This window comes from Pseudomonas sp. NFACC51, assembly GCF_900103575.1.
Taxonomy (GTDB): Bacteria; Pseudomonadota; Gammaproteobacteria; order Pseudomonadales; family Pseudomonadaceae; genus Aquipseudomonas; species Aquipseudomonas fluorescens_Q.
Window position 1 is genome coordinate 136476 of the sequence record NZ_FMXH01000010.1, and the last position, 57671, is coordinate 194146.

42 protein-coding genes and 3 pseudogenes (2 of these 45 cut by a window edge) are annotated in these 57671 nt (G+C 59.3%); 23 read left to right on the forward strand and 22 right to left on the reverse strand.

The features are described 5' to 3' along the window. The 5 genes from BLT00_RS20325 to BLT00_RS20345 form a co-directional block, all read right to left on the reverse strand. Nucleotides 1-739: the 5' portion of an amidase gene (locus BLT00_RS20325; protein ID WP_256572782.1), read on the reverse strand. It extends 623 nt beyond the left edge of the window; the window shows 739 of its 1362 coding nt (coding positions 1-739); it begins with the start codon at nucleotides 737-739; its stop codon lies beyond the left edge, outside the window. 70 nt (nucleotides 740-809) lie between these two features. Further along, complete coding sequence (locus BLT00_RS20330) at nucleotides 810-1493, reverse strand: amino acid ABC transporter permease (protein WP_063323023.1); 684 nt, start codon at nucleotides 1491-1493, stop codon at nucleotides 810-812. Further along, entirely contained in the window at nucleotides 1490-2146 is a 657-nt protein-coding gene (locus BLT00_RS20335) for an amino acid ABC transporter permease (protein ID WP_092146178.1), read from the reverse strand. The genes BLT00_RS20330 and BLT00_RS20335 overlap by 4 nt, the downstream gene beginning before the upstream one ends. Next, nucleotides 2146-2934, reverse strand: coding sequence for an amino acid ABC transporter ATP-binding protein (locus tag BLT00_RS20340; RefSeq protein ID WP_092146180.1), 789 nt, complete (start codon nucleotides 2932-2934; stop codon nucleotides 2146-2148). The genes BLT00_RS20335 and BLT00_RS20340 overlap by 1 nt, the downstream gene beginning before the upstream one ends. Nucleotides 2935-3009: 75 nt before the next feature. Further along, complete coding sequence (locus BLT00_RS20345) at nucleotides 3010-3879, reverse strand: substrate-binding periplasmic protein (protein ID WP_063323026.1); 870 nt, start codon at nucleotides 3877-3879, stop codon at nucleotides 3010-3012. Between the two features lie 98 nt (nucleotides 3880-3977). Between BLT00_RS20345 and BLT00_RS20350 the strand changes: the two genes are divergently transcribed. Next, a complete protein-coding gene (locus BLT00_RS20350) occupies nucleotides 3978-5066 on the forward strand; it encodes a GlxA family transcriptional regulator (protein ID WP_092146182.1) in 1089 nt (362 codons plus the stop codon). Between the two features lie 30 nt (nucleotides 5067-5096). On the opposite strand, the gene BLT00_RS20355 is transcribed toward BLT00_RS20350, so the two are convergent. After that, nucleotides 5097-6035 (reverse strand): AraC family transcriptional regulator, encoded by a 939-nt coding sequence (locus tag BLT00_RS20355; protein WP_092146184.1) that lies wholly within the window; start codon nucleotides 6033-6035, stop codon nucleotides 5097-5099. A gap of 24 nt (nucleotides 6036-6059) precedes the next feature. Then, nucleotides 6060-6893: an oxidoreductase gene (locus tag BLT00_RS20360; RefSeq protein WP_092146186.1), complete on the reverse strand. Its 834-nt coding sequence runs from the start codon at nucleotides 6891-6893 to the stop codon at nucleotides 6060-6062. Nucleotides 6894-6921: 28 nt separating this feature from the next. On the opposite strand from BLT00_RS20360, the gene BLT00_RS32205 reads away from it, so the two are divergent. From BLT00_RS32205 to BLT00_RS20385, 6 genes are all read left to right on the forward strand, one after another. Continuing rightward, the gene (locus BLT00_RS32205) at nucleotides 6922-7047 is read left to right on the forward strand and encodes a hypothetical protein (protein ID WP_256572783.1); all 126 of its coding nucleotides are present in this window, start codon (nucleotides 6922-6924) and stop codon (nucleotides 7045-7047) included. A gap of 44 nt (nucleotides 7048-7091) precedes the next feature. Next, nucleotides 7092-7607, forward strand: coding sequence for a sigma-70 family RNA polymerase sigma factor (locus tag BLT00_RS20365; RefSeq protein WP_092146263.1), 516 nt, complete (start codon nucleotides 7092-7094; stop codon nucleotides 7605-7607). Then, entirely contained in the window at nucleotides 7594-8577 is a 984-nt protein-coding gene (locus BLT00_RS20370; protein ID WP_092146188.1) for a DUF4880 domain-containing protein, read from the forward strand. The genes BLT00_RS20365 and BLT00_RS20370 overlap by 14 nt, the downstream gene beginning before the upstream one ends. Nucleotides 8578-8700: 123 nt before the next feature. Then, nucleotides 8701-11073 (forward strand): TonB-dependent siderophore receptor, encoded by a 2373-nt coding sequence (locus BLT00_RS20375; RefSeq protein WP_092146190.1) that lies wholly within the window; start codon nucleotides 8701-8703, stop codon nucleotides 11071-11073. A 269-nt stretch (nucleotides 11074-11342) separates the two neighbouring features. Continuing rightward, nucleotides 11343-11621: a type II toxin-antitoxin system RelE/ParE family toxin gene (locus BLT00_RS20380; RefSeq protein ID WP_072340959.1), complete on the forward strand. Its 279-nt coding sequence runs from the start codon at nucleotides 11343-11345 to the stop codon at nucleotides 11619-11621. A gap of 8 nt (nucleotides 11622-11629) precedes the next feature. Further along, complete coding sequence (locus tag BLT00_RS20385; RefSeq protein WP_025211727.1) at nucleotides 11630-11935, forward strand: HigA family addiction module antitoxin; 306 nt, start codon at nucleotides 11630-11632, stop codon at nucleotides 11933-11935. A gap of 121 nt (nucleotides 11936-12056) precedes the next feature. Here the strand turns inward: BLT00_RS20385 and BLT00_RS20390 are convergent, their stop codons facing one another. Beyond that, nucleotides 12057-13538, reverse strand: coding sequence for a hypothetical protein (locus BLT00_RS20390; protein WP_092146192.1), 1482 nt, complete (start codon nucleotides 13536-13538; stop codon nucleotides 12057-12059). A gap of 487 nt (nucleotides 13539-14025) precedes the next feature. On the opposite strand from BLT00_RS20390, the gene BLT00_RS20395 reads away from it, so the two are divergent. Together BLT00_RS20395 and BLT00_RS20400 are read left to right on the forward strand one after the other, a co-directional pair. Beyond that, a complete protein-coding gene (locus tag BLT00_RS20395; protein WP_092146193.1) occupies nucleotides 14026-14298 on the forward strand; it encodes a hypothetical protein in 273 nt (90 codons plus the stop codon). Between the two features lie 173 nt (nucleotides 14299-14471). Beyond that, nucleotides 14472-15833, forward strand: coding sequence for a Fic family protein (locus BLT00_RS20400; protein ID WP_092146195.1), 1362 nt, complete (start codon nucleotides 14472-14474; stop codon nucleotides 15831-15833). Between the two features lie 34 nt (nucleotides 15834-15867). Here BLT00_RS20400 and BLT00_RS31315 read toward each other — a convergent pair. From BLT00_RS31315 to BLT00_RS20415, 4 genes and pseudogenes are all read right to left on the reverse strand, one after another. Beyond that, a pseudogene (locus BLT00_RS31315) lies at nucleotides 15868-16014 on the reverse strand (IS4 family transposase); the annotation flags it as partial. Between the two features lie 109 nt (nucleotides 16015-16123). Next, nucleotides 16124-16762, reverse strand: coding sequence for a DUF2625 domain-containing protein (locus BLT00_RS20405; protein WP_063323033.1), 639 nt, complete (start codon nucleotides 16760-16762; stop codon nucleotides 16124-16126). 249 nt (nucleotides 16763-17011) lie between these two features. Beyond that, a complete protein-coding gene (locus BLT00_RS20410; RefSeq protein WP_139199618.1) occupies nucleotides 17012-17527 on the reverse strand; it encodes a hypothetical protein in 516 nt (171 codons plus the stop codon). A 98-nt stretch (nucleotides 17528-17625) separates the two neighbouring features. Continuing rightward, complete coding sequence (locus tag BLT00_RS20415; protein ID WP_092146199.1) at nucleotides 17626-18111, reverse strand: hypothetical protein; 486 nt, start codon at nucleotides 18109-18111, stop codon at nucleotides 17626-17628. Nucleotides 18112-18318: 207 nt separating this feature from the next. On the opposite strand from BLT00_RS20415, the pseudogene BLT00_RS31320 reads away from it, so the two are divergent. Next, a pseudogene (locus tag BLT00_RS31320) lies at nucleotides 18319-18396 on the forward strand (IS66 family transposase zinc-finger binding domain-containing protein); the annotation flags it as partial. Nucleotides 18397-18500: 104 nt separating this feature from the next. Here BLT00_RS31320 and BLT00_RS31325 read toward each other — a convergent pair. From BLT00_RS31325 to BLT00_RS20440, 5 genes are all read right to left on the reverse strand, one after another. Next, complete coding sequence (locus BLT00_RS31325) at nucleotides 18501-18953, reverse strand: hypothetical protein (RefSeq protein WP_139199619.1); 453 nt, start codon at nucleotides 18951-18953, stop codon at nucleotides 18501-18503. Between the two features lie 3 nt (nucleotides 18954-18956). Further along, on the reverse strand, nucleotides 18957-26636 hold the full coding sequence (locus tag BLT00_RS20425; RefSeq protein ID WP_256572784.1) for a two-partner secretion domain-containing protein: 7680 nt from the start codon (nucleotides 26634-26636) through the stop codon (nucleotides 18957-18959). A 24-nt stretch (nucleotides 26637-26660) separates the two neighbouring features. Further along, nucleotides 26661-28367: a ShlB/FhaC/HecB family hemolysin secretion/activation protein gene (locus BLT00_RS20430; protein WP_092146203.1), complete on the reverse strand. Its 1707-nt coding sequence runs from the start codon at nucleotides 28365-28367 to the stop codon at nucleotides 26661-26663. 232 nt (nucleotides 28368-28599) lie between these two features. After that, complete coding sequence (locus BLT00_RS20435) at nucleotides 28600-29499, reverse strand: proline iminopeptidase-family hydrolase (protein ID WP_092146205.1); 900 nt, start codon at nucleotides 29497-29499, stop codon at nucleotides 28600-28602. 90 nt (nucleotides 29500-29589) lie between these two features. Beyond that, nucleotides 29590-30351 (reverse strand): LuxR family transcriptional regulator, encoded by a 762-nt coding sequence (locus tag BLT00_RS20440; RefSeq protein WP_063323040.1) that lies wholly within the window; start codon nucleotides 30349-30351, stop codon nucleotides 29590-29592. A 162-nt stretch (nucleotides 30352-30513) separates the two neighbouring features. Here BLT00_RS20440 and BLT00_RS20445 point away from each other — a divergent pair, with 162 nt between their 5' ends. The 6 genes from BLT00_RS20445 to BLT00_RS20470 are packed head-to-tail and all read left to right on the forward strand — an operon-like array spanning nucleotide 30514 to nucleotide 36700. Next, nucleotides 30514-31401, forward strand: coding sequence for a proline iminopeptidase-family hydrolase (locus BLT00_RS20445; RefSeq protein ID WP_063323041.1), 888 nt, complete (start codon nucleotides 30514-30516; stop codon nucleotides 31399-31401). A gap of 3 nt (nucleotides 31402-31404) precedes the next feature. Next, nucleotides 31405-32352: an ABC transporter permease gene (locus tag BLT00_RS20450; protein ID WP_072340935.1), complete on the forward strand. Its 948-nt coding sequence runs from the start codon at nucleotides 31405-31407 to the stop codon at nucleotides 32350-32352. Next, nucleotides 32349-33206 carry an ABC transporter permease gene (locus BLT00_RS20455; protein ID WP_092146207.1) on the forward strand — a complete coding sequence of 286 codons (858 nt, stop codon included), beginning with the start codon at nucleotides 32349-32351 and terminating at the stop codon, nucleotides 33204-33206. The genes BLT00_RS20450 and BLT00_RS20455 overlap by 4 nt, the downstream gene beginning before the upstream one ends. Beyond that, the gene (locus BLT00_RS20460) at nucleotides 33203-34189 is read left to right on the forward strand and encodes an ABC transporter ATP-binding protein (RefSeq protein WP_092146209.1); all 987 of its coding nucleotides are present in this window, start codon (nucleotides 33203-33205) and stop codon (nucleotides 34187-34189) included. Before BLT00_RS20455 ends, BLT00_RS20460 begins: the two co-directional genes overlap by 4 nt. Then, nucleotides 34186-35157 (forward strand): ABC transporter ATP-binding protein, encoded by a 972-nt coding sequence (locus BLT00_RS20465; RefSeq protein ID WP_092146211.1) that lies wholly within the window; start codon nucleotides 34186-34188, stop codon nucleotides 35155-35157. The genes BLT00_RS20460 and BLT00_RS20465 overlap by 4 nt, the downstream gene beginning before the upstream one ends. 28 nt (nucleotides 35158-35185) lie before the next feature. Further along, nucleotides 35186-36700, forward strand: coding sequence for an ABC transporter substrate-binding protein (locus BLT00_RS20470; protein WP_092146213.1), 1515 nt, complete (start codon nucleotides 35186-35188; stop codon nucleotides 36698-36700). A gap of 50 nt (nucleotides 36701-36750) precedes the next feature. Here the strand turns inward: BLT00_RS20470 and BLT00_RS20475 are convergent, their stop codons facing one another. After that, nucleotides 36751-37341 carry a hypothetical protein gene (locus BLT00_RS20475; RefSeq protein ID WP_092146215.1) on the reverse strand — a complete coding sequence of 197 codons (591 nt, stop codon included), beginning with the start codon at nucleotides 37339-37341 and terminating at the stop codon, nucleotides 36751-36753. Between the two features lie 356 nt (nucleotides 37342-37697). On the opposite strand from BLT00_RS20475, the gene katG reads away from it, so the two are divergent. Beyond that, nucleotides 37698-39962, forward strand: a complete 2265-nt coding sequence (gene katG, locus BLT00_RS20480) for a catalase/peroxidase HPI (protein WP_092146217.1) — start codon at nucleotides 37698-37700, stop codon at nucleotides 39960-39962. Nucleotides 39963-40114: 152 nt separating this feature from the next. On the opposite strand, the gene BLT00_RS20485 is transcribed toward katG, so the two are convergent. Continuing rightward, a complete protein-coding gene (locus tag BLT00_RS20485; protein ID WP_092146219.1) occupies nucleotides 40115-40963 on the reverse strand; it encodes a phosphatase PAP2 family protein in 849 nt (282 codons plus the stop codon). 24 nt (nucleotides 40964-40987) lie between these two features. After that, a complete protein-coding gene (locus tag BLT00_RS20490; protein ID WP_092146265.1) occupies nucleotides 40988-41659 on the reverse strand; it encodes a lipopolysaccharide core heptose(II)-phosphate phosphatase PmrG in 672 nt (223 codons plus the stop codon). Between the two features lie 394 nt (nucleotides 41660-42053). Between BLT00_RS20490 and BLT00_RS32580 the strand changes: the two are divergent. Together BLT00_RS32580 and BLT00_RS32585 are read left to right on the forward strand one after the other, a co-directional pair. Further along, nucleotides 42054-42932 (forward strand): annotated as a pseudogene (locus BLT00_RS32580) (methyl-accepting chemotaxis protein); the annotation flags it as partial. 201 nt (nucleotides 42933-43133) lie between these two features. Beyond that, nucleotides 43134-43838 carry a methyl-accepting chemotaxis protein gene (locus BLT00_RS32585; RefSeq protein WP_371856155.1) on the forward strand — a complete coding sequence of 235 codons (705 nt, stop codon included), beginning with the start codon at nucleotides 43134-43136 and terminating at the stop codon, nucleotides 43836-43838. A 55-nt stretch (nucleotides 43839-43893) separates the two neighbouring features. Here the strand turns inward: BLT00_RS32585 and BLT00_RS20500 are convergent, their stop codons facing one another. Both BLT00_RS20500 and BLT00_RS20505 read right to left on the reverse strand, forming a co-directional pair. Continuing rightward, nucleotides 43894-44313, reverse strand: a complete 420-nt coding sequence (locus BLT00_RS20500; RefSeq protein ID WP_092146223.1) for a type II toxin-antitoxin system VapC family toxin — start codon at nucleotides 44311-44313, stop codon at nucleotides 43894-43896. Beyond that, nucleotides 44310-44555, reverse strand: coding sequence for a FitA-like ribbon-helix-helix domain-containing protein (locus BLT00_RS20505; protein WP_092146225.1), 246 nt, complete (start codon nucleotides 44553-44555; stop codon nucleotides 44310-44312). Before BLT00_RS20505 ends, BLT00_RS20500 begins: the two co-directional genes overlap by 4 nt. 241 nt (nucleotides 44556-44796) lie before the next feature. Between BLT00_RS20505 and BLT00_RS20510 the strand changes: the two genes are divergently transcribed. The 4 genes in view from BLT00_RS20510 to BLT00_RS20525 are tightly spaced (at most 34 nt apart) and all read left to right on the forward strand, a layout consistent with a single transcriptional unit that may run on beyond the window. Next, on the forward strand, nucleotides 44797-47331 hold the full coding sequence (locus BLT00_RS20510) for a Tc toxin subunit A (protein WP_092146227.1): 2535 nt from the start codon (nucleotides 44797-44799) through the stop codon (nucleotides 47329-47331). A gap of 34 nt (nucleotides 47332-47365) precedes the next feature. Further along, nucleotides 47366-51961 (forward strand): Tc toxin subunit A-related protein, encoded by a 4596-nt coding sequence (locus tag BLT00_RS20515; protein ID WP_092146229.1) that lies wholly within the window; start codon nucleotides 47366-47368, stop codon nucleotides 51959-51961. Continuing rightward, nucleotides 51958-56445 (forward strand): SpvB/TcaC N-terminal domain-containing protein, encoded by a 4488-nt coding sequence (locus BLT00_RS20520; protein WP_092146231.1) that lies wholly within the window; start codon nucleotides 51958-51960, stop codon nucleotides 56443-56445. The genes BLT00_RS20515 and BLT00_RS20520 overlap by 4 nt, the downstream gene beginning before the upstream one ends. Further along, nucleotides 56442-57671: the beginning of an RHS repeat-associated core domain-containing protein gene (locus BLT00_RS20525; protein ID WP_092146234.1), read on the forward strand. It continues 1560 nt past the right edge of the window; the window shows 1230 of its 2790 coding nt (coding positions 1-1230); it begins with the start codon at nucleotides 56442-56444; the stop codon falls past the right edge of the window. The genes BLT00_RS20520 and BLT00_RS20525 overlap by 4 nt, the downstream gene beginning before the upstream one ends.

The window sequence follows — 57671 nt, forward strand, 5'->3', positions numbered from 1 at the left end:
CCCAGATACGCAGACCGGCCACCGGAAGATTCAAACCTGCTGCGGCGCTGAACACTGGCGACTTGGCCGAGACCGGGTCCAGCGGGTCCGGCCCCAGCAGCGCGTCAAGCATCCACGCGGTGTCTTCGACGGTGTGTGTGATGGGTCCCACCGAATCCAGCGATGGGCACAATTCAATCAAACCGTGACGGCTGACCAACCCACGCGTGGTTTTCAGGCCAACCAGACCACACATGCCTGCGGGAATCCGCACCGAGCCGCCGGTGTCGGTGCCCAATGCCGCGCTTGCCAACCCGCCGGCCACGGCCACCGCTGAACCACTGCTGGAACCCCCTGGCGCACGATGTACTTCACGGTCCCATGGGTTCCACGGCGTGCCCATCACGGCATTTGTGCCCCACCCTCCGAAAGCGAATTCGACGGTGTGGGTCTTGCCCATGATGATCGCCCCGGCGCGCTCCAACCGCTGGACTGCCGTGGCGGTGAGCCGAGAGATGCGCGGCGTCTGTGCCAGCGAACCACCGGTTATGGCCTTGCCGTCGATTTCGAACAAATCCTTGATCGCAATTGGAATGCCGTGCAACGGCCCCAGGTTCACACCCGCAGCCCGCTGCCGATCGGCGGCGATGGCAGCACCAAGGGCGCGCAGGGGATAGGCCTCGACATACGCATTGAGTTGACCGTTGAAGCGCTCGATCCGCTCCAATTGCGCGCCAACCAGGGACTCGCTCGTGAGCATTCCGGACTCCAGCGCTTGCCGCAACTGGCCAATACTCTGAGAAGCGGTTCGATCCATGATGTTCATGTGTTCAACCTCGAATGGTTTTGCGCCCGCGAGAAAATCGTGCTTCCAGCGCTCGCGACAACAGAGAAAGAGGGAAAGCGATGACGAAATAGAACAACCCCACCAGCAGGAAAATATGCATCGGCAAAAAGGATTCGGACGCGATGGCGCGGGCCGCCAGCATCAACTCATCGGTGGCGATCAAGGCGCACAGGGAGCTGTCCTTCAGAATCGACACGTAGGCATTGAGCAACGGCGGCAACATGCCGCGAATGGCTTGTGGAAAGATCACGGCGGTGAAGGCTTGCAATGGCGTCAGGCCGGTGGCGATGGCCGCCTCACGTTGGCCGCGATGCAAGGAGTCCAGTCCGCCGCGCAGGATTTCCGCGACGTAGGCCGAGCCCTGCAAGCCCAGGCCGATGGCCCCGGCCCAATAACCCGACAACGTCAGCCCGAGGCTGGGCAGGGTGAAATACAGCGCCAGCAGCAACGCCAGGAGCGGCACCGCACGCATCCCCTGAATGAAGAACACCGCCGCATGCTTGAGCCAGACGCTGTGGCTCTTCATCGCCCAGGCCAGTAACGCGCCCAACATCGCCGCCAGGGCGAAGCCTGTCAGGGACAGCTCGGCGCTGACCCGTGCGCCGAGTAGCAGGCGAGCACTCCAGTCGCTCCAGTATTCCGGGTATTGCTGGAAAAAACTGATCATCGCGCCGCCCCCAGATGACGTTCAAGTCGGATGAACCCCACGCCAATAGGCAGGATCATCGCCGCATAGATGCACATCACCGCCAGATAAATCAGCGAGGTCTGGAACGTGGAGGTCACAAGATTGCGGGCAAGGAACATGATTTCCGGCACGGCGATGGCCGAGGCGATGGACGTGTCCTTGATCAGTTGCGTGACATAGTTGGCATACGCCGGCAACGCAACGCGCAGGGCCTGGGGCAAGAGGATGTAGCGCAGAATCTGCATACGGTGCAGGCCGATAGCCTGCCCGGCTTCATGCTGGCCAACGTGCAGCGACTGCAAGCCGGCTCGGAAAGTATCGGCCAGCACTGCGCTGCCTACCAGGCTCAAACCGACGATGGCCGCCAGCCACGCGGGCAGATTGATTCCCAGATAGGACAGCCCAAAGTAGATCAGAAACAGGTGCGCCAGCGCCGGCACATTGCGCATCCATTCAATGAAACAGGCGATGGCGCCGTGTACCAGTCGCGATCGGCTGAACGTCAGTAAAACCGCCAGCACCAGACCGCCCACGCTCGCCAGCACTAAGGTGCAGAGGGCAATTTCCAATGCGCTCATTGCGCCTTTGAGGAGCCAGGGCAACAGCCCGAGGAAAGCTTCCAGGTTCGCCATCAAGCGCTCTCCACAGCCATGCGTCCAAGAAAACTGCGGGTACGTTCGTGACAAGGGTTATCGATCACTTGCCTCGATGGCCCCTGTTCGACAATGCGCCCGCCGTCCATGAAGATCACCCGATCCGCCACATCGCGGGCAAACCTCACTTCATGGGTGACCATGATCATGCTGCGGCCCTCTTCCGCCAGCTCGCGAATCACGGCCAACACTTCGCCCACCAACTCGGGATCCAACGCCGAGGTCGGTTCGTCGAACAGAATCACTTTTGGTTGCTGGGCCAAAGCCCGGGCGATGGCGACCCGCTGTTGCTGACCACCCGACAATTGCTCGGGATAAGACTCGGCCTTGTGCCGCAGATGGACTTTTTCCAGCATCGCGTCGGCCAACTCATACGCCTGCTTGCGCGGCATCCCCTGGGCCTTGATGGGGCCGAGCGCAACGTTGTCGCGCACGTTCAAGTGCGGCCACAGATAGAACAACTGGAACACCATGGCGATCTCGCGGCGCTGTGGCGCCATTTCCCGGTCGCTCATCAGCCGCGAACGCTGGCCATCCCTGACCTGACCGATCAACTCGTCTCCCAACCAGATCTCGCCACTGGTGGGTTTTTCCAGGTAATTGATGCAGCGCAGGCAGGTGGACTTTCCAGATCCGCTTGGGCCAATCAGTGACAGGGTTTCACCGGGTTTCAACTCCAGGCTGATGCCCTTGAGCACCTCCAGAGCGCCATAGTTCTTGTGGAGTTCGTGCACACGCAGCAACGCCGCACCGGATGGGTTCGACATGTTGGCTCACCTCTTATTGTTGTAGGTCTGGCGATGAGTCGTGCCGGTGTCTGGACCCGCCCCATCGCCTCACACTTACTTGCAGCCGGGTAGTGTCCAGTCCGCTGGACGATCGACGCCCAGGCGCAGGTCCTTGCCTTCGGGCATGAACCAGACATCCTGAGTCAGGCCGTAGCGAGCGCCGATCTTGCGCATCTCACAGTTTTTCCAGAGCGTCTGAATCTGTGCGTTGACCGCCGTCACCAGTTCCGGGCTGGCCTTGTTGAAGCCGAACACCACCTGGCCCAGGCCAGTCAGCAGTGGGAAATTCGGATCGTTGTCGACAAAGGCGTTGAAATGCAGGTGCCATTGCTCATTGCGGGAAATGGCGTATTGCATGACCGGTGGATCGCCGATCACCGCATCGATGCGTCCGGCGAGCAGATCGCGAACGGCCGCATCGGATGTGTCATAAAGGGCGACTTGCAGGCCATCGATCTTGCGCATCTCAGGGATGAACGAAAAGCCGGTGATGGTGCCGACTTTCTTGCCTTGCAAATCCTTGAGGCTGTTCCAGTTGGTCTTGTCCGTCTGGGTAATACCGTTCTTGAAGTAGTGAATAGGATCGCTCAAGGTCATGATTTTCGAGCGTTGCTCGGTCCAGCCCATGGTGCCTGCCATGACATCCACTCGCTTGGACTGCACCGATGCGATCGTCCCTGACCACTCCATTAATGCCGGTTTGACCTTAAGGCCCAGTTTTTCAGAAATTTGTTGAAGGATTTCACCGTCATAGCCGACCATCCGACTATCTTGATACCCTGTTCCTGGCATATCACCACTGAAGGCGATGGTCAGGCTTCCCGGCTCTACTGTCTCCAATGCGAACACCGGTGCCGCAGCCAACACGGACACCAGAAACCCGGCACAAATACCGGAAAAACGCTTAACTTTGGACGTCTTCATCGGATGCTCCTCGATAGTTTTCAGGGTGGCAGCGGAACGTTTCGCATGGGCCCATCGTAGTGGGAGCGGCGGTATAACCAGTTGGATGCTTTGCACGAATGATTGAACATTTGCGACATTCTGGCGGCGCAGAGAATGCGCCCCCTCAGGAAAGCCTCGTGGACGGGCTCGATCATGGGCAGGCGCGTCATCCACCCATGCGCCGCGGCACCGCCGAGTTGTCTATTGGCATCATGTTGTGGCCACGCTTCCCCTTGCTGTCACTGTCGGGGCTGACCGATGCGCTGCGGCATGCCGCCGATACGGGTGATCAAAGCCGCCCCATACGCTGCCAATGGAAAGTACTCGGCACGCCCGGGCAAAGAGTCATTTCCAGTAGCGGATTGGACGTACCGATCGACAGCGAGCTCACTGACCCGGAACGTTTCGACTACATCGTGGTGATTGGCGGATTGCTCGATTTCATCGAGGCGGTGCCGAAAACCTATCCCGCGTTCCTCCACCAGGCCGCCGCCGCACAAATGCCGTTGATCGGCCTGTGCACCGGCAGCTTCGTGCTCGCGCGACATGGCCTGATGGAGGGGCGAACGGCGTGTGTCCACGCCTATCATGGCGACGACTGGAAGCACCGGTTTCCCACGTTGCGCTTTGTCATCAATAGAGACTTTCTGATCGACCGGGACCGAATTACCTGCGCTGGCGGTGTTTCAGTTATCGAGTTAGCGCTTCATCTGATCGGCATGCATTGCGGGCCGGATCGTGCCGGCAAGGTTGTGCATCAGATGACGGTGGCAAAGAACACGTCCAACAGTTTCGTCGACCGACGCAAGGCTCTCGGATACGCCAGTTCATCCAATCGTCGGCTACATGAAGCCGTGATGTTGATGGAAAAACACATGGCCCACCCCCTCGATATCGAGGCCATTGCGCATCTGCTCGGCACCAGCAAACGACAGTTGGAACGCCTGTTCGTCGCTGAAACCAACAGCAGCCCAGCCCAGTTCTACCGCCAGGTCCGACTCAGGTTTGGCAGATGGCTGCTGGTGAGTTCCGATCGCCAGATTGGCGAGATCGCCTTTGAATGTGGCTTCGCGGATGCACCGCATTTTATTCGGCACTTCCAGAGCATGTTTGGCCTCTCCCCGGGAAAGTTACGCAAAGCCTTGATGCAACAAGAAGGGAAGTAACGCCGCACGGCTTCAACCGTGTCGTCAGCGCTAATGCGACGACACATAAATGGACGGCGTGGCAGGCGCCGGCAATGCATAGGTCGCCTTCATCCACTCCACCTCAGCCTGGGGCGTTCGCCCAAACAGGCGCTTGAACTCGCGGCCAAATTGCGAGGCGCTTTCGTAGCCCACGCTGAACGCCGCCGTCGAGGCGTTCATGGCGTTGCGCAGCATCAACAGTCGCGCCTGGTGCAGGCGCGTCGACTTCAGGTATTGCATGGGCGAGGCATCCGTCACGCTGCGAAAGTGCACGTGGAAGCTGGGCACGCTCATGTTGGCTTCGCGGGCGAGCGCCTCGACATCCAGGCGCTCCTGATAGCTGCTATGAATCTTGCGGATCGCGCGGGTGATCTGGCCGAAGTGGCCCTGGCGACCCAGCGCCGCGCGCATCGAGCCGCCCTGTTCGCCGGTGAGGATGCGGTAGTAGATTTCCCGCACCAACGACGGTCCGAGAATGGCCGCGTCACCCGGCGTGCTCATGGCTTCCAGAAAGCGCAGCGTCGAGGCGTACAACCCATCATCCATGGGCGAGGCGTACATGCCCTTGGGCGGGGCATCGCTCGGGCCGAGCGCTTCGTCGACCTGCAGTATCAACTCGCTTGCCAGTTGCAGGTCCAGGCGCATATACACCGCCAGCATGGGCTCCGCTTCGCTGGCGTCGGTTTCCATGGTGAACGGCACGGGAACGGACACCACCAGATAATGCCGGGCATCGTAGACGTAGAGGTCATTCCCCAGGTAGCCGCGCTTGCGCCCTTGGCACAGGATCACGATACCGGGGTCATACAGGACCGGCGTGCGGCTCAATGGCCGGTTCGAGCGCAGGAAACGTACGTCCTCCAGGGCGCTGAGGTTGTAGCCTTCCACCGGCGCCAGCCGCTCCATCAATGCCACCATGCGTGCGGTATGCGGATCAGCCTGGGTCATCCAATTCTCCTTTCCACGGGTCGCTCAGCCGTCGGTCGATCGGGTCAGCGCTTCCCATTGATCGATCTCGCTGGCGGCCCGACTGAGCTTATCGCGCACCAGGCTCAATGCATCGCTGCCCAGCAACAGATGGGCGGGCGGCGTCGGGCTGGCGATCACCTGCAACATCGCCCGCGCCGCCTTGTGCGGGTCGCCTAGTTGCTTGCCGCTTTTTTCCTGGCGCGCCTGGCGAACCGGGTCAAAGCTGGCGTCATAGTCGGCAATGCTGCGCGGGGTGCGCTGCATCGAGCGACCGGCCCAGTCCGTTCGAAACGAACCGGGCGCGACGGCTGTCACGAAGATATTGAAGGGTTGCAACTCCTTGCTCAGGGTATCGGAGATCCCTTCCAGAGCGAACTTGCTCGCGCAGTAATACGCAATGCCCGGCATCGTGATGGTGCCCCCCATCGACGTGATGTTGAGGATATGCCCGGCGCGGCGCTCGCGGAAATAGGGAACGAAGGCCTTGGTCACCGCCACTGCGCCAAACACGTTGACGTCGAACTGGCGCCGCAGCTCTTCCAGCGGCGATTCTTCAAAAATGCCCTCGTGGCCGTAGCCGGCATTGTTGACCAGCACGTCCACCGGGCCGTGGGCGGCTTGCGTGGCGGCGACCACGCTGTCGATTCGGGCGAAGTCGGTGACATCCAAAAGAACACCGTGGGCCCGGTCGGCAGACAATTGCTCGAAGGCCCGCAAGGCCGCCTCGCTGCGCACGGTGCCTATGACCCGGTGGCCAGCCGCCAGCGCTTCCTTGGCCAGGGCGTTGCCGAAACCACTGCTCACGCCGGTGATGAAGAGGGTTTTTATGCGGTGCATGGCGAACTCCTGTCGGTAGGTGTGCGCCATGGTAGCCACCGGCCTGCGGGCCACCTATGCCGGTTTGCCTCGCAGCCTTGCCTATTCCTATCAGGCAAAGAACACCGTGGCGAACGCCAGGGTCGGCAAATTTGCCCTGGCGTCCCGGGCCTGAATATAATGCGAGTCATTATCAATTATGTAGTTTCCGGGATGCTGATGCGCAGCAACGACACACTGGGTGATGCCAATCTCGCGCTGCTCTATCGCAGCCACCATTCCTGGCTGCACAGCTGGCTGAGCCGGCGCATCGGCTGTCACGAGAGCGCAGCGGACCTGGCGCAGGACACGTTCGTGCGTCTGCTCAAATCCCGTCAATCAGGCCCTTTGCGCGAGCCCCGAGCCTACCTGAGCAGCATCGCTCGCGGCCTGATGATCGATCGGTATCGCCGTCGCGAGCTCGAACGCGCCTACTTCGAGAGCCTCGCGCTGCTTCCTCCTCAAGCGGCACCCTCTGAAGAAGAACGCTTGCTGATTCTTGATAGCCTCGAACGGATCGACCGCCTGCTCGACCAGCTCAAACCGAGGGTTCGCGAGGCTTTTCTACTCGCCCAGCTCGACGGCCTGACCTGCCTGCAAATAGCCGAAAAATTGTGCGTTTCCCGTTCTACGGTTGAACGCGACTTGGCCAAGGCCCTGCAACACTGCTATCGCTTGCGTTATGCCGAACAGTAAGGCGCAAGCGCTGGATCCGGCGGTGGTCGACCAGGCGATCCACTGGCTGGTGCGCCTGCGCTTCAATCCTGCCGATGAGAAAACCCAGCGCACGTTCGAGCACTGGCTGCAGCAGCGTTCGGAACATCGGTTAGCGTGGCAGCGTGTGGAAGCGCTCGGCGATGACTTCGCCGGCGTGCCACCTGATTTGGCCCGGCACACCCTCAAAGGCGCCCGCTCAGGCATGCATCGACGCCAAAGCCTCAAGCTACTGGGTGCATTGGCCACCTTGGGTGGTGCGACCTGGCTGGGCCGCGACTACACACCGCTGCCGGCCATGCTGGCCCAGCAGCACAGCAGAACCGGCGAGCGGAAGCGCTTCCAACTCGATGATGGCAGCCTTATCCAGCTCAACAGCGACAGTGCGGTCGACAGCTATTTCAATGCTCAGCGGCGCCTGATCGTTCTGCGGCGCGGCGAAATCATCGTCAATACCGGCGCCGATGCGGGCTCGGCTCAACCGCGTCCTTTCTGGGTACAAACCCGCGACGGATTGATAAGCACTCTGAATGCCCGGTTCCTCGCGTATGAGCGTGACGACGGGACCCTCATCGCGGTGCAGCGCGGCGCAGTCAGCGTCTTTCCTGGATCCAGCCAAACCCTTACGGTCAACAACACCGTCCAGGCCGGCAATCAGCGGCTGTTCACCTCGGATGGCGTTCGTGAATTCAAGGATAACGGCCTGGATGTATGGAGCTGGAGTGACGGGGTGATCAGCGCACGCAATATGCGCCTCGGTGATTTCATCGGGGCCTTGTCGCGCTATCGCCCCGGCCTGTTGCGCTGCGCCGAAGAGGTCTCGGGCCTGCGGGTTTCCGGCACCTTTCAACTCGCCGACACCGACCAGGTACTGGCATTGGTTGCGCAGTCACTGCACCTGCGGATTGATTATCGAACCCAATATTGGGTGACGTTGAGCGCCGCCAGCTAAGTATTTTCTTCGCCGCCTATCAACATCAAATAAAAATGAGGTGATTTCTCATTCTCGTTCGGCATGTAAGAAAAGGCCGACCTACAGGCCGATCTGCCGATCCCCTTTCCACGGAGCGAGTTAATGAGTGCGTCCCCGGTTCCCCAGCGTCATCTACTGAATCGTGCCATCCACGGTGCGATCTTCGGCGTCATCGTCAGCAGCTATGCGCTACCCACCCTGGCACAGCCCTCGACCGTTGAGCAGACCCACCCGGTGCACCAGTGGAACATTCCCGCCGGCCCCCTGGCACCGGCGCTTGACCGCTTTGCCCGCGAGGCGGGTATCAGTCTTTCCTTCGATGCTTCAAGCGTAGCGAACCGCAATACCCGGGGCGTGAGCGGCACACTCGATACGTCCGAAGCCCTGTCGTCATTGTTGCAGGGGAGCGACATGGCGATACAGCAGCAAGGCCCGAACGCTTACCTGCTGACGCCGCAAACCAAGGCGGATGCCGAACTCGAGGAGTATCGCCTCGCGCCTATCCTCGTCAACGCCAAGGCCAGGGCCGATGGCACCGAAGACCCCAATTCGGTGGTCGCCCAGGAACTCTGGGTCGGCGGCAAGGTGGCCACCAGCATCCTCAACACGCCCGCCTCGGTGTCCGTGGTGACCGACAAGGAAATGAAGCAACGCAGCGTGAGCACGACCGAAGAACTGCTGCAATACACGCCAGGGGTCATTACCGACTATTACGGCACTGACGACCGCAACGATTACTTCCAGATCCGCGGCTTCCAGGCCACGACCTATCGGGACGGCCTGACCCTGGGGTCGATGCGCGGTGTGCGCGAAGAGCCTTTCGCCTATGAGCGCGTCGAGGTTATACGCGGCGCCAACTCGACGCTGTTCGGCCCGGCCGACCCGGGCGGCTCGGTGAACTTTGTCAGCAAGAAGCCGCGCTTCGACAAGTTCGGCCAGGGCTACGTCACCTACGGTTCTTTCGACCATGTCGAAACCGGCATCGATGTCGGGGACTCGCTGAACGAAAACAAAACCGTGGCCGGTCGCTTCACGGCAAAGATGCAAGACAGTGATCGCGAATACGACCACTCACGGGACGACAACAAGTTCTTGATGGGCGGCCTGACCTGGTCACCCACGGACTTCACCTCCGCCACCGTGATCGTGGATTACCTGAAAACCCAAAGCTCGCCCAACAGCGGCGGTTACCCGCTGGACAAGGAATACGACCGTGACAAGTTCTACGGCGAGCCCAGCTACAACTTCCACGATGTCGAACGTACCAACATCAGCGGCACCTTCAGCCATGATTTCGACAACGGCTTCGTGCTGCGCAGCAACCTGCGCTACAGCAAACTGACCGATGACTTCGGCTATGTATTCCTCAGCGACTCCCCTACCCGCACCGGCACTACCGTCCCGCGTTATATCTTCGGCACTGACAGCGACGCCGAGCAACTGAACGGCAACTTGATGCTGCAATACGATGCCCGCTTCGAAAACATCGACAGCAGTACGTTGGTGGGCGTGGAGTATGGTGATTCTTCCACCGAGGAACGCTCCGTCTATGCCACGACAGGCTCCATCGACCTGGCCAACCCGGTGTTCACGGGTGTGCCCAGCGGCGTAGCGCCTTATAGCAACGACAAGCTCGACACAAAAACCAAGGCCGTGTTCCTGCAACAGAACCTGTCCTTCTATGAGCGCTTTATCGTCACCGCCGGTGTGCGCAACGACTCGCTGGATCTGTCCAATACCGACATCAACAACGTAAAAGAGTCGGATAACTTCTCCGAAACGTCCTATCGCGGCGCACTGACCTATATCGTCAACGACGAAGTCTCCACCTACGTCAGCATGGTCGAGTCGGTCTCACCGCCAACGGTGGGTGTAGTGCCGAAGACAGGCACGCAATATGAAGTGGGGGTGAAATATGCGCCCATCGGTATGGACGCGCTGTTCTCGGCAGCCGTCTACGACCTGACCCAGGAAAACGTCAGCATTGCCGTCGTACTGCCCAGCGGTGTCATCGAGCAGCAAACCGTTGGCGAATCACGTGTGCGCGGCCTGGACCTGGAAGCCAAGGCTGAGCTGACCCCCAACCTGAGCCTGGTGGGTGGCTACTCCTACATGGAGTCCGAAGTGTTGCGCGGTACGTTGTACGACGGCAGCTCACTCAAAGGAAATGAGTTCGCCACGGCGCCAAAACACTCTGCGTCGCTGTGGAGCTATTACAACATCCCCGACACCGATGTCAGCGTTGGCCTGGGTGCACGTTATGTGGGTTCTTACTACTTTGACGCCGCCAACACCGGCACCAGCGATGGCACGACGCTCTTCGATGCGGCCTTCAACTACAAACTCTTCAAAGGCACTGACCTGGCGGTTAACGTCAGTAACCTGCTGGATGAGCAACATGTGGTTGGTTCAGGGACTGCGAACTACTACAACCCGGGCCGTGAAGTCACCGCTAAGTTGAGTTACAACTGGTAAAGAGTTGGCCGTTCATGATGGGGCGTCGGCTTGATGCGGGTCAGTCATCGAGCGGCGAAAACCGTCGGAGGGGTTCAAACCCTCCGACTTCAAAAAATTAATCATCGAAAATCATGCACTTAGAGAATATTCAACTGCCACTTTGTATCTGAATAGTTGGTTCTGAAGCGCAAGGGGCTGAGCCTGCTGACAGAAGGTCCCAACAACCAGTTGAGTATCCCAGCAAACGATGTAGACTCGCTTTAACGCATAACGTTAAGCATTAAGAGATGATAAGAAGCTTCAGATGCGCCGACACCCAAGCTCTTTTTGAAACCGGCAAAACCCGGCGCTGGGCAGCCATCCTTTCAGTGGCAGAACGAAAGCTGGGCATGCTCGATGCTGCGGTCGATCTCAACGACCTGCGCTCTCCTCCTGGAAACAGGTTGGAGCAGCTGTATGGCGACAGGGAAGGCCAGCACAGCATCCGGGTTAACGGTCAGTACCGGATCTGTTTTGTCTGGGGCGCCAACGGCCCCGAAAATGTAGAAATCGTAGATTATCACTGAGGTGAATCATGTTTAAGAATGGCATGAGACCCGTACACCCTGGAGAAATTCTCAAAGAAGAGTATCTGGAACCGCTTGGCCTTACCGCAGCTGCGCTTGCAAGGGCATTGCACGTTTCTGCCCCCACCGTAAATGACATTGTCTTGATGCGCCGTAGCATCAGCGCCGATGTTGCTTTGCGCTTGGCCGCCGCATTGGAAACGTCAGCGCAGTTTTGGCTGAATCTGCAGACTGCGTATGATTTACGTACAGCTGAGATTGCTAAAGGGGAACAGATTCACAGGGAAGTGGAGAAGGTTCCTCACTGCGCATAACCAGCACAAAACAGAAATTTGAGCCCAGCAAAATAGCTGGGCTTTTTGTTGGGCATACAAAGACACCACGCGTTTGCCGCAAGCGCTTTTTGCGCCAGGACGATAAGTGACTAGCGTCAGCCTATATACCTGGCCCCATCACGCGAGCTGGCAACCTGACCAGCCGATCCCAACCCTCGGCACTGATCCCGGAACAGTTCAGCAACGCCAATGTGTGCAGCGGCAATTGCTCCAACACCGGCACTGCGGCTGAGGTAATCCGCGATTCCCCGGGATCTGCCGAAATCGTCAGAGCACTCAACGGCAGCCGAGCAAGGTGGGCCACCCCAGCGTCGGTGAGCCAAGGGCTGTCATACAAACCCAGGCGCCGCAGCGGCAGATCACGCAAGCAGGCCAGGTCGGCATCGCGCAGATCCAGGCCGCTTATTTCAAGTTGCTCCAACGGCAAGCCCAACTCGACGAGCTTGCGCAGAACCTTGCCATCCACGCCGCGACAAAAGCTGAGATTCAGTCGCTTCAGTGGCAGGCCAGCGAGTTGTTTCAGTTCCTTCCAAGTGAGGTCGTTCAATGACAGGTCCAGGGACTCCAACTCCAAACCGCGCAGATCGCTCAACGTATCTGCATCGATGCCTTGCACATCGGAAAGCCCCAGGCGCTTGAGTGGAAAACTGTGCAGCACATCGAGCCGCTCGATGACTTGCCGTGAAGATTTGAGATCCAGGTCGGCGAGCGGCATGCCCTCCAAAGCCTCAAGATCGTCCTCGCCAACATACGAAGACGAGAGCAAAAGCCGTTCGATGGGCAGCCCCGCAATGGCATGCAGCGTGGCGTCCGTTGCGTAACATTGATCCAGGCTCAGGGAGCGCAATGCGCTCAGGCGGGAGAGCCATGCGGGGTCCTCCAGAATTGCACCGCTCCAACCGAGGGACAGTTGCTCAAGGGGGTGACTGCATAAATGCGCCATCCCACGGGACGTCAGCTCGCCGACGCGCTCCAGCGTGAGTGATCGTAACCTGAGGTTTGACAGCCCGAGAAGGCCATCATCGGTGACGTCATCGCAACGGTTCAGCGACAGTTCTTGCAGCGGGCTATTGCCGAGTTGCTTGAAGAATTTGTCGTCGAAGTCCTGGCCGTAGGTGCTTAACGTCAGTCGGCGCAGCCGATCGAGGGAAGGTAGGCTGGTGGCGTTATCGGCGCGGGAGAATCCGCTGATCTCCAGGCGCTCGAGAGCGAGGTCTGGCACGCGTTGCCATACACTTGGATCGCAGCTGAAACGTGGGCTGTTGAGCACCAACGTGCGCAAGGGCAGCCCAGCCAGGGCGTCGCACCACGCCGGCTCGGCGTTATCCAGCTCCAGATGATCGACCGGCAGGTTGCGAAGCTGCGCCAGCAATGGCCCGGGGCGATTGGTATGTGCCGTGGTGTTCAACTGAGTAATGACGACGTTAGCAGCCGGATCCCACAGGCCTGCGGCGAGGCGTACGCCGTCTAATGAAACCTCGGCAGTGTCGAGCAGATCGCGGTAAAGCGCGGCACGTGTGGCGATGTCATCGGGGTCGGTGGTGAGTTGGGTAGTCAGCGCGTTGCGGGTGGGGTTGTGCACGGTTTAGGAGTCCGAAGTGCGCGAGCGCTGGGCAGGCTGCGAAAGAGAAAAGTTGCCATAAGGGAAGCATAAAAAAGAGCCTCGCTGAAGAGGCTATTGAGACGGAAAACGAGATCCCCGGCCCTGTTCCGAGTTACAGATTCCTGGCAGGAGATCAACGACGGCGCCCCTCTGAACAGCTCACCCACCTAAAGGCTGTACAAACCCCCTGTGGCGAGGGAGCTTGCTCCCGCTGGGCTGCGCAGCAGCCCCTTCTGTGAACGCTCCGCACCCAAGCGGAAGCAAACCCTAGCCACCGTTGGCAGCCCAAAACCAACGTAAAGAATTACCACCGCTGACAGGCTAAACGTCCTACATCAAGCTCGGAAAGCGGCGTCTTGTAGCCCCCGGACAAGCCAGCCTATATTCCATCGTCGCCCTAATGGCGACTCGGGTTTGGCGACTCGATTAACGAGGTAGCTCCTTTCAATTGAATGAGGTACTACCCATGAAACGATACATGCCCATCACCGGCATCGATTGCATCCCCGCCACCCTGCTCATCGACACCGAAGCCCCGCTCGACGTCCTCTTCGAAACCGCCGACTACCGCATCCGCACCGTGACCCAACTGCTGGAAAACATCGCGTTCCGTTCGGAAATCAGCTCCGACACGCTGGTGCTCTCCGACCTTTGCAAAATGCTGACGATATCGCTGCGCGATGGGTGTGATGTGATGGATGTGATTGGGAGACGGTTGCGGGCGCAGGCGGCCGAGTAAATGAAAACGGGCGACCTTTGTCCCGACCCTCGGGGCGACTACATCCATCTGCTACGATGAGCTGTGGCGCAGTTCGTCAAGAACTGCGCCACATATTTAATCCGAAAATGGCGCAGTTCTAGGAACTGCGCCATAATTGCGCCAAAATCTCCTCAAACAGCGCCAACACAACCATGCCTTCGACCACCGACATACTGAACAGTATCCAGGCATCCAGGAACGGGGTGAGCCTCTCAGAGCTCTTGACCAGGCACCCTGAAATTGCCCGGCGAACGGCGCAGCGCATCCTTGCAAACCTGATCGAAAGCAGCCAAATCACTGCGCAGGGCGAAGGCAGGGCACGGCGTTATTTCGCAACAGAACACCGGGCTGAAACCCATGCCCTGAACACTGACACCGATGCCTTCCCTACCTTCATTCCATTATCCGCAGACAGCCGGGACATACTCGCCTACATCAACCAGCCCACAGAAGCGCGCAAGCCTGTGGGCTACCAACGTGACTTTCTGGATGCCTATCGCCCTAACGAGACATGGTACTTATCTGAGTCGTTGCGGCGCCAATTGCATAGGATGGGCAAAACCGCTGATGCGACGGAGCCAGCAGGCACTTATAGCCGGGCGGTCCTGAATCGCTTGCTGATTGATCTGTCGTGGGCATCAAGCCATTTGGAAGGAAACACCTACTCACGGCTCGACACGCGACAACTCATCGAGCAAGGCAAGGCAGCACAGGGCAAGGCCGCTATAGAAACGCAGATGATCTTGAACCATAAGACAGCTATCGAACTTTTGGTCGAGAACATCGAGAGTGCCGAGTTCAACCGTTACACGTTGATGAACCTGCATAGCGCCTTGGCTGAAAACCTGCTGCCCAACCCAGCAGACGAGGGCCGAATTCGCCAGCACGCCGTCGACATAGGGAAAAGCACCTATCGCCCGCTCTCAACGCCACAGCAAATTGAAGAGGCACTGGACGTCCTGCTTGGCAAAGCCAATCAGATCGCTGATCCATTCGAGCAGTCTTTCTTCATGATGGTGCACCTGCCCTACTTGCAGCCCTTTGCCGACATCAATAAGCGCACATCCCGACTGGCAGCGAATCTCCCCCTGTTCCGTGCCAACCTTTGTCCGCTGACCTTTCTGGATGTACCGGAGCAGGCCTACAGCCGAGCCACATTGGGCGTGTACGAAATGACCCGTGTAGAGCTGCTTCGCGACTTGTATATCTGGGCTTACGAACGCTCGACACTGGAATATCTGGCAATCAAGCAAGACCTTGCGGAACCGGACCCTTTACGCCTGGCATGGCGAGACTTCATCAAGAAGACCATTCGGGAAATCATCACTCACCCAGAGCTTGATCCATTGTCATGTATTCAACGCTCGGTAGCGGAATATGTTTCAGAAAAAGAGCAGCCGGAAGTGCAAGCACTGATCGTCGAAGAACTCCGTCGCCTGCACGAAGGGGTGCTCGCACGCTACGGGTTACGACCATCAGAGTTCATGTCCTGGAAGTCGCTCCATGGCCACTGATGGATCATAAATAAATCCGTCCCCCTTTTCGTATATCCGGCAGGGTCACCGTAGTGCCGTCTACGAGACGAACTGGTCGTCCCATCCAACGCCACGATGACGGACGCCGGTTGCTCATTGATGACCCCGTGGAGCGCAACAAGGTTGAAACCATCTCCAGCGGCAACCGCTCTCTAGCTTTGTAAGCGTCCAGTAATTATACATTTCAACTTTGAAATGTCTGTGCGTTACCAGTGCACTTTGACTCGCTGCTGGTCTACATCACTTTAATTAGGAGTGATCGCGGGGGCCTACAACTGGCCGGCTAATGTGCAGTTCAAATCATACTGTTCAGCCATGCTGACAACCCTGCGCGCGCTTATTGCCACTGAGCCCTCTTGTGTCCATAGGAATGGGTAGAAAGACACGCATTGATCACCGCTCACACGCTGAATGTCGTCGCGCCAGGATTCCCAACGCAGGCCCTCATAGAAGGCCGCCGTACGATTGCTCACAGCCCATTCCAAGAAGGCGGTATAACCGATGCCCAATGGCTCCCAAAGCAGATTATCGGGCGCCCAGTAGTACACCGCTCCCACATCATCACCCAAGCCGCCGCCATTGACGGAAAAGCATCCACCTGCCGCGTCATCTGCCACCAGTAGATGCCCTTGCGCCCGTCCCTCGTTCCATCCCGCCAGGGTTCTTGTGAGTTTTTGATGACCTGAACCAAGAATACGAAGCCAGCCATGATCAATCAGTATCCCGCCAGTCTCAAATGCTATAGCCCCCAAAGTCGACTTGGTCGTTACCTGTAGCTGTAGGAGAACGCTGGTGTTTTGAGGTGAAGGGGGAAGCAAGTCGTAAGGGCCGTCGGCCTGCTCCAGCATCTCCCGTATGTAGATCATGGCGGGGTCATTAATTTCAACCAAATCTTCTATGCATTTCATTAGTCGATCCTTGATAGCAAGAATTCTAAGTTAGACGGGCATCTACTGATGCGGCAGCAACTGTTCGATCTCGCTAGCCCGTTGCATCGGCAGCCGTATCAGCACATCTTTGAGTAAAAAAGGGACAAAAAAGGGGACAGATTTATTTTAGAACACCGAGCAAGCCAATAAACCTGCTCTCTCTGCAGCTGTACCTAATAAATCCGCCCCCTTTATCCACTATTTTTTAGGTTCAGCAGGCTGTAGCGTCTATACCGGCGCGTTGTAAGAAACATCTCCCGAGTCGCGCCAAACTCCATTCGAAAAGCTCACAGGCCGCTGTGGGTAACAAACCAACAGCCCTTCGAAGAACTGAGAGAAGGACAGGTCAAGTCGCGTTATCCAACGCATATTGTCGATTTCCAACAATCGCCAGTTGTCTCCGCTATCGAAACCGAAAGCAGTCCCGGTGCTATCCCAGCCGAACAGCCACACCTCGCCCTTCGCGCCCGGTTCATAGGGCCCGTCTTTATAGATTCCATCATCACCGAAGTAGTCTGCCCCAGCAGGACGCAACGTCGGTTGAATCGTCAAAAGCGGCAGCGCGCAGTCGTCCTCCTTGATCTCACCGTGCCCTCGTTCATGCATAAAAGCAAAGTACTCGTCGGGAACCGACGGCCACTGCTGCCGCATCATACTTACTTCACCTGAAGAAACAGGTGTCAGCCGCTCCAATAGCGCACATCCCAGCGCATTAAAGGTTTCTAAATTTTCGTACATGCTCATGGTAGCCTCGGGGGGCTGCGGGAGGCACGACTTCGTTTGTCGCTTTACCCCCATCAACCCCACTTTACCCTGACAACAGGGCGTTATTTCTCGCTAAATCACGCACTAAAAAATTTCCACAGTATCGCGTAAGGCAGCTCATCATCAACAATATCAGGCAAGCGAAAATAATAAACAGCCAATGAACTTTCTAAGCTCTTATGAACAAATGCGCCATCAGACATCACACGATAAGAGGCGTACTCCATAAACTTGTCAGAACCAAGAGAACTAAGAGCTTTTTTTATCTCACCATAGGTCTCACCCGCCCCCCTAGGAAGCAATTCAGACGGCGGCGAGCGTACAGCCATATCATCATTTTCAACATCTCTGTAGTAGGCTCTCCGAAATGCAGGCTCACTGCAGGCCCAATAGAGGGAAAGTAAACGAAGCTTTTCCTTTCCCTCATCAAAAAAAGCGTCAGCTAAAAAATACTGATCGTCTGAAATTTTGTATGCACCATCTTCCATGGCGAGAATGCACTGCTCTCGTGCATCGACGGCGTCCCCAATCTTTAACTTACACAGCGACGACCACTCTTGCATCTTAAATACCTCAAACCTATTGTGGCCATTTGAATATTCGACCTTCGACCCTACCAGCCTTAAGAGCGTTCTTTGCGGCTACTTTGGCCTGCCCCTCCGGCATATTTTTAACGGAAAAAAGGGGACAGATTTATTTTAGAACACCGAACAAGCCAACAAGCCTGCTCGCTCTGCATCTCATAAAATAAATCTGTCCCCTTTTCGCTTCAGGAGGTCAGCGAACAGCTTGAAATCGTGCCGATGCAGATCCGCGTGATCAAACATGTTCGTAAAGTCTACGGTTGCCACATCCTAGGCCAACTGAGTACTCAGAAGTCCCGTCGCGGCATCACGACTCTGCGAAATGCTTCCTACAGCGTTTGCAGTGGTTTTTTACCTAGTTGTAAATCTTAATCAATAGACTCTATTTGAAACACCAAAGTAGAAAAGTCTATTGCTTCAGTACCTCCACTACATTCCAAATTTATTATGCGACCTTCCTCACTGATTACCATCCCTGCATTTCCAACCCAGGCCTGAACAATGTCGTTCGCACGCCATACATTCCAAATTTTTAATTCGCAATCTGTTTTGGATAGCACCGAAAAAAAAACAGACTCCGGGCTAGTATCTTCCCATAGAATAATTTCAGAGTGACGCTGATCATTCACCTCCAGTTCACCTTTTACTACTTTTAAACGTAAACCAGCTACAGGCGGCATAGATGACTTCAATCTTCGAGCCAAAAAATTGCTTCGACCTGCTTTAATTTTTTTTTGAAAGATCGGGTACACAAGACGCTCACCTACTTGAACAGGTGCCCCTCGTGTACGTTGAAAAGCTGAAGAAAGCGTTTCCGTCATTTCTTAGTATCCTGGTTTTCTGTATGGATCGACAGCGGCGTGGTCTTGCGGCCAACGAGGAACAAAGTCTTTACCACCATCCCGAGCAGGAATGGGCTCGTGACTCAGCTCCATAGACTCAATGCCCCCTTTATCTGCGTTGTATCGCTGAGGTGCGAGTCCTTTACTCATGCGATCCAGATTCTCTGGACCATAAGTGTTTGCCGCGCTGGGAGCAGCAGCCTCGTTTTTCCAAAACCTAGACCGAACAGCAGACCAGGAGGGGTCGTTGCCTTTAGCCGTTTGATTATAAACGTCGTCACCGACCTTCCATCCACTCTTCACTGGAGGGTTGTCGATCTGACCAGTAGCTTTCGCACCCGAAACCAGTACCGACGCCCCGCTCCCATCAAGGTACTTCCCAGCGCCCTTGAGCAACGCTATTTCCATCGCCGCCTTAGCGGCTTCGGTCCCATAGTCGCGGAGTGGGTTTACATCTCCAGGGTAGGTTGCGCTGTTGAAGGACGCGAGTACCTTGCTTCCTTGCGTGTAATCGTAAGGAGCAAACAGCTGCCCGGTGGCCTGCCACCCATCAACAAACGATGCCGCGCCGCCCAAACCGGAGAGCGCAGGTATAGCGCATCCGGCTCCAGTGACACAAGCAGGCGTGGAGAGTATCGCGCCGCCGAATCCTGCCGCGGCGCCTATCGCGCCGAGTACCGCGCGGCTCGCCTGGGATGACTGTCTGAGCTCCTTATCGTTAAGCAGCAAATCATCGTTGGCTTGGTCCCATTTCGAATATTCGTCATAGGCACCGGTAGCAATCAGCGCACTTTGAGCACCAGTGAACCCCTTTCCATCCGCTTCAAGCGCTTTAACAACTTGGTAGTTTGGATCATCCACAGGTACCGAAGCAGAGCAATGAACCAAAGCACACGCAGCCGCTTTCAGCTCATAAGCTTTTTCAGGCGTTTCCTTTTGTAATTTCTCAAGTGCAACTGTCTCTTTCTGGTGAAGCTGACGGTTGTATTCGTCAGCCATCAACGCGACCCAAGAAGCTTTCTCGACATCGCCACCAGCAAGACCGGCTGCCGTCAAACCGACAACCTGAGAGACCGCTTGTCGTAGCTCGGGCTGTGTATCGAAAATGGAATTAAGCTCCCCAGCCATGGCTTGGCTGGCACCCGCCGCAATGGCGCCGGTCTTGAAGTCACCACCGGTAGCACTGGAAATCGCCCCCCCTGCCAACGCGTGCATGGCAGTACGAGCGACGCCGCCTTCGGCCCACATGGCCATGCCTGTGGTATCACCCGCATTCTTCGCGGCCTGCCAATGGTCTTGCGCATAACCACCGACAAAATTGAACGTTGTAGCTGCCGCGACGGTACCCGCCTGATAGACCAGCCCATCAGTGATGTTCTGGCCGAAGCTTCCTCCATTGATGGCGGTTTTGATGACTCCTCCCGCAACACCCTGAGCCCCGGCATGCAGCGCAAAACCACCTAATCCTTGAAGAGTATTTAAATCAAAACCCCTTGTGAGGTTATTAAACGGCACGGTATTGCCGCCAAGCGCGGGATCGATGACGCCCTTGGTAAAACCAGCCGTGATCCCGGCGATTACATAGCCTTTCAGACTCTCTGATGAAAAGACGTCTTTGAAGGTCGCGCCCAAATCACCCTTGTTGTTGATCGTGCTGACCGCCGTTTGCGCGACTGCTGCCGAAAAACTCGCCGTTGCGGCAGCCGACGCAGCAGCGCCTACAGTCGCAGCCGTGGCAGCGGACGCACCTGCCGCCGCAGCCGCCCCAGACGCTGCGGTGCCAGCACTAGCGCCAACTGTAGCTGCGGTTCCAGTACCAGCGGTCAACACCGTAACGATGATAATGATCGCCAACATCGCGCCCTGTCCCAGACTCGAGTGGCTGTATTTAAATGACTCGTGAGTTTCCTTGATCAACCGCCAATCCACATCCCCTCGCTGCTCGGCCTCCTTGAGCCAGGCTAACTTCGGATCGGCCTTGACCATGACATCAATGGTTTGGCTAACGGTTTTCTGGTTGATGTGTTTGATATCGATGTTCAAGCCATCGGCAGCTTTGATGGCCAAGTTCCCCTGAGCCTGCAATTGGCTCTGAATCAAGGTTTCGTCGGTGTGGCCTTTGCCCTTCATCGAGTTCCAAGCCAGACTGGAACTGCTCTTTGTATGGCTTTCCTGGCTCAGATCCTTAACACCCTCGAAGGTAATCGAGCCGCCGCTTTGCAACGTCAGGTCACCACCACTGTTCAGCTTGGCCGCCTGGTAACGCTGGTCACTCCCACTGAGCAAAGTCAAATCACCACCCGTGATGATCTGGCTGCCCACATGCGTAACCTTGGTCACCTCATCCCGCTGTGTCTTCTTACTCCCCCAACCACCCTTCTTCTTCATGTCATACAGCGAATAGTCGCTGTTTTGCGCAGCCAGCAGCTCAAGCTTGCCACCCGCCACGAAATAGGCCTCGTTTGCAGCGCTGACCTTGCTGGCGATCATCGCCAAATCCTGCCCCGCGCTCATTACAACGTTGCGCCCCGCATTAACCGTCGAGGACACCTGACTGACGTGATCCTCCTGGCTAGTCACCTTCTTGCTCTTACCGTACGAGTGCTGCTCATCCGCTGCTGAGGCGAAGGTCAGATTTTCCTCGGCAGCCATGGCAACGTCGCGCTTGGCATCGATCTGACTGCCGACAACGGTGAGGTTGCGACCTGCGTTGACGATCACGTCGCGGCCGCTGTCGAGGCTGGAGCCGTATTGCTTGATGTCTTGGTCGCGATGCCGACCGCGTGTGCCGCTGTTGATGCGTTCGGCGGAGACGAGGTTGACGTCGCGTGTGGCGTTGAGGGTGGTGTCGGCGCCGCTTTTCAGCACGCCGCCAACACTGTTGATGTCACGCCCTGCGCTGATGGTCAGGTTGTTGGCCGCTTCGATACGGGCGGCGCTGTCGATGAAGTCGGCGCGTTCAGTACGGTAGCCGCTGCTGCTTTCGTGGGTGGTAACAGTTCGCTCGTTAGTCACGTCGCCAGTCAAAGCCACAACACTGACATCCCGCCCAGCAATAACCCCACCCGCCCTGTTAGTCAGGTTATTACTCGCCAACGCATCCAGCCGCCCCCCCGCTTCCATCAACCCACTGTTGACCAAGCTGTCGCCAGCCGTCGCCCTCAGGTTGCTGGACGCACGCAAGGTGCCCGCATTGTTCAGATTCTTACCCGCAATCAGGCTGACATCTGAGCCCTGGATCAACGCGCCATTGGCCGCCAGACGATTGTTGGCCTGGGCCAGGTAGAGCACCGGCACCAGCACCTGCTCGTTGTTCACCGTCCGGGTTTCCATCCAGACGATGTCGTGGGTCAGGGCCGCGACTTGTTCGGCGGTGAGGCTGACGCCCAGGGACAGGTTCAGTGCGTCCTTGCTGGCGATGGCGTTGTTCATCAGGTACTTGAACATGCCGTCGTCGGAGGTCTGGCCGTCGAGGAAGCGTTGGCCGGTGCGGGCGATCACGGCTTGCTGAATCAGGCGTTGTTCGTAAAAGCCGTCACCCAGGCGCTTGGCGGCGACGTCGGGGTCGTAGCCCAGGTTCGTCAGCAGGTAGTCCGAGCTCATGAAGCGGCGCATGTCGGTCAGCGCCGGGTTGGTCTCGATCAGGTACTTTTGTGGGTTGGTCCGGAACGAGCGGTCCGGCAGGCCGCGTACTTGGGTCAGGCCTGAGCCTTGGGTCGGCGTGGTCGAGGCGTCGCCGCTCATGCGGAACAGGCCGTTTTGCCCGGTCGGCAAGTCAAAGCCCGGCAAGGCCAGCGGATCGACCTGTTGCTGAGTCAGGTTCGGGGGCAGTTGCCGATTGACGCTGACGCGGGTCGAGAAGGCGTTGTCGGCCTGGGTATCGGTGCGCGGGCCGGCACCGACGTAGTTGTAGCCGCCACGCACGACGCTGTTGTCGGTGTTGCCCGAGGTGCGGACATCGACTGCGCCGCCAGCCTGGATAATCGCGGCGTAGGTCTGGTTATCGGTAGTACTTGTCTGGATGCGGAACTGTGGGAGCTCACGTTCGGTCATGCCGATGAAGCGGCTCATCGCTGCCTCGAGGCCACCCAGGTCATTGGCGTTATAGCCTGGGCTCTGCAACCAGTATTTGTTGGTGAAGTCATTGGCGGCGGCGCGCCATCCACCTGGGCTGCGCGTACGCTCGGACATGAAGGTGCGCGAGGTTTCGGTCTCGCCGGTCTCGATGCCGATGTTGTTCAGGCTGACGAGGTTGGCGGTCAATGCGCCGCCGACACCGATGCTGCTGCTCCGGTTGGTCAGCACGTCGCCTTGGATGTCCAGGTTGCCGCCGGTGGTGATGCTGGAGGCGGCGCTGGCCGCGGTGACTTCGAACTTGTCACGCTGGATGATCTGCCAGACGTGGTTTTCCTTGCCGCCGCTGCAGTCGCCGGCGTTGACCCCTTCGATACAGGCCACTTCCCTGATCGAGGCGGTGTAGATGCCTGCATCGTGGGTGGTCAAGACCTCGCGGACGTTGTCGATGGTGCTGGCCGCCAGGCGCATGTTGCCGTCGCTTTGCAGCGTGCCGGAGCTGTTGAGGATGCGGCTGGCACGGGTGCCGAGGCCGTCGCGATCGATGCTCAGGTCACCGAGGCTGTAGATATCGGCATAGCGATTGGTCAGGCTATTGACGCGCAGGCTGGTATTGCCGCCGCTGAAAATCAACCCGTGCTCGTTGAGCAGGTCGCCGGTCGATACGCCGAGCGCGCCGGCACTGCCGAGGGTGCCGTAGTTGTTGAGCGTGGCGGCAGTGACGTTCATGTCCGCCGCCGAGGTCAGGCGACCGTAGCTGTTGAGGACACCATCGACCACGAGGCTTGTGCTGCCGCCGCCGGCGATGCTGCCGTTTTGCTCCAGGTTGATCAGCGCGGCCTTGAGGCCCAAGGTGCCGAGACTGCTCAAGCGGCCGTTGCCTGTATAGGCGCCGGTCAGTTGCAGGTCGATCGCCCCATCGCTGCCGATCAGGCCGTCGACGCGCCAGTTGCTACCACGACCTTCCATGCTGTTGGCGCTGAGCAACTGGCCGGTGGCGGTCTGGGTCAACTGGTCGACATGAACCACAAGATGCCCGGCCTGGATCGCGGTGCTGTTGGTCCAGCTGTCGGCCGTCACCGTCAGGTTGCCGTAGGTCACCAGTTGCCCACCCGCCTGGCCCAGGTTGGCCTGGCTGATGCCAAACAGTCCCAGGCCGGTGTGCAGCAACTTGCCACCCACGTTCTGGACACTGCCGGTGTCGAAGCCCACATCTTGACTGGCGGTTTCGAGGGTGCCGTCGCTGTTATCGAACAGACCACCGATGTTGAACGCCGTGGTGCTGTTCTTGCCCAGGGTGCGCAGTTGGCCCTTCTGGTTGCTCAGGCTGGCGGCCAGGATATCCAGGCTGTCCTGGCTTTCGATGATGCCCGCGTTGTTGCTCAGCGCACCCGAAAGGTCAAAGTCGATGCGACTGGCACTGACCTGCCCGCCGCCGCTGTTGTCCATGTCCCGGCCAATGACCTGGACCTTGCCGGTGGCATACATCCCGCCGCTGCGATTGTCGATATCCGCGCCCGCGTTGCTGATCGCGATATCGCCCGCTTGCGCGGCCAGGCGCCCGCCGTCGTTGAACAGCCCGGCCAAGGCTTGGATATTCAGTCCTTGGGCCTGGATCGTGCCGCCCCGACGGTTCACGTCATAACCGTTTTTCAGCACACCCGTGACCCGCGCCTCCAGCGCGGCCTTGACGCTGGACAGCACACCGCCGCGGTTGTCCAGATTGGTCGCGAAGACACTCAGCTTGGCGTCCTGGGCAATGATGCTACCGCCCTGGTTGTCGATATCGCCCGCGACATCCACGGTCACCAGGCCCTTGCCTTGCAGCGTGCCCCTGGCGTTGTCCAGGCTGGCGGCATCGAGTTCGAGCGCGCCTTCACGGCTGGCGATCAGGCCCTTGTCGGCGTTTTTCACCGAGTCGCTGGCACTGACCAGCAACTTGCCATTGGCGGCGACAGTACCTTTGTTGCTGTTGTCCAGGCTGCCGGTGCGCACGGTCACAACGCCCTGGCTGGACAATTCACCGCCCTGGTTGTCGATCGCGCCGGTGCTGGTGATGTCGAGGGTCTTGCCGGCCATGACCAGGCCGGTCAAGTTATCCAGGCTGCCGAGGATCAGGGTCGCGCTGTTCAGGCTGGATAATTCACCGGCATTGTTTTCCAGGTGGCCCAGGTTCGCCGTCAGAAGGCCCTGGCTATTGATCAGGCCGCCTTGGCTGTTGAGGACTTGGTCGGCGGTCAGGTGCAGCTCGGTGTTGCCGAGGATGCGGCCTTTGTTGCGGTTATCCACAGCGTTGCCGGTGACCGTGGTCTTGCGCTGGCCGCTGAGGGTGCCGCCCTGGTTGTTCAGCCCGGCGCTGGTCGTGACCTTCAGGTCGCGACTGGCAATGACGGTTTTGCCGCCGTTGTTCAGTTGCTTGGCCGTGAGGGTGACATCGCCCGTGGTATTGCGGCTGTTATCGGCATTGACGCCGGCTTCGATGATGCCGTTGTTGCTCAGCGTGCCGCCGCTGTCGAGGTGAATGCTGTCGCGCGCCACCAGGTTGTTCTGGCTGGTCAGGTCGCCCTGGGTCTTCACGTCCAGGCGGCTACCGGCGTACACCTGCCCCTGGGTTTCCAGACTTTTGGCCTTGATGTCGATGGCACCGGCAGCAGCCGTCTGCGCCAGGCTCAAATGCCCATTGGCATCCAGTTGGATATCCCCGCCACTGGCAACCATCTTGCCGTCCAGCTTCACCCCGACTCCGGCCTCGGTGCCCACCAGTTTGATCGCCCCGGCGTACATACCACCCAACGCCGAGGAGTCGATGGCCAATTCGGGCTTGGCACTGCCGTCGTCCGCCCGGGCAGTGGCGTTGAGGGTATTGGCATTAACGTCATTGCGCCCGGCCACGATGGTCAGGTTCTTCGCCTGGATCTCGGCGTTGATCTTGGCGCTACGGGTGATGATTTCGAAGCGGTCGACGTTGTTCGCGTTCAGGCCCGCGCCTTCGATGGCGACGCTGCCCTGGTCCACCTGATAGCGGCTCACCTGGCCGTTTTCGATGATCGGCTTGCCCGTGGTCAGGGTCGCCTTTGGGGTATTGATGAAACCGCAGCCGTTACAGCTGATGCCGTAGGGGTTGGCGACGATGACGTGGGCCGACTGCCCCGCCACTTCGGTGTAGCCGCGCAGTTGGCTCGGGTTGCCGCCGTTGACTTCGTTGAGGATGGTGGTGGCGGCCGTGCCCTGGAGGTTCGGGTTGCCGAGGATGATCCCGCCCAGTTGCGTGGCCTGGGCCGGGTTGGTGGCGTTGTTGAGGATTACGCCGTTGCTGCCGACGTTGTAGTCCTTGAACTGGTTGTGAGACAGCCCGCTGCCGTTGGGCTTGGCGATGTTGACCACCGGCACGCCGTTGCCGGCCTGGCCGAGGCTGGTGCCCGGGGCGCTGACCACGATGCCGCCCGCCTGGGCCCACATCGGCTGCCAGAACATGACGTTGGCCAACAGGAACGCCAGGCCGCGCTTGGGCATGCCCCAGAAGGCGTCGCGGTTTTGCAGGGCAGCAGAAGGCTGGCGGGCCAGGAAGGCGTGTTGGCGGTCGTCCATGATCAGGTCTCGTTGCAGCAGAAATTAAATGGATACATCCACGCGGAAGTAGATCGGCGCTTCGCGCTCGGTCAGGGCATCCGGACGTTCCAGGGAGTGGGCGAAGGTGACGCTGGCGTTCAGGTGCTCACCGCGGGCGAACAGCTCCAGCGAGTTGCTCGACATGCGCCCGTGCTGATCACCGTTGTAGCGATCGCCACGAATCACACCCTGGTCATAACCGAGGCTGGTGCCGTATTCGGCAAACACCGGGCGCAGCCACTCCAATGTCACCGGACGGCTCCAGCGCAAGTCGTTGCGCCAGTAACCGCCGCTGTCGCCGGACAATGTCTGGTCCTTGTAGCCACGAATCGACGACAGACCGCCCAGGCTCATGCGCTGGGGGCTGAACAGCACGTCTTCGCTGCGCTGGCCGGTCATCAGGCTGCTGAAGCTGAAGGACTCGCCGCCCAGCATGAAGGGCTGCAAATAGCTGAGGGTCGCGGTGTATTTGCGGTAGCGCGCATCCGGCAACCCCGGCCCCGGCTCATGATCGCCCTGGGCATCGAGAGCACCGATACCTTGTTGCAGGCCCAGGTCGAGGTTGACGAAGGCATTGCCGATCCGCCGACCATGGTTGATGCCGAACTGCGCCTCGCTGATGCGATTGCTGCTTTCGGCAAGCTTGCTGTCTTCGATGAAGTTGTTGGTGCGCAGGTACGAAAGGCCGGTGTTGAGTGAGGTCTTGCTCACCGCGTCACGATGGACCACCCGCTCCAGGCGCACCTGATGATTCTGGCTGTCGCCGCTCTGCTTGAAATTGAAGCCGTTGGCCTGGCCCACGGCGCGGTATTCGCTTTGGCTGTAGGTGTAGCTCAGGTTCCACCAGCCAAACGGCAGGTTGTAATAGAGCATGCCGTTGCGCGAGGTTTTCTGGTGATCGCTGACGGCATCGTGGCCGCCGCGCAAGGCCAGTTGGTCGGCCAGGCCCAAGGGGCTGTCCCAGTCCAGGGAGGCGCCCCATTGCTGCTCGCCGGTGCTTTTCTGCCCGTCGTTATGCCGTGACAGGCCGGCGCGCCAAGGCTTTTGCGGGGTGTTATTGACCCGCACTTCGCTGCCGCCGATGTTCTGCCCCGGCGTCAGTTCCATTTGTGCACGGTTGGACGGCAAACGGTTCAGCTGATCGACCATCTGCTCCATCTCACGCAGGTTGAGCAGTTCGCCGGTTTTGCCGGGAAACGCCATCGCCAACTCGCGATCCGACAACTGGCTGTTCTCGGCACCTTTCAAGCCTTCCAGGCGGCCCTCGACGACCAGCACTTGCAGGTGACCGCTGGACAGGTCCTGTTGCGGCAAGTAGGCGCGACTGGTGACCAGGCCTTTGTCGAGATAATGGTCAGTAATGACTTTGAGCAGCTCGTTAAGCTGCGGCACGCCCAGGCATTGGCCGATGTAAGGCTTGAGCAGGCGTTCGCGCTCCGCATCGGACAAAGCATCGGCGCCCTTGAGCTCGATGGTCTTGATCGGGAAGCAACGGGTATCGACAGGGGCCGTCGGCTGAGTCGGCTTCGCCTCCTTGCCGGGCAGGTCCTTGAGTTCTTCCAGGCGCCGACGCTGCTCTTCGAGCAGGCGATCCTGACGTTCACGGATCAGGTCCGTGTCACCAGGGGTTGGCGCAGCGTAAGCAAGCGTTAGCGGAGACAGCCACAGCAAAGCCAGGCACGACCTCGCCCACAGGGCGGGTGAGAACATGTTCGATCCCTCGATACAGAAATGACAGCAAGCTCGTGAGCGAACGAAGAGCCGAATGCCGGCTTACCTCATGAAACACTCACGTCGCTGATGCGCAAAACTACGCGCACACCAGACCCTGCATATCGCTTTCGGTTCAAGAGAGCGGGAATTTTCCACTCAAAAAAGAGACGCGTCTCACAGGACGCGTCGAAAAACACAACAAAAACGACTGCTCGGATTGCGCAGACGCCTACAAACACTCATCCAGGAAACTCACCACGGTTCCCATGCAAGCCATCCGCTCCTCGATATGGGGCATATGGCTGGAGTGTTCGAACAACGCCCAGCGAATGTCGGGAACATGATCCACATAGGGTTTGACCACCAACGGCGTCGCTTCATCGTATCGGCCTGAAATCAGCAGGGTCGGCACGCTGATCCGAGGCAAGCGATCGGTAATGGACCAGTCCTTCATGCTGCCGATCACATGGAATTCGGTGGGACCATTCATGGCGTGATAAACGGTAGGATCGGCATCGATCTGGGCAAAGGTACGGGCAACGTCATCGGGCCAGGGCGTGACACGGCAGACATGACGGTCATAGAAAACCCGAGCGGCCTCAAAATACTCGGTAGACGTCAAGGTTCCAGCCCGCTCGTGCTTGAGCAGTGTTTGCTGCACCTCAATGGGTAGCAGCTGGCGCAAGCGATTGACTTCAAGAAGCCAGGTGGACATGTCCGCCGGGGAGTTGGCGATAATCAACGCGCGCAAGCCCGCGGGCTGGAGCACCGCATGTTCGCTGGCCAACATGCCGCCCCAGGATTGCCCCAACAGGGCGTAATTGTCGCCAATACCCAGATGATCCAGCAGGTTCGCCAACTCATCGAGAAAGAGCGTCACGTTCCAGAACGAGGGGTCTTTTTCCGGAAGATGGGTGGAACGCCCATTGCCCAGTTGGTCGTAATGAATCACCGGATAGCCACTGTTGGCAATATCCTTGAAGGCATCGACATAATCGTGTGTACAGCCCGGGCCGCCATGCAGGATCAGCAGCGGCGTACGGCCGCTGCTGAAATCGCCAGTGATGCGATACCAGGTCTGATACGGACCAAAAGGCGCAAAGCCTTCGTGCGTTACGGGAAGATCCATTTCATGCCGCTCCCTAGAAATCCTGCCGCACACGATACCGGGGACTGGCTGGCGGAATAACTAGAGAAACAGATAGGTTTTTGCCCGATTTCAGCTATCGAGCAACCGATAATGCACCGCCCTGACCACGGCTTGGACCCGATTCCTGGCGCCGAGCTTGTGCATTGCAGAAGTCAGGTGGAGGGTGATGGTGGCCAAGGAGCGATTCAGTTGCCTGGCGATGTCCGCCGCCGTCAACCCGTCAGCGGCTAACCTCAAGCACTCACGCTCGCGTTTGGTCAGGCGAACCGGGCATGCGCGGGCTTCCTTGCCGAGCAGCGGAAAAGCCGCCTCTTGCAGGGCATGGGAAATCAGGCTGAAGTCGCCCAGCGTTTGCCGGACATCCTGCAGGGTGCTCCCCTTCGTATCGGCGCGCAGCCCGGTCAATGTCGCAAAGCCGCCTTTGGGCAAATGCATCGGCACCGTCACGCCGCAGGTCATGCGCGAATCCTGCAGGTAGCTCACGACCGGTGCATGACTCTGGCCGATGAACGGCTGCAGCACCGTGTCGGCCTCCGGTCGATAGGACCAGACAAAAGGAGAAATGGCATTGATTGCCAGATGCTGGACGGGGTCGATCTGGTAATAACCTTCTTCACACCAGAGCGAGTGCCAATCACGGGGGGTATTGCGCAACTTCAGCACAGTCGGGGTGATCAGTGCCCCATCATGATCCAGCGGCACCGGACTGTAGTCGTACACCAAGGCTTCAAAGCCTAGCGCCTGGACCATCCCCAGGGTGTTATCCATCTGTTCGTCCAGGCTCCTGCCAGACAAAAGACGGGTATTGAAGTCAGACAGCTTGGCCTGCATCCATTCAGCTCCCTTATTAATTTCAATCCTGAAATCGTGCAAGTAGAATGCCACGCCTGAGCGAGGGAATGCCAGATCAAACCTATAAGAATTGCTAGCTTATGGGCGCGTAGCTTCCTCGGTAAGGTTTAGCCAGAGCGGCACCTGAGCAGGAGAGCAATGATGTGGCGTGAGATCGAGCCAGACCAGCGGTACGACGTGGAAGTCGATGGTCATCGCCTGGTGGCCTATGGCTTTGGCGACGGCGACGAGGTGCTGCTGTGCCTCAATGGCGGCCCGGGATTGCCTTGCGATTATCTGCGTGACAGCCATGGCTGGCTCAAGGAAAAGGGCTTGCGGGTCATCGCTTTCGATCAGTTGGGCACCGGCGCCTCGGCCAGGCCTACTGACGAATCCCTGTGGGACATCACCCGTTACGTGGCGGAGGTAGAGACCGTCCGCCAAGCCCTCGACCTGGGCAAAGTGCACCTGCTGGGGCACTCCTGGGGTGGCTGGCTGGCGATCGAGTACGCCATTCATCACCCTCAATCGCTGAAAACCCTGATCCTGGAAAATACCGCCGGCGATATTCCTCACCTGTCCTTGGAGTTGGAGCGTCTGCGGGCCGCCCTGGGCAGTGAGACCGTCGCGATGATGCAGCGCCATGAAGCCTCGGGCACCCTGGATCATCCGCAATACCAGGCGGCCATCACCCTGCTCAACTATCGTCATGTCTGCCGTCTGGACGAATGGCCAGCGCCGGTGACACGTTCCCTGGGCGATTGGAACATGGGGCCCTACATGACCATGCAGGGCCCCAACGAATTTCTCTATACCGGCAATCTCAAGGACTGGAATCGCATCGAGCAGATGGCCGGCTTCGAAATGCCCGTGCTGATTACCACCGGTCAACATGATGAACTGACGCCAGCCTGTGCAATGCGCATGAAAATGGCGCTCAAGGATGTACAACTGAATGTGTTCCCCAACAGCAGCCACATGCCGTTCTACGAAGAGCCCCACGCCTATTTCCCAGTCCTGCTGGATTTTCTGCACCGCCACCGGAACTAGCCCATGAACCTGGCGCGCTACCGTTTCATACTGTCGCGCCCGCTACAGCTATTGCCGGTGCTGTTTGGCATCAGCATGATCACCTTTGTGCTCGTGCGCTCAATCCCCGGAGACCCCGCCCGGGCCCTGCTGGGCTCGCGCAGCACGCCAGAGGCGCTGATCAGGATTCGTGCCCAGTACGGTCTCGACCAGCCGTTGTGGATGCAGTACTTCTACTTTCTCAAGAACCTGCTCAAAGGCGATCTCGGCCAATCGCTGCTCTACAAAGTCGATGCCTTGAAGCTGATCAGTACCCGCATTGAGCCAACCCTGTTCCTGGTGCTCGGCAGCGTGCTGCTGGCGCTGCTGATTGCCGTGCCGCTGGCAACGGTGGCGGCACGCAACAAGGGCGGTTGGCAGGATCACCTGATTCGCCTGTTTACCACGGCAGGGCTCGGCATGCCGGCGTTTTGGCTAGGCATCATGTTGATCCTGCTGCTCAGTGTGCAGTTGGGACTGTTCCCGGTCTCAGGCTATGGACGCACCGCTTGGGACAAACTGCATCACATGGTTTTGCCGTGCCTGACCATTGCCTTGGCACTCTCCGCCGTGCTGGTGCGCAACCTGCGCGCCAGCATGCTCATGGAGCTACAAGCCGATCATGCCACCGCCGCACGGGCCCGGGGCTTGTCCGAGCGGGCGATATTTCGTCGGCATGTGCTGCCCAACTCCCTGGTACCGGCGGTCAACCTGCTGGCGGTGAACATCGGCTGGTTGATCAGCGGCACGGTGGTCATCGAAAGTCTGTTTGCCATTCCCGGCATCGGCCAATTGCTGGTACGCGGCATTTTTACCCGCGACTACATGGTGGTCCAAGGCGTGGCCATGGTGCTGGCCCTCGCCACCGTCACGGTCAACTTCCTCGCCGATGTGCTGACCGTGATGATCGACCCGCGGGTGAACATGCGATGAGCGGCCAAACCCTCAGTCCTACCTGGCGTCTTGCGCTGCGTTTCGGCTTGCGCAACGGTCGCCTGGCCACCGTGCTCGGCCTGGCGATTCTGTTTGGCTGGCTGTTGCTCGCCCTCTTCGCCCCCTGGGTCGCGCCCTTCGATCCGATTGCCCAGAACACCGATATCCGCCTGTTGGGGCCGAGCCTGGCCCATCCGTTCGGCACGGACAATTTCGGTCGCGACGTTCTTTCCCGAGTGATCTGGGGCGCGCGCATCGACTTGCAGATCTCCGTGATCGGGGTGGTTTTCCCGTTCTTGATCGGCACTTGCGTCGGCGCCTTGGCCGGCTATATCGGTGGCCGGTTCGACACGATCTGCATGCGCCTGATCGATATTATCCTGGCCTTCCCCTTCCTGGTGCTGATGTTGGCAATCATGGCCATCCTCGGCCCCGGCCTGGGCAGCTTTTATATTGCGATGGCCCTGGTGGGTTGGGTGTCCTATGCACGGCTGATCCGTTCGCAGATCCTGGTGCTCAAGCAAAGCGATTTCGCCTTGGCGGCCAAAAGCCTGGGCTTCGGTCATGGACGCATTCTGTTTCGGCACCTGTTGCCCAATGCCATGTTCGGTTCGATCGTGTTTTCCATGTCCGACGCGGTGCTGGTACTGCTCAATGGGGCGGCGGTCAGCTACCTCGGCCTGGGGGTTCAGCCACCCACCGCCGAGTGGGGCACGATGGTCGCCGAAGGCCAGAGTTTCATCACCAACGCCTGGTGGATCTGCACCTTCCCGGGACTGGCAATCGTTACCTTGGCCATGGGCTTCAGCCTGCTGGCCGACGGTGTCGCCGAGCAGCTCGGAGAACGCCCATGAGCACACCGGTGTTGCACGTCGAGGACCTCAGCGTGATCGCCGGCCACGGTGAGCGCGAAGTCACGCTGGTGGATCGCGTGTCATTTGACCTGGCCGAAGGCGAAATCCTCGGTCTGGTGGGTGAAAGCGGCTCAGGCAAGACGATGGCCTGCCGGGCCTTGATGCGCTTGCTGCCCTCTGCAAACCTGCGGGTCCAGGGCAAGGCCCTGCGCCTTGCCGGTGAGGATCTGCTATCGCTGGATGAAGCCAGCATGCGGGGCATACGGGGTCGGCGATTAGGGATGATTTTTCAGAATCCCGGCAGTCATCTTGACCCGTTGATGCGTATCGGCGAACAGATCGGCGAGGGCATACGCCTGCATCAGGGAGCGTCCAAACGTGAAGCTCGGGCGAAGGCCATTGATGTGTTACGCCAGGTGGGCATTCCCGATCCGCTAACGCGGGTCGACAGTTATCCCCACGAGTTTTCCGGTGGCATGCGTCAACGCGCCATGATCGCCGTGGCATTGGGTTGCAACCCCCAGGTGCTGATCGCCGATGAGCCGACCACCGCCCTGGATGTCACGGTACAGGCACAGATCCTGCGCCTGCTCCTGGATTTGCGCGACCAGCGAGGGCTGTCCATCATCATGATCACCCACGACCTGGGGATCGTCGCCCAGACCTGTGATTCCATCGCAGTGATGTACGCCGGTCGGCTCTGCGAACACGGCAACAAGCTTGATCTGCTGGCTCACCCACGACATCCCTATACGGCGGCCCTGATCGACTGCCAACCGGCTACCAGCGCCGGCCATGCCATGCTCAAAACCATCGCCGGCCAGCCTCCTCTGCTGGATGCGCTGCCCAGCGGTTGCCGCTTCAACCCACGCTGCCTTCAGCAGGGCAGCCAGTGCACGCGGCTGTTGCCACAGATGCAAGTCACGGCAGAGGCACACCGGGTCGCCTGCCATTACCCGCTGCCAGTGGGTGCCTCGTCATGACCTTGTTGCACGTGAAGGATCTGCAGGTGCGCTTCGCCGCCCCTGGCAGTGGTCCGTTCGGAATCAACAGGCAATGGGTGAAAGCCGTCAACGGTGTGTCGCTGAGCCTGGCCCCCGGGGAGGTGCTTGGGCTGGTGGGGGAGTCGGGCAGTGGCAAGAGCACCCTGGGTCGGGCCATCTTGCGCCTCACTGAGGTCAGCGCCGGACAAATCCTGTTCGATGGCGTGGATATGGCTCAAGGCAAGCGGATCGACATCGAGCGGCTGCGCCACGAAACCGCGATGATTTTCCAGGACCCTTATACCGCCCTCAATCCGCGAATGAGCATCGGCGACACCCTGGCTGAAGTGCTGCGAGTGCGCTGTGCGATTCCTGCATCGCTGATTCGCCAGCGGGTCGATGAACTGCTGAACCTGGTCGGCCTGCGACCGGAGCTGGCCGACCGCAAACCGGGTTCGTTGAGTGGCGGTCAATGCCAACGTGTGGGGATCGCGCGTGCACTGGCCATCGAGCCACGGTTGATCATCGCCGATGAATGCGTGGCTGCGCTGGACGTTTCCATCCAGGGCCAGATAATCAACCTGCTGCTGGAGCTGCGACAGCGCATGAACCTGGCGATTCTGTTCATCGCTCACGACCTGGCGATCGTTCGGCGGCTCTGTGATCGGGTCGCCGTGATGTACCTCGGCGAGATCGTCGAGCAAGGCCCCACGGAGGCCGTGTTCAGCAGCCCGCGGCATCCTTATACCGTCGCGCTGATCCAGTCCATTCCACACATCGACCCGACTCGACCGTTGCTGGGCGCCCCCCTGCCTGGCGAGCCACCCAGCCCCCTGAACCTTCCATCCGGCTGCGCTTTTCACCCGCGCTGCCGGTATGCACAACCCATCTGCGCGAAAACGCCGCCCCCCATCCATGACATCAATGGACATCGTTATAGCTGTGTGCTCGGAGAGCCATTGCTCTAAAAAACATTCATCAATAGGGAGTTTGACCATGCGATCGAAACATTTGAAGTTGCTGACCGCCGCGACGTTGACCGTTTGCACACTGGCGGCCGGTGTCGCCCAGGCAGCCGGCGTGCTGACCATCGGTTGTCGTGAAGAAAGTACGACGTTCGACCCGATCAAAAGCGCGCAGAACCGTGATAACTGGGTGTTCTCCAATGTCTACGACGTATTGGTGCGCGTCGACAACACCGGCACCAAGCTGGTACCGGGGCTGGCCGAAAGCTGGCAGGTTTCCGACGATGGCATGACCTATACCTTCAAACTACGCTCGGCCAAGTTCTCCGACGGTTCACCGATTACCGCCAGCGATGCAGCGTTCAGTCTGTTGCGCATCCGCGACAACAAAGGGTCGCTGTGGAGCGACTCCTACAAGATTATCGACAAGGCCCAAGCACCCGACCCGCAGACACTGGTGGTGACACTCACGAGCCCTTCAGTGCCCTTCCTCGCGCAGCTGGCGTTGCCCAACGTCTCCATCCTGTCGCAAAAGGCCATGGAGAAAATGGGTGAGGAAGCCTATGCCCAGGACCCCGTTGCCTCTGGCGCCTTTATCGTCAAGGAGTGGCTACGCGGTGATCGCGTGGTGCTGGAGAAGAACCCCAACTTCTGGCAGGCCGACAAGGTGAGCCTGGATGGCGTGGAATGGATCTCCATCCCGGATGACAATACGCGGATGTTGAAGGTACAGGCCGGTGAACTGGACTCGGCGATCTTCGTGCCCTTCTCGCGCGTCGAAACCCTGAAGAAAGATCCCAACCTGGTCGTACACATGGACCCCTCCACCCGCGAGGATCATCTGCTGATCAACCATGAGCACGGACTGCTGGGCAAGCCTGAAGTACGTCAGGCCCTGGACCTTGCGATCAACAAAAAATCCCTGGTCGATACCGTGACCTTCGGCCATGGCCAGGTGGCTTATTCCTACATCCCTAAAGGCGCGCTTTATCACAATGCCGATAATATGCAGCGCCCGTACGACCCGGAAAAAGCCAAGAAAATGCTGGCGGATGCAGGCGCCTCAGGCCTGAAGCTCAACTATGTGGTCAATGCGGGCAATGAAGCCGACGAGCAGATCGCCGTGCTGGTCCAGCAACAGCTCGCCGCCGTTGGCGTGACAGCCACCTTGCAGAAAGTCGACCCAACCCAGAGTTGGCAAATGCTGATCGACGGCGATTACGATCTGTCCGTGATGTACTGGACCAACGACATCCTCGACCCGGACCAGAAGACCACCTTCGTACTGGGACATGACACCAACATGAATTACATGACCCGCTACAAGAACGACAAGGTCAAGGATCTGGTCGCGGCGGCGCGGGTAGAAGTGGACCCGACCAAGCGCAAGCAGATGTATACCGACCTTCAGGCGATCGCCAAGCAGGACGTCAACTGGATCGATCTCTACTACAGCCCGTACATCAATATTTCGCGCAAGAACATCGAGCACTTCCAACAAAACCCACTGGGACGCTTCTCTCTTGAGGAAACAGTGAAGCGCTAGCGAGCAGTGGCTTTCATCCGAGCCGGATAGGGCCAGTGGCAACGCCTTGATCACGAATCGAGGCTTGCCACTTGATGGCCAAGCAACATCGGCCGCTCCCCGGTCATCTCGCACAGCAGCGCTGTGACGGCGTTCCCTTCAACCGTGCCATGCTCTTGCAGAAAGCCCGCCACGGCACTGACCGCCGGCCAGTAACGGTGCACCAGGCAACTGCAGCGGGCGATCGCCAGGGCTTGGGCGTCGAGCAGCTTGCGCGGTGGCAGCAGGCTGATCAATTCATGCCCCCGGTCCAGGTCACCGCGGCCGCTGCCCCTGATCAACCGGTCGGACCGGCGGTGCCGGTAGACCGCTTCGGCCACTGGCCCGGCGAAACAATGGAGCAGGTCACGTTCAATGGCATCGACCATCGAGGGCAGGAATTCAGCGATCCCCGGGGCGTCGAAGGCCGGGCGCGCGACCAGGTAGTCAGCTTCCACCAACCCTTCTGCGTATTGAGGGTTGCCGCGCAGGTCGAACAGAGGTCCCGTGCAGGCTTCAGCCTTGGTACGCACGGTGATGCGTTTTATCGGTTGACCGTTCCACCAAAAGGCCAGGGCATGACCCGCTTCGTGGAAGGCCGTGCTGCGCGGGCATTTGTTCATTATTGGGTCCGTCACGGCAGGCGCCATTCATATCATCTGCCTCGCCGCTTGGCTTCGATAAAAGATTATCCCTATCGACCGTTAATACTGCGCCTATTAGCTATCTGGCAAAGGAGGACTAGCCTGAATTCAGGCTGGTGTAATCCGGCCCGTGAAACCTGACAAAGAGATACGAAGCGTTCAGAAACGTACTGGGCTTGCCGTGGGCCACCGTCCTTGCAATTCGACATTGCAGCGTGGCCGAACATGATCAGTTGAGCGAACTGTGAGCCCTGCGCCCTGTGTATTTCGCCTGTCGCTATTCGAAGCCTCGCCGGGCCGGATAGCTGGATGAATACGACCAAAGGTAGCTTCTCATGGCAAACGAATCGAAATGCCCGTTCAATCACGCCGCTGGCGGTGGCACGACGAACCGCGACTGGTGGCCAAACCAACTGAATCTGAAGACCCTGCACCAGCACTCCTCGCTGTCCGACCCGATGGGCGAGGATTTCAACTATGCCGAAGCGTTCAAGCGCCTGGACTTCCAGGCCTTGAAACAAGACCTGAATGCACTGATGACCGACTCGCAAGACTGGTGGCCGGCAGACTTCGGCCACTACGGGCCGCTCTTTGTCCGCATGGCCTGGCACAGTGCAGGCACCTACCGCACCGGTGATGGGCGCGGTGGGGCGGGTTCCGGCCAGCAGCGATTTGCACCGCTCAACAGCTGGCCCGACAACGTCAGCCTCGACAAGGCGCGTCGGCTGCTGTGGCCGATCAAGCAGAAGTATGGTCGCAATATCTCCTGGGCTGACCTGATCGTCCTCACCGGCAACGTCGCGCTGGAATCCATGGGCTTCAAGACCTTCGGTTTTTCCGGTGGCCGCGCCGATGTCTGGGAGCCGGATGAAGACGTCTACTGGGGTTCGGAAAACAAATGGCTGGGGGGCGATGATCGCTATGGCAAGCCCGACAAAGCCGCCATGCAAGACCCCGGCGAAGGCCAATTGGTGGCCGAGCCCGGCAACGAAGAAAGCCGCACCGACGAGGGGCGCAACCTGGAGAACCCGCTGGCCGCCGTGCAGATGGGGCTGATCTACGTCAACCCGGAAGGCCCCGAGGGCCAGCCGGACCCGGTCGCCGCCGGGCTGGACATTCGCGAAACCTTCGCCCGCATGGCGATGAACGATGAAGAAACCGTGGCGCTGATTGCCGGCGGCCACGCTTTCGGCAAGACCCACGGTGCAGGGCCTGCGGACAATGTCGGCGCCGAGCCTGAGGCCGCTGGCCTGGAGCAGCAGGGCCTGGGCTGGAAGAGCACATTCGGTACCGGCAAAGGCGCCGACACCATCACCAGTGGCCTGGAAGTCACCTGGACCACCACCCCCACCCGCTGGAGCAATAACTACCTGGAGAACCTGTTCGGTTTCGAGTGGGAGCTGACCAAGAGCCCTGCAGGCGCGCACCAATGGACGCCGAAAAACGGTGCCGGCGCGGGCATCATTCCCGATGCCCACGACCCGTCCAAACGGCGTAACCCAACGATGCTGACCACCGACCTGGCGCTGCGCTTCGACCCGATCTACGAAAAAATCTCCCGGCGCTTCCTGGCCAACCCGGACCAGTTGTCCGACGCCTTCGCCCGCGCCTGGTTCAAGCTGATCCACCGCGACATGGGCCCGCTCTCACGCTACCTCGGCCCGGAACTGCCCAACGAAGAACTGCTGTGGCAAGACCCTATCCCCACGGTCGACCATCCGCTGGTCAACGACAGCGACATCGCGGCCCTCAAAGGCAAGCTACTGGCCTCGGGCCTCACGGTTTCACAACTGGTGTCTACAGCGTGGGCCGCGGCTTCCACCTTCCGGGGTTCCGACAAACGCGGCGGTGCCAACGGCGGCCGCCTGCGCCTGGCCCCGCAGAAAGATTGGCCGGCCAACCAGCCCGAACAACTGGCTCAAGTGCTGGCGACCTTGGAAAGGGTTCGGAGCGAGTTCAACGCCGCCCAATCCGACGGCAAGAAAATCTCCCTGGCGGACCTGATCGTGCTGGCCGGCAGCGCCGGCATCGAACAGGCGGCCCAAAATGCCGGGCTCAGCGTGACAGTACCGTTCGCGCCGGGACGCATGGACGCGAGCCAGGAGCAGACGGACGTCGAGTCGTTCGGTTTTCTCGAGCCCATCGCCGATGGCTTTCGCAACTACCTCAAGGGCCGGTACCGCGTTTCCGCCGAGGCTTTGTTGATCGACAAGGCACAACTGCTGACCCTCACTGCCCCACAAATGACGGCGCTGATTGGCGGCCTGCGGGTACTGGACACCAACGTCGGCCACACGGCGCACGGTGTCTTTACCCAACGGCCCGGGACGCTGACCAACGACTTTTTCGTCAACCTGCTCGACATGGGCGTGGAATGGAAAGCCCTTTCCGACACCCAGGAAACCTTCGAGGCCCGCGATCGCAAGACCGGCCAGGTCAAATGGACCGGCACGCGCGTCGATCTGGTCTTCGGCTCCAACGCCCAGCTACGGGCCTTGGCCGAGGTCTATGCCAGCCCGGATGCCCAGGAGCAGTTCGCCAAGGACTTCATCGCGGCGTGGGTCAAGGTGATGAACCTGGATCGGTTTGATCTCAGGTGAGCAGCGTACAAGGGCATGAGGTCTGGCAAGGAGCTGGCCTCATGAACTTTTCTTCACCCCACGCCCCCGCGTGATTGGGTACAGTCGCCTCGCTCATTCAAGAAACTAAGGTTTTAGCCCGCTCTCCCAGCGGGCTTTTTTTCGCCTGGCATTCAAGCTGACGAATGTGCGTTGCCCGACGCAGGCACGGCAGCCGCCTGCGTCTCTCGCGGTGGTTTCAACACGGGCTGCTCCAAAGCCGCGCGCCCATAAAACAGCAACGCCATCAGCCAACAACTCAACCAGACAAAAATCCCCGCCCAGAACGTGTGGGACATGTAATGCCAGCCCTGCAGGACCCGCGTCGTGCCGTAGACAAACCCCAGGGCCAGCGCCCCGTGCATCAAGGCTTTCGAATGACGCCAGCGGTAACGGCGGGCAACGAAATACAGCGCCAGCATCGTAAAGCCGCCGGACGCATGACCGCCGGGCCAGCAGCGACCGTCACCGGCGACTTTCAGCAGCTCGAAATTCTGGAACCACTCCTTGTGCTCGATCTTGCCGGCGTACTGGGTGGTTTCCACCGGGCAGTACACGCTGGTGTGGCCCTTGAGGTAATGGATCACCCCGGTGCTGAGGGAAAAGGCGAAGACCACATAGAGGAAATCGCGACGGTGCTTGTGGGCAAGACGTAGTGGTTTGCTCAGTCGGGTCTTATCCAGCAGGCGAAGCAGTCCAGGGCGCTTTGGCGGTTGGAAGATCGGCCAGAAGAGCGACAACAGCACACCGACAATGGCCGCCTCGCCGGTCCAGTTCGGAATGACCCTCGCCCATTTGTGGGTGATTTGCTCGAACAATCGCACATGCCCCAATGGAAACACCTGGTGCAACGGATCGTAGAAAAGATCGCTGATGGCGATGTCGAGGTGGGTCATGTCGAACAGCAAGAACACCACGACAGCACAGACCAGCGGAATTCCGAGATTAAATCCATAGAAACGGGCGCGAGCAGACGTCAGCATGGGCGGTCCTAATCGTAAGAAATGTTACTGAAATGTCACCGCGCGCCAGTCAGACGCTTCGATAAAGCCGAGCAACCGTGGCGCTTGTGGCTGGGCAGTGGAAACGAACAACGAAGCCCCATAGCCAAAGGCAGAGGTCGGACGCTGGAGCGCGGTTTCCATCGCCTGCATGCATTCACTGTGGGTCACCAGGATCAGGTTTCGTCCCGCCACCTTGTGGGCCAAAGCATTACGCAGCAGGTCATGCCGGCAATTGATCAGCCAATCGTCACCGGTGCCCACCTTGTTGAACATGTACCCCGCCGTCTGGGCTGCGCGCACACGTGGACTGTTGTAGAGGTCGGCGTTATCCAGGCCCAGTTGCTCGAACCGCGCCCCCAGGCCCACCGCAACGGTACGGGCCCGGTCAGTGATGCCTTCGCGATCATTCAGGCACGCGGCCTTGGAGTGATCGCAGCGTTCGACATGACGCACCAGCACGATCATCTCCCCCTTGGCCCAGCCATCGGCCAAGGCCCGGGCGCCGGCGATGTTGCCGTGGGCCAGGTCCGGTATCGCCGCCGGGCTGAGCAGCCAGAGCGTCAACGGGATCACCAGCAGTGCCGAGGCGAGGATGACCATGGCGTTTTGGTAACGGGCGAACCGGCGCGTATCGATCGAGCGCGTTACGCCGAAAAGGCTCAGTCTCAGTTCCACATCAAGCCGCCCCGACGGCATCCACCCAGTCATTCGATGGCGCGACAGTAGAGAGGCCGACGTAGGCAGGCGGTGAAACAGATGTGAAAAAAAGCTTGGGGTGCAAGCAAAGCTTGCTCCCACAGATACCCGGAAAAAAACTTACAGATCTTGCCCTCCCCGCCGATACAGCCCTGTTACATGCTCTTGCTGGCTCTTAACAACAACAATCTTCCAGCGTACCGACGATCAAGCAGCACAACGTTCCTGGAGGAATTTGATGAATAGCTGGTTTGGCAACATTAGCGTCAACATGAAATTGGGCCTGGGCTTCGGCCTGGTGCTGGTATTGACTTGCCTGCTGGCCCTGACCAGTTGGACCAGCCTGGGTGGACTGATCCAGCGCAGCAACTGGATGAGCGACATCACCCAGCTCAACGCCGGCCTGACCAAGCTTCGCGTCACCCGTCTGCAATACATGCTGACCAACGGTGACGAGACCGCCGCACAAAATGTGCAGACCACCCTCGATGGTTTCGTGGCGCAACAGAACGCCCTGCTCAGCAGCTTCAAGAGCCCGCAGAACGTCAAGTTGCTCAAGGAGCAGAGCGCAGTCATCAGCGCCTATCAGGTGTCCCTGAACAAAATGCGCAGTGCCTACCGCACCGGCAACACCGCCCGCGACGCCATGGGCGCGAACGCCGAGCTTGCCTACAAGTTGATCGAGACCATCGATTCCGACGTACGGAAAATGGCGCTCAGCGATGAGCGCTTCGCCCAGTTCCAGGCCATCACCCAGGCCAAGCAGGACTTCATGCTGGCCCGCTATGAAGTGCGCGGCTACACCGCCAACAGCAACGCCGACACCGAACGCAAGGCCGTCACCCAGCTGGACGCTGCCATCGCGTCGCTCAAGCCATTGAACGAGCACTTCTCCAGCACCCGCCAGGATGAACTGCGCCAACTGGAAAACGCCCTGGCCCAATACCGCAGCGCCGTGCAGGCCTTCAAGCTGGCCACCGCCGACGCGGTACAGGCACGCAAGGAAATGACTGAACAAGGCGCGTCAATCGTGACGTTGAGCGAACAGCTGTACCAGATCCAGCTCGACCGCCGCGACGCCGAAAGTGCCCAGGCGCGCACCCTGCAACTGGTCAGCACCCTGCTGGCATTGCTGGTCGGCGTCATTGCCGCCGTGATCATCACTCGCCAGATCACCGGCCCGCTGCGCGACACCCTGGCCGTCGTCGAGCGCATTGCCGGTGGCGACCTGTCGCACACGGTCGTCGTCACTCGCCGCGATGAACTGGGCGTGCTGCAACAAGGCATCGCGCGCATGGGCGTGACCCTGCGCGACCTGATCAGCGGCATCCGCGATGGTGTGACCCAGATCGCCAGCGCCGCCGAAGAGCTGTCCGCCGTCACCGAGCAGACCAGCGCCGGGGTCAACAGCCAGAAAGTCGAGACCGATCAGGTCGCGACCGCCATGCACGAAATGACCGCCACGGTGCAGGAAGTGGCCCGCAACGCCGAAGAAGCCTCCCAGGCCGCGGCCGCCGCCGACGGCGAAGCCCGTGCCGGTGACAAGGTGGTCAGCGAAGCCATCGCCCAGATCGAACGGCTGGCCAGCGAAGTGGTTCGCTCCACCGACGCCATGACCGTGCTGCAACAGGAAAGCGACAAGATCGGCAGCGTCATGGACGTGATCAAGGCCGTGGCCGAGCAAACCAACCTGCTGGCCCTCAACGCAGCCATCGAAGCGGCCCGCGCCGGTGAAGCCGGACGGGGTTTTGCCGTGGTCGCCGACGAAGTCCGTGGCCTGGCCCAGCGCACGCAGAAATCCACCGAGGAAATCGAAGGCCTGGTGGCCGGGCTGCAGAATGGCACCCAGCAAGTGGCGGCCGTGATGAACAACAGCCGCAACCTCACCGACAGCAGCGTGGCCCTGACACGCAAGGCTGGGGAATCACTGGGGAACATCACCCGCACGGTGTCGAACATCCAGTCGATGAACCAGCAGATCGCCGCTGCCGCCGAGCAGCAAAGCGCCGTGGCCGAGGAGATCAGCCGCAGCATCATCAACGTGCGCGACGTCTCCGAACAGACCGCCGCCGCCAGCGAAGAAACCGCCGCTTCCAGTGTTGAACTGGCGCGGTTGGGGAATCAGTTGCAGATGATGGTGAGTCACTTCAGGGTTTGATCATGAGAAACGCCCGTTTCCAATTGGAAATGGGCGTTTAGCGTGACGGCATTGCTCAAGGGTTCCAGGGGTTGATGACTTCAACGCCTGGGAACTTGAAGTCTTTGGTATTGCGGGTTGCGATCAGAGCGCCGTGCGCTCGGCAAATGGCTGCGATTTGCGCGTCGGCCATACCTGCCGCCCGCCCCTTAGCCTCGCATGACGCAACCAGGGCCGCGTACTCGACAGCTGCGTGGGCATCAAAGGGTAGGATCCTGTCGACAAAATCCTCTTCAAACATTGCCATGGCATGGGACTCGAGCTTTTGCTTGCGCTTGCCGAAAGGCAGCCGAGCGATACCATGAAGAATCTCCGCAACTGTAATAGCGCAAATAACCAGGTCCATTGCCGGCTGTGAATCGATCCACGCCAGGACGGTTGCGTTCGGCTCGGCGCGCATGAACTCTGAAATGACATTGGTATCGAGCACTATCATTCAGAAAGATCCACCGCCGTTGCTTTCTCGTCACGCGAAGGCAGATCCAGATCAACTCCACCCAAGGAGCTGAACCTGTTTCGGATACGACTTCCTAATCCTCCCGCCGGGCTGACTGTCGCCAAGGCACGCCCCAAGATCAGCCTTGCCTCTTCCTCCATGGAGTGACCGTTGTGGGCGGCGGCGATACGCAGTTGTTCCTTGATCTGATCATCAAGGTTTCGAATCGTGATGCTGGCCATAATCCCCTCGCAATCAATGAAATCATTGATTTCAAACTTAGGTTAATCTCTCCTGCTTGTCCAGCTACCGTTACACACTCATCCATACCGACTGTATCAACCCCCGTTCAACCAAGATCCAGACAACGCATCGCCCTTTCGTACAAAACCCACCCCCTCTCGTCCTACCGCCTTTTGTCCCACGCTCCTGTACGGTTTGCCCTGGACCGCACATTCCGTTCGAACAGGAGATGGACAGCACATGGACGCAAGCAACGACTCACTGTTGCACCGGCTCATCGAAGCCCCAATCGGCGATGACAACGCCCAGGCCGATTTCAGGACAGCCCTGCAGCGCATGGGATTGACGTCGGTCTTCGACGTCATGCGCATGGGCAAGGCGCAGTTCGTCCTAGAAATGGGCAAGCACACCGACGTGGATGCCGGGCAGGTCTATGACAATGCCGCCAGCTATGCCGGGCAGGTCAGTCGCCTGTATCAGGAGCACCTGATATCACCCAGCGATACCCCGCGACGTGCCCGGCGCAGCCTGGGTTCGGACTCAACCTCGGCGTCCGTCAGCTATCAAGCGCTGTTCAACGAGCATTGGGATCAGTTCTGCAAGGAAGGTGACATCGCGGCCATCGACTCGCCCGTGGCCTATCTGCGGGCGCTGTATCTGTTTGCCGGCCAGCTGGAAAACGCCTCCCCATCAACCGACAAAATCACCCTGGAGCAACGGCGACCGGACCTCAAGGGGCTGATGCTCGATCACCAGAGCGCCTTCGTTGCGCGGCCAATGCTGGACATCGTCAATGACACCTTGCGCAGCGCGCTCGAAGCCCATCTGGCAACGAGCGACAAGACCGTCCACCAGGTCCTGGCCAGCGAACACTACCCCTTCTCGCTGCCCTACGACCTGCATCATCACCAGTGCCTGTTGGGGCTAGGCGCAAACAAACTGGTGCTGGGCGAATTGAATTATCGGGTGAGCCTGAAACTTCCGTTTTCACCAGGGGATTCACCTTACGGGCGTGTTTCGCAATCCCATGTCGAGGCGCAAAGATTGTTGTCCGGGCTCAGTCCTGAGCAACAGAAAATCCTGCTCGCGCCGGCCAGTTCAGACCTGGACCTTGACGTCCTGAAGAGAAGCTACGGCACTGAAAACCCCAATCGCCTCCACGATCTTTCGTTCTTCAAGGAGCGCACCGGGCTGACCACGGAACAGGTCGAACAGTTGCTGGCACAAGGTGCCTACAGCCCACGAACCTCGACCGCCAGCCCCCCCTCGATTCATGCCAACAATCATGGAGCCGCTTACATCAACGGGCCGGAATCGACAGCCACCCTGACGACTCTCAAATCCACGGACACCGTCATCCATGCATCTCGCGAACGGTTCGCCCGCATGCAGCGGATGATCCGATTGCAGCGCTGGACCGGTATTCCCGTTGCCGAACTGGACACGCTGATCGTCAATGCCTTGCGCTCGGAAGGCAGCACGACGATGACGCTCAACACCAATACCTTGCGCACCCTGGGGGTCTATCGCTACCTGAACCAACGCCACGGCATCGCACCGCAAGAGTTTGCGTCGTTACTGCACGACATGCCGATTGCTGCTTGCGGCCAGCAGGTGCCCTTGTTTGACCAGGTGTTCAATCGAACCCAATTGCTCGGACACCCGCAGGTGGAAGACTTGGTCACGACGGACCTGAAAACCTTCAGCTATCTCAGTGCGGGCCTCGGACTTCCCATGACGCAGGATTCGCTGCTGTTGCTAACGAAGCAAACCGAAAAATACCTGTCTTCGTTTAACCACGATTTATCCACAGTCTCGTCACTCTACCGCCAGGCCCGTATCGCCCGGATGTTTGGTCTCTCTCCCTTCGAATGCACGGCGCTGGCCCGCTTACTGGGCGGGGAGGACTTCTGCAAAGCGTTGGTGACAGGGGCATTGAGTACTTCGCACGTCTCACAGCCCGACATTCTCGATGTGCTGATGGCGCTGGATTGGGCCGTCGACTGGCTCAAGCAAGACAACCGGGATGTCGCGTCATGGTGTCGTCTGTTCGACGCTACCGAAGACGACGTGCCAATGAACAAAAGCCTGGAAAAACGACTGTCGATACTGCTGGCGCAAGAGCCCCAACCGAGCGGAGAGCGGCACGTGGTGGAGACCTTGCTGCACGACCTTGCCGACTTGTCTGCGGAATACTTCCCCTGCGTGATGCGAATGGCCGACACCCATGCAACAACGATTGTCGCGGCCATCGAGAGCGCCCCTGGGAAAATGCCTGCATTGCTGGCGACGGTATTGCGCACGGCCCAAGCGTGCAAGGGTTTGCACCTGAGCAGCAGCACCCTGCGACAATTGATGAATAACCCAACCTGGCTGGCCACAGGCAGCACAGGAACGCTGACGCCTCAAACCCTGTATCTACTCGAACGCTTCAGTCACTGCGCCCACCATCAAGCCCGGTCAGAAGAACACCTGCTGCATTACTTGCAGCTTGCCAACCAGGACACGCCGCAAGGCACAGGCGAAGAAGCCAATAAACTGCTGGCCAGCCTGCTGGACTGGAGCACTGACGAAGTCAGTTGCCTGACCGCACACCTGGACCATAAACGCGCCCAGTCCATGGAAGCCGTGGATTGGATCATGCGCTGCCAGGCGTGCTGCCAGCACACCGGGCTGTCGGCCAGCCTGCTGCTCAAGGCAACCGCACTCAACAACGACAGCGAGACATCGGACTGGAGGACCGTCAGTGAAGCGCTGATCGCGGCCTGCCACTGACACGTCCACCGTCCTCAACATTCAAGGATTGAATATGACCGTTGCCATAAAAAAGCAGCTTGATGAAAGCCTGCGTGATGCACAGTTAGCGCTCTATTTGAACCAGGTCGCGCCCAACAACCCTACGACAAGAAACCTGAAGCTCAAGACGGCCGAGGCGCTTTACGAATACTGGTTGCTCGATGTGCTGGTCAGCCAGGACGTGCCCACCACACCCGTGGCGTGTGCCATCGCCAGCCTGCAGCAATACGTCCATCGCATCCTGATGAACCTGGAACCCGGCTACGACTCGGCAAGCCTGGGCGCCGAGCACCTGAAGACTTGGCGCAACGAGCTGCATCAATACCCCACCTGGGCCGCCCATCAAAAGTTGCTCTATTTCCCGGCGATTTATCTGGACCCATTGCTGAGGGCCAACAAGAGCGACAACTTCCGGCAACTGGAAAACGACCTCAATCAGAACCAGATTCAACCCGATGCGGTCCAGTCCGCGGTCACGGCATACCTGACCCGGTTCGAAGAAGTCGCCAACCTGAACATTCTCACTGGCTACATCGATGGCGAGGACTTTGCCAACAGCACTTACTATTTCATTGCCAAATCACGCTCCGAGAACAGCTATTTCTGGCGTTCGCTGAACATGGCTCAACGCCCAATCAACGGCACGCCACCGCCCTCGCCTGCCACCCCGCCGAAACTTGACCAGCCCGATCCCTACGCCTGGTCGGACTGGGAAAAAGCCAACGTGCCAATTTCCGATAACGCGGTCGAACATTCAATAAGGCCGGTCTGGTTCAACAATCGTTTGTTCGTCGTATGGGCCGAATGCATCCATCAGGATCCATCAGCCACCCGCAATGCTTCTTCACCGTCACAAGCGACCACCCATCATCCGCTATTACGCTTGAGCCTCTGTTTCAAAAAACCGGATGGAAGCTGGAGCACCCCGCGTGTTTGCCTGCAGGGCTATTGCGAGGACAACGCGCTTCGCAGCATGGAGCTGGATGCGATCAAGGCATTGGTCGGCACTGTTGCTGTGCAATACCGCAAGGGGGCGCGCGATGTGTTGTTTCTCGCCTTGTGTGCACGTGAAGCCAGGACCGACTCGCTCAATTCAACCGGCAACCACTTCACGTTCATTAAAACAACGTGCATCGATAAAAACCTCACCCCTGAGCCCGGTAGCTCAGCCACCACGGAACAAGCAGCGAAAGAGCATTATCGCCAGTACAACGCCGATGAAAAAACACTCATCAGCGCTACGGCGCAACGTATCCAAACCAAAACATCCGCCGAAATCGTCCCCATTGAAGTTGCCCTCCCCGAGAATATGGAAGTCTCCATGTCGGATTTCGATGGGCATCGGCAACGCATTGGCATCGAATCAGTCGACGGGCCATCCCCCTCAACCCTCACGCTGCGTATGAGCGCAATCATCCACCTCGAGCACTACGGGGTTAGAACGTCGTCAAACCGTATGGAAATGCGCTTGAGACTGACAACCGTGCCCTATAAGACGCCTCGACTTCAGTTTGTTTGGGTGCTCCCTGCCCGGAGCTTGCCAGAAACGCCCTATGTAGCCCTTAGCGGGGGTTCGTTTTCTTCAATACACAATGCCCCTTCGAAGTTCCTCGAGCAAAACTACCGGCTGTCATTCGATCATATGACCGATGCGGCCAAGGATAATGAACACTCGCCAGGCATCACGTTAACCAACGACTTTCAAGGGAAATTGATCTCCACCCAAGCAGCGCGGCATCTGATCGCGGCAAGTCGACGTGTGGACCACACCAGCTATGCCGGCAAGGTGCAAAACCTGACCCTGCACGCGAACAATTCCGCCCCGCTGAACCTGGGTGAGACATTCGTTAGTCTGGACGAACCCCTCCTCCTCCAGTACGTGATTTTCCGCCGCCCGGACGCCTCGCACACTCAATCGTTAACCTTTGAAGACCTGACGGTCGTAGCAGAGTCCAGCCCCGCACCGAACCTGGAGAAGTTCCTTGAGTTCACCTGGCGCAGCACAGACCTCGCCAAGCACGGTGACACTTTCCTTTGTGGGGTCGCCTTCGTTCACCCCGAGGAGCCGGAAAAAAAACTCTACTCCGCCCTCAAGGCGATCAAGCTGAAGTTCACTCCGGCACGCCTCCAGCCGCCAACCATTACTCACGTATCGACGCCAGGCCTGGGCGCCAGTCAATCCATCGATTTCGCCGGTTCCGCCATCAACGAAAGCGATGCCCAGAACAAACCGCGCCAGCCCATCAGGTTGAACACCCTATTCGCTCCAGAACTGATCCGTCGTACCGAAAACAGCCTGGATGATTTGTTTGATTGGCAGACCCAACATTTGCCGGAACCGGCCTTACCAGGCGTCGTCAGCAACAAGATGGATTTCCACGGCCCATACGGCCGTTACTTCACGGAGCTGTTCCTCTACGTACCGTGGCTGATCGCCCACCGGCTAAACACCGAACAACGATACGACGAAGCCGAACGCTGGCTCCGATATGTCTTCGACCCGAGTCGCGCAAATGAGGGGTGTTGGAGAAGCGTGCCTCTGGTCGACAGCAATATGACGGCCTATCACGACCAGGCCCCCCACGACCCACACCAGATTGCCCTCAGTCATCCGGTGCACTTTCGCAAAGCGCTGTACTTCCTGTACCTCGACATCCTGATCAACCGAGGCGACACCGCGTATCGCGCGCTGACACCCGATAGCCTCAGTGAGGCCAAGCTATGGTACGTACGGGCGCTGGAGTTATTGGGACCGCGGGCGGTCGTTCAGACACTCGATCAATGGACGAGCATCAGCCTGCAAGCGTTGAGCGAAAGCAGCAATGAAAACCTGCGCGGGTTCGAACGTTTCCTGAGCCAGTCCGACACCCCCCACCCGTTGCGCATTCGTGGTAACCCTTCGCCGTCGTCCTTGCCTGCGATCGATACCCCGTACTTGCGCGTACCGTTCAACCCCGAGCTGCTCAAACGCTGGGACATCACCGAAAGTCGCCTGTACAACCTGCGGCATAACCTCGACATCGTCGGCAAGCCGCTGCATTTGCCGCTGTTCGCTCCGCCGCTGGATCCTCGCGCCTTGCCCGGTGCCAACGCCCTGAACATCGCCGACAGCGCCGCGTCGGGTTTATCGCTCCCACACCTCCCGAACTATCGCTTCATGGTCATGCACAGCCAGGCACAGAGTGCCGTTGAAAGCCTCAGCCAGTTCGGCGCCACGCTGCTATCGCTGATCGAGCGCAAAGAGCAGGCTCAATTGCAGGAACTGCAACAACAGCAAGCCTGGGACCTGGCGAAAATCTCGGTCGACCTGCAACGCCAGGCACTGAAGATCGACCGCCATAACCGCCAGGCGCTGCTGGCCAGCCGTTCTATCGTCGCGGGACGAGCCCATTACTACCAGCATCTGCTGGACAAAGGCGTCAGTGAAGCCGAGAGACAGGCCTGTCGGTTGTACTTGAGAAGTGGCTCAGCCGAACGGGATGCGTCCGACTCCCAGGCCGTAGCAGGCAGCCTAATGATGACCCCTAACATTTTTGGCTTCAGCAATGGCGGCTCCCGTTGGGAAGGTGCGCTGCACGCTGGCGCAGCGATCGCCCAAGGCACCGCCATCAGCGACCGCACGACAGCGGCCCATCTCGAGCGGACGGCACAGTTCCATCGTCGTCGGCAGGAATGGACCCAGGCCCGAGACCAGGCACAGCTCGAACTGGCGCAGGTCGACGCACAACTGGCACATGTTGCCGAGCAGGAAACGGCCACGCGCCTGCAACTTCGCCTGGCGGAATCGAGCCTGGGCCAAGCCAAGACCAACTACGATTTTTTCCGCAAGCGCTTTACCAAAGCTCAACTGTACCAATGGCTCAATAGCCAGTTTGCCGCGCTCTACCGCCAAGCCTACGACGCAACAGTGGGTCTTTGCCTGACGGCTGAAGCTTGCTGGCAGTATGAACTGGCGGATGTGAACACGCGTTTCATCCAACCCGACACCTGGAATGCGACCTATCGGGGCCTCGGAATGGGCGAGCAACTGAAGCTGAGCCTGTTGAACATGCAGGCCGAATACTTGCGCCGCAACGAGCGGGATCTGGAAATTCGTAAAACGGTATCGCTGCGTCAACTCAAAAGCAAAACCGCAACCAGCACCATTAACAAGGAATGGGCGCAAATTCACGCCGACCTGTTGCAAGGCCAGTGCGAATTCGAGCTGACCCAAGAGTTGTTCGAGGAAGACTACAAAGATCGGCAGCATTACCTGCGGCGCATCAAGACCATCAGCGTCTCCTTGCCAGCCATCGTCGGCCCTTATGAAAACATTCGGGCCACGCTGACCCAGACCGCCAGCAAGGTGTTCATGTCTCCCGGTGGCCAGTCCGTGGAAAGCCGCTACGCCAACCAGCAAATTGCCCTTTCCACGGGGGTCGACGATAACGGTCTGTTCACCCTCAACTTCAACGATGAGCGCTACCTGCCCTTCGAATACACCGGTGCGGTCTCCACGTGGTGCCTGAACTTCCCCAACCCCGAAGCCCAAAAGGACATGCTGGCGTCACTGACCGACATCATCGTGCAGGTGAACTACACAGCCCGGGCAGGCGGAGGTTCGCGATGAGTGAACACAGCACAATGCCTGTCAACGCGCCGTCACTGCCCAAGGGCGGCGGCGCCATCCAGAGCATCGGCAAGGGATGGAGCGCCATCGGCGCCCACGGCACGGCGTCCTATGAGATTGCCCTGCCGATTTCCCCGGGGCGCGGCTTTGCCCCCTCCTTGTCGCTGGGGTACGCCAGCTCGGCCGGCAATGGCGTGTTCGGCATCGGCTGGGGGCTGTCGCTGCCCTGTGTGGCGCGATGGACCGCCCAGGGTGTACCGGCCTATACCGAAGAAGACGAGATCATCGGCCCCGGTGCCGTGGTGTGGTTGCCCGAGCGAGATCCGCAAGGTGCCATCCGCTCGACGCGCATCGACCGCTACAACCGTCTGGCGCTGAACAAGACCTACACAGTGGTCCGCTACTTTCCGAGAATCGAAAGCCGCTTCGAACGGATCGAGTATTGGTCGTCGGACAAGGAAACACCGGGTTTCTGGCTCGTACATGATGCCGATGGCAGCCTCCATGTATTCGGAAAAAGCCCTTCGGCGCGTCGAGCAGATCCCCTGGATGCAAGGCGTGTGGGCGAGTGGCTGCTGGAAGAAAGCCTGAACGCCCACGGCGAGCACATCCTTTACCAGTACAAGGCCGACGTCACGGCGCAGCGCTATCTGAGCCGGGTGTGCTATGGCAATTTCAAGGCCGATGCGGACCTCTACCTGTGGGAAGCGGATCGGCTGAAGGCTGTGCAATGGCACTTCGAATTGGTGTTCGACTACGGTGAACGGAGCACGGAATACCAACGGAAGCCGAACTATGAAGGCCACCAATGGCTGGCCCGTGACGACGCGTTTTCCAGCTTCGCCTACGGTTTTGAGTTACGCACCGAACGACTGTGCCGCCAGGTACTGATGTTCCACCGCTTTCCTGATGAATGGGGCGCGGCCCCCGTCCTGGTGCGACGCGTGCTGCTCGATTATCGTCAGACCAGCCTGGGCTATCACCAGCTGACCGCCGCCCACGACCAGGCATTCGGCGACTCGACGACGGCCGATCACCGTCCGCCTGTCGAGTTCAGCTACAGCGAGTTCAAGTTCCCGCTTGAACGCCCCGACTGGCAGCCTTGGCAAAACATGCCGGGGCTCAACGAAAACCAGGGTTTTCAACTGGTGGATCTGTACGGCGAAGGCTTGCCGGGCGTGCTCCATCGAGGCGATGGCGGTTGGTATTACCGCGAACCCATGCGAGCCAAGGCCAACAGCAATGAAGTGGCTTACGGCCAATGGCGGGCGTTGCCCCGCATTCCCGTTGCCGACCCTGCAAAACCATTGCAGCAGTCACTGAGCGACCTCACGGGCGACGGTCGACTGGACTGGATCATCGCCCAGCCGGGGTGGAGCGGTTTTTTCTCCCTCGGTCCCGAGCGCAACTGGTCGGATTTCGCCACGTTCAACGCGTTCCCCGCGGATTTTTTCAATCCACAAGGGCAGCTGGCCGACCTGATGGGCTCGGGCCTCAGCGACTTGGTGTTGATCGGCCCACGCAGCGTTCGCATGTACGCCAATCAACAGGAGAATGGTTTTGCGACAGCCCGCGAAGTGTCTCGCGACGAGGAGCACGATGCGCTCCCACTCATCAGCGCGTCGCCCTCCGAGTTGGTGGCATTCAGCGACATGCTCGGCAGTGGCCAACAGCACCTGGTACGCATTCGTCACAACGAAGTGAAGTGCTGGCCAAACCTGGGGCATGGCCGTTTCGGCAACGGCATCGTGCTGGGTTCACCGGGCCTGGCATACGAAACCTTCGACGCCTCGCATATTCGTTTGGCGGACCTGGATGGCTCCGGCGCCACCGATCTGCTCTATCTGCAAGCGGACCAGGCGCTGATCTTCATGAACCGCGGTGGCAATGGCTTCAGCCCTCCCGTGGCGCTGCCCTGGCCCCAAGGCCTGCACTACGACCGCCTGTGCCAGGTGAGCATCGCCGACCTGCAAGGCCTCGGCTGCTCCAGCCTGGTCCTGAGCCTGCCCCACAGGGGAAACCAACATTGGCGCTGCGACTTCGTCAGCGCGAAACCGTATTTACTCACCGGCACAAACAACAATATGGGTACCGCCAACAGTATCCGCTACCGCAGTTCCGCGCAGGAATGGCTGGACGAAAAAGCCGAAAGAATGGCCGCCGACAGGCCCCTGGCTTGTCATCTGCCATTGGTCGTGCACGTGGTGTCGAATCAAACCCAACTGGACGAGATAACGGGCAATCAACTGCTCCAGTCCTTCACCTATCGCCAAGGTTATTACGACGGCATCGAACGGGAATTTCGCGGCTTTGGCCTGCTGCTGCAAACCGACGAGCAGACCAACCCCGACGATGCCGAATCACCAGGCTTCACGACGCCGTGCCTGACCAAGAACTGGTTTCACACCGGCCAGGCGGTGGACCTGCCCCGTATCGGTTACAGCCACGCGGATCCCATCGCCGTGGCGCCGGGCAAGACCTTGCTGAGCCAATACCAGCCTGAGATCGGGAGCGACACCCTCATTGCCTCGGCCACCACGGCGACCATCCTGGAAATGTCTCGCGCCCTCAGTGGCTATCTACTGCGAAGCGAGATATTTGGAGTCGATACGCGCCAGGGCAGCAGAACGTTGTATTCGGTCCAGGAAAATCGCTATCGCATACGCCTGCTCCAGGCACCCGAGGGCAACCGGCGCCATGCCCGGATGTTGCCGCTGCTGCTGGAGTCCATCCACTATCAGTACGAAGGCCTGACCGACGATCCGCAATGCCAGCACACCTTCAATCTGCAGTACGACGCCTATGGCTCGCTGACTCACAGCGTAAACGTCCATTACGCCCGACGAAAAACCCTCGACGATGTTCCGCCGTTCAGTGACGCCGATCAGCAGCGCTGGTGGCGCGATGCTCATGATCCAGCGCAACAGTTCCATTACCTGACCGAAACCTGCGCCGAGTACATCCATCTGCCAGCGCCTCAGGGTTGGCGACTGGGCTTGCCGTACCGCCAGCGGACCCATGCGCTGAAGAAACCCAAGGCACCCGAGACCGGCGGGCTGAGCACACGGGACATGACCTATGAAAGGTTCATCGAACTCACCGGGGAAACCGCCTGGATAACCCAAAGCGTTCTGACTGGCCTGTCGGTGCAACGCTACAAGGACGCCTCCACCGCAGAAACCTTGCCGGACGGCGTCGCCCACTTCGAAGCCCTGGGCGCCCACATGGAAACCGCCGAGCTGGACGAAACCGCCTTGAAAGCTTTCCATCTGTTGCCACAAACCTCCCGCCCGAAGGGCAAGCTGCTGGAACGAATCGGCTACCACCGCATGGACGCCTTTCTGCCGGCGACGCCACGGCTCGACAAACTCTGGTCAGTCAAAAGAGATCTTGCGACCTACGCGCCACTGGAAGGCTTCTACAAAATCCAGACCCAACAGGCGAGTGAACACCATGGCGTGACCGCCTTCAGCTACGACAATTACCACTGCTTTATCACCGCATTCAAACTGCCCGATGGCTGTGTCACCCAAGCGCTCTACGATTACCGCTCGCTGCTGCCACGGCGCATTACCGATCCCAACGGCAACGTCCAGGAAGGCCTGGTTGATGCCTTCGGCCAAGTATTGGCCACGACATTCTACGGTACCGAAAACAACACCCCCGTGGGTTTCAAACCCATCGCGCAGTTCAAGCGGCTGTGTTTCGACAGTTCGACAGAAGCGATCGAACAGCGCCAGGACGCCTTGCAGGAGGCCGCCACAGCGCTCTGTTACACGCCCTTCAGCTGGATGGGTTGCGTGTCGAACGCCGCGCTGGCGGACGGCGACTGGCTGGCGCGATGCGTGCTCAACCGAGACCTGCTCCCCAGCGGACATATCCGTGCGTCGGCTCGAACGCGCCTGGCGGATCTTCAAACACTCTGCGCCGACGACCTGAAACTGAAGAACGAAATGGATGCCGCAACGCGTGAGCCGGTGCACATCGCCGCACTGGTGGCCGACCGCTACCCCGATGACGACCAGCAGCAAATCCGCATCGCCATCACCTGCTTCGACGGTTTCGGTCGAACCCTGCAAAGCAAACAACGGGTCGAACCGGGCATGGCCTACGTCGTCACATCCCAGGGAGCACTGACACTCAAGAATGGAAACCCCATGGAGCAAACAACGGCAACACGCTGGCGTGTCAGCGAACGAGTGGAATACAACAACAAGGGTTTGCCGATCCGCCTCTACCGCCCTTACTTCGCCGATCAGCATCGCTACATCAACGATGCGTCCTTGCGGCAGTTCGGTCATTGTGACCAACAGTTCTACGATGCATTGGGTCGCCCCACCCGCACGCGCCTGGCCGCACAGGCTGGCCTTTCCTATATGCGGCGGCACACCCGCCATGCCTGGTACACCCTGGACGAGGACGAGAACGACACCCTGGAAGAGGTCATGGCCGAACAAGCACCGGCTATCGGAGGTGAGGCATGAACCCACGTCTTCACCGCAGGACACCGACGCTCAAGGCTGTCGACAGTCGAGGCCTGCCCGTGCGACAGGTCGCTTACTGCCGGCGTAACGCAGAAGAACAATCCCAAGCGCGCATCACCCGCCAACACCACGACACGGCTGGACGCCAGGTTGCGCAGTGGGACCCTCGACTGTTCGACACAGCAACCGAAGCCAACCTGACGACCGTCTACAGCCTTTCCGGCAAGCCGTTGTTGGTGAACAGTGTCGACGCCGGCTGGCGCCTGAATCTCCCTGGCGCTGCCGGACAGATCGTGCGCAGCTGGGATCAGCGAGGAAACCATTGGCGCACCACTTACGACCAGCAGCTAAGGCCGACCGCCATCCACGAGCAATTGCCAGATCAGGATCCGCGCCGAGTCGAATGCCTGCGCTACGGCGACAGCTCGCCGGAATCCGCCGCTCGCAACCTTTGCGGCGCCCTGATCCGCCACGATGACAGCGCGGGCAGCCTGCTCGTCGATGAATACGCCCTCTGCGGCAAACCGCTTGGCCAGACGCGACACTTCCTCGTCGATGCGGCACAACCCGACTGGCCGGCCGAGGAGATCGCCCGCGACAAACTGCTGGAAAAGGGCAACGGCTACGAAACCCGCTGGCGCTACGATGCATTGGCGCACCCTATCCTGCTGGTGGATGCGGCCCGGCACCAACAGCGCTACGGGTTTGATATCGCCGGCCAACTCAAGGTTGTGAGCCTGAAAGTAAAAGACGCTACGACTGAAAAAAACATCCTGAAGGATCTCGTCTACAACGCGTCTGGCCAGGTCGAATCCCAGGTTGCCGGCAACGGCGTCATCAGTCGCGCCGCATTCGATCCGGCCAGCGGCCGACTGATCTCACTCAGCGCGTCGGTGTCTGGCAACACCTTGCAGGATCTGCGCTACACCTACGACGCGGTGGGTAACGTGACGCACATCGAGGATCGGGCCCAACCGGTGCAGTTCGGCAGCAACCAACGGGTCGACGCCACCTGCACGTTCACCTACGACAGCCTCTACCAGTTGAGCAGCGCGACGGGCCGTGAAACGGCGGGGCTGACCAGCAATCCCGAACTTCCCGCCTTCAGCAGGACGCCGTTCGACGCCCGGCAACTGTTCCCGTTTACCGAGCACTACCAGTACGACGCCGGTGGCAACCTGATCGAACTGCGCCATGTCCGCGACCGCAACAACTACACCCGGAAG

Bases quoted from the DNA above. Each gene is read 5' to 3' on its own strand.
- BLT00_RS20375 (WP_092146190.1), top strand. From the start codon at position 8,701: ATGAGTGCGTCCCCGGTTCCCCAGCGTCATCTACTGAATCGTGCCATC.
- BLT00_RS20340 (WP_092146180.1), bottom strand. From the start codon at position 2,934: ATGTCGAACCCATCCGGTGCGGCGTTGCTGCGTGTGCACGAACTCCAC.
- BLT00_RS20505 (WP_092146225.1), bottom strand. From the start codon at position 44,555: ATGGCCAGCATCACGATTCGAAACCTTGATGATCAGATCAAGGAACAA.
- BLT00_RS20380 (WP_072340959.1), top strand. From the start codon at position 11,343: ATGATAAGAAGCTTCAGATGCGCCGACACCCAAGCTCTTTTTGAAACC.
- BLT00_RS20500 (WP_092146223.1), bottom strand. From the start codon at position 44,313: ATGATAGTGCTCGATACCAATGTCATTTCAGAGTTCATGCGCGCCGAG.
- BLT00_RS20355 (WP_092146184.1), bottom strand. From the start codon at position 6,035: ATGACCCAGGCTGATCCGCATACCGCACGCATGGTGGCATTGATGGAG.
- BLT00_RS20460 (WP_092146209.1), top strand. From the start codon at position 33,203: ATGAGCACACCGGTGTTGCACGTCGAGGACCTCAGCGTGATCGCCGGC.
- BLT00_RS32205 (WP_256572783.1), top strand. From the start codon at position 6,922: ATGGTAGCCACCGGCCTGCGGGCCACCTATGCCGGTTTGCCTCGCAGC.
- BLT00_RS32585 (WP_371856155.1), top strand. From the start codon at position 43,134: ATGACCGCCACGGTGCAGGAAGTGGCCCGCAACGCCGAAGAAGCCTCC.
- BLT00_RS20350 (WP_092146182.1), top strand. From the start codon at position 3,978: ATGATTGAACATTTGCGACATTCTGGCGGCGCAGAGAATGCGCCCCCT.
- BLT00_RS20405 (WP_063323033.1), bottom strand. From the start codon at position 16,762: ATGAAATGCATAGAAGATTTGGTTGAAATTAATGACCCCGCCATGATC.
- BLT00_RS20475 (WP_092146215.1), bottom strand. From the start codon at position 37,341: ATGAACAAATGCCCGCGCAGCACGGCCTTCCACGAAGCGGGTCATGCC.
- BLT00_RS20465 (WP_092146211.1), top strand. From the start codon at position 34,186: ATGACCTTGTTGCACGTGAAGGATCTGCAGGTGCGCTTCGCCGCCCCT.
- BLT00_RS20510 (WP_092146227.1), top strand. From the start codon at position 44,797: ATGGACGCAAGCAACGACTCACTGTTGCACCGGCTCATCGAAGCCCCA.
- BLT00_RS20410 (WP_139199618.1), bottom strand. From the start codon at position 17,527: ATGAGCATGTACGAAAATTTAGAAACCTTTAATGCGCTGGGATGTGCG.
- BLT00_RS20370 (WP_092146188.1), top strand. From the start codon at position 7,594: ATGCCGAACAGTAAGGCGCAAGCGCTGGATCCGGCGGTGGTCGACCAG.
- BLT00_RS20450 (WP_072340935.1), top strand. From the start codon at position 31,405: ATGAACCTGGCGCGCTACCGTTTCATACTGTCGCGCCCGCTACAGCTA.
- BLT00_RS20335 (WP_092146178.1), bottom strand. From the start codon at position 2,146: ATGGCGAACCTGGAAGCTTTCCTCGGGCTGTTGCCCTGGCTCCTCAAA.
- BLT00_RS20425 (WP_256572784.1), bottom strand. From the start codon at position 26,636: ATGGACGACCGCCAACACGCCTTCCTGGCCCGCCAGCCTTCTGCTGCC.
- BLT00_RS20345 (WP_063323026.1), bottom strand. From the start codon at position 3,879: ATGAAGACGTCCAAAGTTAAGCGTTTTTCCGGTATTTGTGCCGGGTTT.
- BLT00_RS20360 (WP_092146186.1), bottom strand. From the start codon at position 6,893: ATGCACCGCATAAAAACCCTCTTCATCACCGGCGTGAGCAGTGGTTTC.
- BLT00_RS20330 (WP_063323023.1), bottom strand. From the start codon at position 1,493: ATGATCAGTTTTTTCCAGCAATACCCGGAATACTGGAGCGACTGGAGT.
- BLT00_RS20455 (WP_092146207.1), top strand. From the start codon at position 32,349: ATGAGCGGCCAAACCCTCAGTCCTACCTGGCGTCTTGCGCTGCGTTTC.
- BLT00_RS20395 (WP_092146193.1), top strand. From the start codon at position 14,026: ATGAAACGATACATGCCCATCACCGGCATCGATTGCATCCCCGCCACC.
- BLT00_RS20365 (WP_092146263.1), top strand. From the start codon at position 7,092: ATGCGCAGCAACGACACACTGGGTGATGCCAATCTCGCGCTGCTCTAT.
- BLT00_RS20400 (WP_092146195.1), top strand. From the start codon at position 14,472: ATGCCTTCGACCACCGACATACTGAACAGTATCCAGGCATCCAGGAAC.
- BLT00_RS20515 (WP_092146229.1), top strand. From the start codon at position 47,366: ATGACCGTTGCCATAAAAAAGCAGCTTGATGAAAGCCTGCGTGATGCA.
- BLT00_RS20470 (WP_092146213.1), top strand. From the start codon at position 35,186: ATGCGATCGAAACATTTGAAGTTGCTGACCGCCGCGACGTTGACCGTT.
- BLT00_RS20385 (WP_025211727.1), top strand. From the start codon at position 11,630: ATGTTTAAGAATGGCATGAGACCCGTACACCCTGGAGAAATTCTCAAA.
- BLT00_RS20485 (WP_092146219.1), bottom strand. From the start codon at position 40,963: ATGCTGACGTCTGCTCGCGCCCGTTTCTATGGATTTAATCTCGGAATT.
- BLT00_RS20435 (WP_092146205.1), bottom strand. From the start codon at position 29,499: ATGGATCTTCCCGTAACGCACGAAGGCTTTGCGCCTTTTGGTCCGTAT.
- BLT00_RS31325 (WP_139199619.1), bottom strand. From the start codon at position 18,953: ATGACGGAAACGCTTTCTTCAGCTTTTCAACGTACACGAGGGGCACCT.
- BLT00_RS20440 (WP_063323040.1), bottom strand. From the start codon at position 30,351: ATGCAGGCCAAGCTGTCTGACTTCAATACCCGTCTTTTGTCTGGCAGG.
- BLT00_RS20520 (WP_092146231.1), top strand. From the start codon at position 51,958: ATGAGTGAACACAGCACAATGCCTGTCAACGCGCCGTCACTGCCCAAG.
- BLT00_RS20415 (WP_092146199.1), bottom strand. From the start codon at position 18,111: ATGCAAGAGTGGTCGTCGCTGTGTAAGTTAAAGATTGGGGACGCCGTC.
- BLT00_RS20430 (WP_092146203.1), bottom strand. From the start codon at position 28,367: ATGTTCTCACCCGCCCTGTGGGCGAGGTCGTGCCTGGCTTTGCTGTGG.
- BLT00_RS20445 (WP_063323041.1), top strand. From the start codon at position 30,514: ATGTGGCGTGAGATCGAGCCAGACCAGCGGTACGACGTGGAAGTCGAT.
- katG (WP_092146217.1), top strand. From the start codon at position 37,698: ATGGCAAACGAATCGAAATGCCCGTTCAATCACGCCGCTGGCGGTGGC.